We start from the raw sequence: 57,671 nt of genomic DNA on the forward strand, positions 1-57,671 counted from the left end.
GCTGCGGGCATGCTTTCGTTCGTGGGCCCTTCAGCTGCCGCGACCTCCGGCTCCGTCGCGGTTGTCGGTAGCGCCACGGTTGCCGGCTCCGCCGCGACCTCCGGCTCCGGCCCTGCCGTGGACTTCTTCTTGGCGCGCTGGTGCCGCGGCTTCGCTGGCTTGGGGTCCTTGTTGCTCTTCTTGTGCTTCCAAGACCTCGCGCCCGCCACCGGCGCGGCCTTCTCGCCCGCGACCTGCCCTGCCGCCCGTGCCAGGACGGCGTCCCAATCCTCCTGGGGCTGGACCGTCACGTAGACGCGACCCTTTTTGAATACGGTGAGGCGGACGAAGTCGTGGAGGAGCTCCATCACGCCTTGGATGTCGGGAGCGCCCACGTCCTCGGGCCGCAGGTCCTCCGCTTCGAAGAGCTCCTCGACTTGTGCGAGCGGGACCTGCCTGAGGGTGCCGATTCTGGTGGAGAGCAGCTGGTAGAAGTACAGGCGGTTGCCTGCGGTCATTTTTGGCATGTTTGGACTCCTATGTGGGCGCCGGCGGGGCGTTCGTGTTCCGTCCTAGCTTACTACCCGAGGGTTCCGCTCCCGGCGTCCACGCGCTCGCGGGTGCCATGCGGCGTTCGCACGATCGGCCTGGCGTGCGAGCGAAGCAAGGCGGCAACTGGGACGACGCGATTTCCTCTCGCACGAATACAGTTTTGTGTGAGAGGGGCGTGCCACCGCGCGCGGCATGAGGAGGCCCGACAGCGGAACGAGCCGCTGCCGGGCCAGAGCCTGCATGCCGCCGTGCCTCAAGGGGACGCTACTCCGCGTCTTCCTCCTCGGCGTCGCCCTCGGCCTCGGCGAGTTCGAGCTCCTCCTCGGCTGCCGCCTCGTCGTAGCGGTCCGAGACGCGTTGGAACAGCTCGTCGGACTCGATGTCCACCAGCTCGTAGGTCCCCTCCTCGGGATACTCCTTGTAGCCGTAGAGGTAGACCTCGTCGCTGTCGTCATCGGGAAGGAGGGCGATGTACTCGTCGCCGTCCAGCTCGAAGATGCCCTGGACCTCGCAGCGCACCGTGCTGCCGTCGTCGAAGTCGATCTCGATGAAGTCGACCTCTTCCTCGTCGTGCTCGTGCTCGCTCATGGGTACCTCCCTGGGTGGTGTGCGCGCCCGTGCGCGTACGTAAGTGGGACTGTAGCAGGCCGCGCGCGGAAGGTGGCGCGTCAACGGCAAGCGTCCCCAATTGCCCTGCCATTGGGGAGGGCATGGCCGCACGTCGTGCTGTGATCAAGGCGCCAAGTCGGCAAAATTTGAGATAATGCTGACTTCATTGGCAAAACTGCAGGTAGATAAAATCCGGTCAGCAGAATTTGAAATTCTGCTGACTTGCGCTCGTTCCGCGCGGCCAGCGCGACAGACGGCGCGGTTAGACCCACTTACGGGCCACTCGTGTCCGGCATGACCGGGGGAGAGGAGCAACGCAACATGACAGACGCCACCCCCTCCCGCAGGTCGTCCATCCCCTCCCGCCATGCCCCCATCCCACCCGCGCCGGGCCCATCCTTCCCGCCCACCATGGACGGCGCCCGCGAGGCCCTGCGCCACTACTTTGGCTACGAGGGCTTCCGGCCTGGCCAGGGCGAGGTCGTCGAGGCCATCCTCCAGGGTCGGGACGCACTCGCCGTCATGCCCACCGGCGCCGGCAAGTCCGTCTGCTACCAGGTTCCCTCCATGCTGCTGGGCGGCCTCACGCTCGTGGTGTCGCCGCTCATCTCGCTCATGGGCGACCAGGTCCGCTCGCTCAAGGCCGCCGGCATTCGCGGCTCCTACCTCAACTCCAGCCTCAACCCGCGCCAGCAGGAGGTCGTCATGGCGCGCGCCCTGGCCGGCTGGTACGACCTCATGTACGTCGCCCCCGAGCGTCTGCAGGACCCGCGCTTCCTCGACTTCGCGACCCGTGCCCGGGTCCCGCTCCTCGCCGTGGACGAGGCCCACTGCGTGAGCCAGTGGGGACAGGACTTCCGCCCCGCCTACCGGGGCATCGCCGACTTCGTGGGACGCCTGCCGCAGCGCCCCGTCGTGGCCGCGCTCACCGCGACGGCGACCAGCCGCGTGCGCTCCGACGTCGTGGGCCTCCTGGGACTTCGCGACCCGCTCGTGCAGGTCAACGGCTTCGACCGGCCCAACCTCTTCCTGCACAGCTTCGAGCTCACGCCCAAGGAGCGCGAGCGCTGGGTGCTGGGCTACATTCGCGACCACGCCGAGCAGAGCGGGATCGTTTATGCCACCAGCCGCAAGCGCGTCGACTCGCTGGCCCAGGCCCTGCGCGAGGCCGGGGTCCCCGCCGTCGCCTACCACGCCGGCTACGACAACGACCTGCGCCGCGAGGCCCAGGCGCGCTTCGTGCGCGACGACGCCCGCGTCATGGTGGCCACCAACGCCTTCGGCATGGGCATCGACAAGTCCGACGTCCGCTACGTGATCAACTGCGGGCTGCCGCTCTCGCTCGAGGAGTACTACCAGGAGGCGGGTCGCGCCGGCCGCGACGGGGAGCCCGCCGAGTGCTACCTGCTCTGGAGCCGGGGTGACATCCGCACCTGCCACTACCTCATCGACTCCGGAGACTTCCCGCCCGAGCTGGACGAGGCCGAGCGCGCTGCGCTCACCCAGAGCCGCGAGCGCCTCCTGGGCCAGATGATCGGCTACGCGATGAGCGACTCCTGTCTGCGCGCCCGCATCCTGGGCTACTTCGGCCAGGGCTCGGGGACGCGCGTCGATGCGGCACGCCCAGGCGAGAGCGGCGTCGGCGCCTCTGCCGCCTTCCAGGGGCGGGAGGGCTGCGGCTCCTGCTCCGTCTGCTGCGGCCGCACGCCCGAGCGCTACCTGCGCACCCGACGCGCGCCAGGCTCCTTCGGCCGAGGCGCGCGCACGCGCGAGCTTCCTAGCGAGCGCGAGGTGACCGACGAGGACGAGCGCCTCTTCCAGCGTCTCCGCGCCCTGCGCAAGCAACTCGCCGACGATGCCGGCGTGCCGCCCTACGTGGTCTTCTCGGATGCTACCCTCAGGGGCATGGTTCGCCTGCGGCCCCAGGGGGAGGACGAGCTCCTGCAGGTCTCGGGTGTGGGACAGACCAAGCTCAGGCGCTACGGGGAGCAGTTCCTCGACGTCATCGCGGGTCGGGTGGAGTAGGGCAATCGACGAGGCGCGTCCGCGTACGCCTGCCGCTCGCGACGCAGCGGTCCCGCCCCGCCCGTCTGCCGCTGACGCCCGCGCCACGCCACCCAGGCGCTCCCCGACCCCACGTAGAAGGAGGCCCCATGATTCGTACCGTCACGCTCAACCCCGCCCTGGACAAGACCGCCACGGCGCCCGGGCTCACACTGGACGCCGTCAACCGCATCAGCGGGCTGCGCGTCGACCCCGGCGGCAAGGGCGTCAACGTGTCCAAGGTCGTGCGGGCCCTGGGCGGAACGAGCGTGGCCTGCGTCCTGCTCGCCGGGTCGGCGGGCCGCGCGCTCGAGGGCTTGCTTCGCGACCAGGGCATCGAGGTCGACGCCTTCTGGTCCAAGGGGGGAGAGACCCGCAGCAACCTCAAGCTCATAGATCCCACGGCGGGCACGCACACCGACGTCAACGAGCCCGGCCCCCTGCCGGAGGAGGGGCTCCTCTCCCACATGCTCGAGCACTTCGTGGACGGCGTGCGGCCAGGTGACGTCGTGGTGCTTGCGGGGTCCCTCCCGCGCGGGGTCGCGACGGGCTGCTACGCGGGGTGGGTGCGCGCCTGCAAGTCGGCCGGCGCCACGGTCTTCCTGGATGCGGACGGGGAGCGCCTGGCCCGCGGCATCGAGGCCGGCCCCGACTTCGTGAAGCCCAACGACGCGGAGCTTGCCGAGCTCGTGGGCCGCGCGCTGCCTGACGAGGATGCCGTCCTGGACGCCGCTCGCGAGCTGCAAGGCCGCGGCGTGGCGCGGGTCATGGTGTCCTTGGGTGGTGACGGTGCCATCTACCTCGGCGGCGACGGGGCGTGGCGCGCGAGCTCGCCCAAGGTGCCCGTGGGGTCGACCGTCGGCGCGGGAGACTCCGTGGTCGCGGCGCTCGCCCTCGCCGAGGAGCGCGGGCTTGGCCTGGAGGACGCGCTTCGGCTGGCCATGGCCACCGGTGCCGCCAACGTCATGCAGTCAGGGACCCAGGCCGCCCCGCGGGAGCTCGTGGAGTCGCTCTTGGGAGAGGTCGAGGTCAGGAGGATCTAGCGCTCGCTGGCCAGGCGCCAACGCGAAGCGTCAGGACGCCGCGTCGCCTAGCCTCGCGGGACCTCCTTGGTCACCAGCTGCTCGATGAGGCGACGTGCCTTACGACCCTCGGGTGTGGGATACAGGGGCCAAATGTGGGCCTGCCCCGTGCCCACCACCAGCTCGTGGCTCACGCCGTTCTCGCCCAGCTTGGCGTCGAAGGCCACGCAGTCGGGATAGAAGATCTCGCGCGTGGCGACGAAGGTGGTCACGTTGCGCAGCGGCCGAACGTCCCCGTTGATGGGGCTGAGGCGGTAATCGGTCACGTCGTCGCCATCGGCCCAGAGGTCGCCGAGCTGCGCCAGGCCCCAGGGTGCCAACGCCGGGTCCACGTCGAAGTAGTCGTGGATCTGGGGGTTGCGCATGGTGATGTCAAGCTGGGGAGAGAGCAGCACCAGCTGCCCTGGCTGCTCCAGGTCGTAGTGGGAGAAGCTCTCGGCCAGGCCCGCCGCCAGGCCGCCGCCCGCGGAGTCCCCCATCAGGGTGACGTCCTTGGCCTCGTAGCGGCGCAGCATGCCCTCGTAGAGGTCGGTGAGCAGCGAGTAGGCCTCGTCGTGGTCGTGGGCGGGCGCCAGGGGATAGATGGGGACGAAGACCTCCGCTCCGGTGCGCTGGCAGAGGTCGTCCAGGAAGAGCCAGTGGACCCAGCTGATCTGCTTCACGTACGCGCCACCGTGCAGGTAGAGCACGGCACGGGCGTTCTTGCCCGTGGTGCCCAGGTGGAAGGTCTTCATACCGTCGCAGGTCTCCTCGAAGACCAGGGACCTGAGGCGCAGCCAGCTGGGGATGTGGTACTCGACCTCGTTCTCCTGGCGACAGGCCTCGACGAAGTCCTCGAAGCGGCCGAGGTCCTTGCCCAGGAGGACGCCCCTTCCGGCGAAGGCCCTGAGGGCGCCGGCGAGCACGGACGCCTGGGCGCTGCGGCCGTACCTGATTTTGGAGAAGGCGGAGAAGCCGGCTGCCGCAGCCGCCGTTCCCGCTGCGATGCCGGCGGCCATGAGCGCGTTCCTATGCGAGTCCTTCATGGGGAACCTCCTACCTGGGACAACGATTCATCTGCGTGAGGCATGCTCTCCAGTTTACCCAGAAGCGTGCATGAGACATGTCGGCCCGTCTGCGGACGGCAGGTCTACACAAGGCGGCGCCGACGTGCCGACATGGCGACGCCGACACGCGCCTCGCCCGTGGGGCCGCATTCGCTCCGGTGCCGTCCCCGCCTCTCATCCCAGAGTTGTATGCGGATTCCACACACAACACGATTCTCGTCCGATGCTTTTACCTGCTGCTATGTGATTTCTAACTTTGTAATACGCCAATAGGGAGAGAAAAAACCGCACACAAATTATTGAACCGCAGGCAAACGCGCGACCACGTGCCCGCAGGCAAACGCGCGACCACGTGCCCGCAGGCAAACGAGCGACCGAGTGCCCGCAGCGACCCGGTCCGGGCCGAGGCGGCGCGCCACTCCCGCCCTAGGGGGTGGCGCCTAGTGGCGCGCGCCCTGCTTGGCGCGCAGGTTCCGCAGGTTGGTGACCGTGCCCTGCATCCCGTGGGGCACGTAGGAGAGCTGGGCCAGGTCCTCGGGCAGGTACTCCGCCAGGCTCAGCTCGGCGGTCTGCTCCACCTGGCCCGTCAGCGGGCCTGGCGTCGCCTCCAGGCCGAACACGGTGGCACCTTGCCTACCCAGGCGCTCCTCGTACCAGCTCACGGGGTCGTCGGGCCTGTCGGCACGGGTGTCCTCGCTCTTCCACGTCAGCTCGAATCCCGCGAGCTCGAACTGCGTGAGCGAGAACGCGAAGAGGGGTTGGCTGTCGGTCTTGAAGACGACGCTTCCGCCTGGGGCCAGGACCTGGCGGTACAGGAGCAGCTGGTCAAGGTGGGTGAGTCTCCGCGCCGCCTCCTTCTTCTTGGGGAAGGGCGTGGGGAAGTTGAGGATGATGCGGCCCACCTCGCCCGGGGCGAAGAGCTCGGCGACGTCGCGTCCCAGGGCGGGTACCAGGACCAGGTTGGCAAGGCCGTCCTCGACGGCCTTCTGCGCGGCGTAGGCGATGCAGACGGGCTCGGAGTCGATGCCCACGAAGAGCACGTCGGGCTCGCGCGCGGCGGACTCGGCCGCGAAGCCGCCCTTGCCGCAGCCCAGGTCAAGCCGCAGCTCGCGGAGTCGAGGGCCGCCCACGGGACTGCAGGCCTCGAGCCAGCGCCCGGCCAGGCGGCGCGGCTCGAGCTCGATGGCGTCGGCGTAGCGCTCGAGGCGCTCCTCGAGGACGAAGTTCTTGGGGAGACGTGCGTGCAGTCCGTGCATGAGACCTCTTCGTGCTGGTGGTCGGGGGCCGGTCTGGTCGTCGGGGGGGCGCCGCGTGCTGCTGTGTGTGGTGACGCGCCTAGACGGCCTCATAGGGCGCTTGGCATTATCGCACCGCCGCGGTATCGGGCTGGTTGTGCGGAAAAACTGCGCACGGTAGCTCCGAATTGTGGAGACGTTCGGCGTTTGCCCAGGATTGCCTCCCCGGCCCGGAATTCCGTGCGCACTTTTTTGCGCCAACAGTGGCATTCCGCCACTTGCGTGCCCGGCCCACATCCCCGGAGTCGGGCAATCCGTCCCGTCCCTTGGCTACGATGGTCCTCGTAGGTTTCGACGAGGGAGGCAGCATGTCTCAGTTCACGGCGATCATGGCGCGGCTCAAGTACATCGAGCGCTGGGCCCTCATGCGCAGCTCCCGGCCAGAGAACCTCAGCGAGCACTCGCTCGAGGTCGCCATGATTGCCCACTTGCTCTGCGTGATCGCCAACGTGCGCTACGGCCGCTCGCTCGACGAAGGCCGTGCCGCGCTCATGGGCATGTACCACGACGCGTCAGAGATCATCACGGGAGACCTCCCCACGCCGGTGAAATACTTCAACCCCCAGATTCGCGACGCCTACAAGGGCGTCGAGTCCGCAGCGGAGGAGACGCTCCTCTCCACCCTGCCCGCCGACCTGCAGGGTAGCTTTCGGTCGGCGTTCGGCCTGGCAGGGGAGGGCGAGCCGGATGCGGTCGAGCGTGAGGGCGAGGCGCATCTGCGACAGCTCGTGAAGGCGGCGGACAAGCTCTCGGCACTGATCAAGTGCCTGGAGGAGCGCTCTGCCGGCAACTCCGAGTTCGTGACGGCGGAGGCCTCGACGCGCGCCTCGCTCGAGCGGATGGCCGAGGGTCTCCCCGAGCTCCGGGACTTCATGGACGAGTTCCTGCCCTCCTACGGACACACCCTGGACCAGCTCCTCTAGGTACGGTCGTCAGAGGTACTGCAGCCAGGGTGTCCAGGTACACGGGGTGGGGGAGAGTCAGCTTCGCCGCGGGCCCTGCCGCTAGGCTCTTGCGTGGACTCCCGCACTTGTATGCGGATTCCGCACACAACGTGATTTCCATGCGCTTCATCTACCTGCTGTTATATGGATTCTAACTTTGTAATACGCCAACAAGGAGAGAAAAAACCGCATACAAAATCTTTGAACCGCATGCAGATAGGCTGCCCTCCTCGGACGTGAGCGTCCCCATGGTGCCGCCTCGCGTCGCGACTTCCAGTCTCCCATGGCGCGCCGCCTTGCGTCTGGCTGCCCCATGCCCGAAAAGCTCGTGCCGAGCAGTCGGGCTGTGGGCGGCCACTCAAACCGCAGCCACGAAAGGGACCCCGCGGCGTCGTCTGCCGCGGGGCCCTGCCGCTGCCGGGTATGCGCGCCACTCTCGCTTGGGAGCTAGTCCTCCTGGGTGTCCTGCAGGGTGGTCATGAGCGCGGGGATGACCTGCTTCTTGCGGCTCACGACGCCTGGCAGGGTGGCGATGCCGTCGACGGGCTCCACGCCGAAGGCACGCGCGACGATCTCTTCCGCGCCGGCGCCGTAGTACAGCATCTCGGTGGTCTGGCTCTTCACGTCGGTGAACATGTAGAAGACCAGCGGCAGCTCGTCAGCGGCGGCGCCCTCCTTGAGGTAGGGCCCCACCAGCGCCTCGGCCGCCTTGCGGCTGTTCTTGGTCATGAAGCTGCCCTGGCCCACGCCGAAGCGGGCGTTGCCGCGCGAGAAGACCTTGAAGTCCTGGTGGAAGACCTCCTCGGCCGTGCGTCCCGTGAGCTCCGCGCCGGCGTCGAACATCGCGTCGGCGTACTCGTCGATATCCTCGCCGCAGATCTTCGCGAGCTGCTCGCCGGCATACTTGTCGCGGGGGGTGCAGGTGGGGGAGCGGAACGCCAGGGTGTCAGAGAGGATGGCGCTCATCATGAGGCCGGCGATGTTCTTGGGAATCTCGACGCCCTGCTCCTGGTACATGCTGTAGAGGATGGTGCAGGTGCAGCCCACCGGCTCGTTGCGGAAGCGCACGGGAGCGGAGGTCTCGATGCTGCCGATGCGGTGGTGGTCGACGATCTCCATGATCACGGCCTGCTCGAGGCCGTCGACCGCCTGGGAGCGCTCGTTGTGGTCGACGAGGACCACGTGCTTGCGCGTCACGTTGAGCAGGTTGGGCGTGCTCACGAGGCCGCAGTAGTGGCCGTCCTCGTCCAGCACGGGGAAGAAGCGGTGGCGCGACTGGGTGATGGTCTTGCGCGCGTCGTCCACGGTGGTGTTAACGCTGAAGCGCAGCACGTCCTGGGCGTCGAGCATCTTGGCGCGCACGGGGATGGACATGCTGATCAGGCGGGCGGCGGCGTAGGTGTCGTAGGGCGTGGTGATCACGGTGCAGCCGTTGGCGCGGGCCGCGTCCACGACGACGTTGGAGAGCTGGGCGCCGTTGCACACGATGAGCAGCCCGGCGCCGGACTCGACGGCGAAGCGCTGAGTCTCGTAGCGGTTGGTGACGAGCACGGTGTCGTTGTGCTCGATCGCGCCCTCCATCATCTCGGGTGTGGTGCCCACGACGACCTTGCCCGTCTCGACGCGGGCCTCGGGGTCGCCCAGGACCATGCTGCCCTTCAGGGTCTGGATGATGTTGGAGTACTTGGTCTTCGCCTCTGCGATGACGCGCGTGTCGAAGATGTCCATGTTGGCGTTGGCGATGTCCTTCACGGCGATGAGGCCCTCGAGGTCGCCCTTTTCGTTGGTGATGCAGAGGGTGTCGGCCTTGCTGGAGCCCATGAGGTTCCAGGCGGCGAAGAGGCTCATCTCGCGGTCGATGCCGTCGGTGCGCTGGATCATGATGTCCTTGATTTGGGGGCGCACGCTGGTGATGAGCTGGGGCTCCTCGAAGCCGAAGTGCCTCAGGACGAAGGCGGTCTCGCGGTTGATGGTGCCGGCGCGGCGCGCCTCGTACTGCACGTCCTCGGTCTGGTTCTTGAGGTAGGCCATGCTGATGGCCGAGCAGATGCTGTCTGTGTCGGGATGCAGGTGGCCGATGACGTTGACCTTGCGGATGGTCTCGGGCATGGACTTCTCCTTGGAACTTGCGCTCGTGGGCGCGGGAGTCGGAACGTTCACCCTGAATTGTGCCACTACGCAGGCGTCTTGGGGCGCGTGGGCTTGGCGTGACGGGCGTGCGGGGCCCGTGTGCCGGTCGTGCGGGGCACGCACGTCACCGGACGCCGGTTTTTGCCCCCCCGGGAGCGCGTCAAAAGACTGCGCACGGTAGCGTCCAATTGTGGAGACGGTGAGGCAAAGGCCCAGCATTGAGCCATCGCCTCGCAAAATCCAATGCGCAGTTTTTGGCAACGGCATCTCGCGCGGCGCGTCCCGACGTCGTCAGTCCCCAATCGCGTCCAGGCGGATGACGAACTTCGTCGTGCCATGCTGTCCCTCGGCGATGCCGGCGAAGCTCTCGTACTCGTCGGCGAGCTCGCTGACGGCGTCGAGGCGTGCGACGAGCTTCCTCATCGAGGAGCCGTCGAGTGCCTCGACCATCTTGGAGACGGCCTTCTCGTCGAAGGCCCTCAGGCCATCCGTCAGTTGGTCGGAGCCCACCGCGGCAGCGGACGAGCCCGTCGCAAGCGCCGAGGCGCCGTCCTGCAGCTGTTCGATGCCACCCACGAGTTGTCCGGCGCCCTGGTCGATCCGGCGCGCTCCCGTCGCGAGCTCGCCCGCACCGCTGGCGGCTTGGCCCAGGGCCTGGGCTAGCTGTTGTGCCCCGGCGCTGCTTGCGGCGGCGCCACCCAGGAGGCTGCCCGCGTCCTCCGCGCTCCCCAGCGCTCCATGGATGCTCACGATGCCCTGGTCGAGCTGGTGTGCCAGGGCGGCGACGCCCGCCAGCCCCGTGGCCTGCTCCTCGCTCCCACGTGCCGCGGCCACGAGGTCGCCGCATGCGTCTGCTGCCGCGGAGGCGGCGCCGGACCTCTGTGCAATCGACTGTGCCGACGTCGCGGCGGAGGAGAGGGACGTGGCCTTCTCCTCGAGTTTCGTGACCTGTGCCGAGACGTCCTCGGGCTGGGGGACGGTGCTCGCGGTGCCCGCGGCATCGTTGAGCTTTTCGAGTGCGGAGGCAACGGCCTGCCTCTGCGCGTCGGTCATGCCGGTCTGGTCGATGCCCATGAGCGCCTCTCGCGCCTCGGCGACCTGGTTGCGCACGCCCTCCTGCGCACTCGCGTAGGCCTTGAGGGCGTCTGCCGAGCTGCCGAGCCTCTCGGCCGCGTCACCAGCGGCCGTGGCCGCCACCTGCGCGTCGTCGGCCGACTGACCTACCTGGGTCGCCATGTCGGCGGCCTCGGAGGCGGCGTCCTTCGCCGAGGCTGCCTGCCTCTGGGCGCGCGTGAGCACGTCTCGCACGTCGCCAAGGGAGGCGCCCAGTGCGGCGGAGGCGCCCTGCAGGCCGGTGACGCCCCCATTGAGCCTGCCCAGGCCTTCCGACAACGCCTGTCCGCCTGCCGCCAGGGACTCCGCACCGTCGCGCGCCTGGCCCACGCCCTGCGCAAGGCTGCTGGCGCCGTCGGCGAGCTGTCCCGTCGCCTGCGGCAGGAGCCCCGCCTCGGCGCGGAAGACGTCGACGCCTCTCGAGAGCGCGGTGTTGCCGTCCGAGATCTTCTGCAGGGCGCTGGCAAGCTCGTCCGAGCCGCTCATCAGCTGGCTCATGGAGCTCCGTAGCAGGTCGACGGTCTCGCCGTTGTCTTCCGCGTCAATCTTGCTGGTGTCGAGGTCCGAGAGCAGGCTGGGGGTGACGATGGTGGTCACGGAGCCCAGGCTGAAGTTCGTCACGTCAGCCTCGAGCTCGAAGTACTCGGGGAGCTCGATCTGGTCTCGGCTTAGGTCGAGGCTCCTCTGGAGTCCCGGCAGCGCGTAGCCTACCGCCATGGGCGTGTCGCCCGAAACCAGTCGCCCATTGGTGAGTTTCACGTCGTGGAACACGTCCTCGTCGAGGTCGACGGTGGTGATGGCAGCGAAGGGCGTGAAGAGCTCCCGCTGGCTGCCCTGCACGGAGCGAGTTGCCGAGGACTCGTTCTTGTAGTCGAAGCGCATGACGAGGTGGCCGCTCTTGCCGGCGAGCTCGCTGGCTTCGATGGGCCTGCCGTCCAGCGTGTAGCTCACGCTGATGGCCAGCGGCAGCGGCTTGTCGCTGCGACCGCTGTACGAGACCTTCTTTCCGTTTGCCGTCCAGCTCAGGCTCCCGTCCGCATTGGTGCTGAAGCCCTGTTTGTCGTCGGAGGGCTTGATGTCGCTCAGGTCGCTGCGGTCGGGGAGGGTTGCCGCCTTCCCGTCGTTGCTGAGGGTCTCCCTCACCGTGGTCTCGCGTACGTTTCCGTTGCTGTCCGCAGAGACGTAGACCGTCTCGCTCTTGTCGATGCCGGCACCCCCTGTCGCGAGGGCGGCTGCGGGCATCGCGAGCGCAGCCACGAGCGAGAGGCCGGCGACGGCCGAGAACGCGGCGGCCCTCAGGTGACGTGGGTGGGTGTGGTTGGTCTTCGAGAAGCGCCTGGCCATGGTTCCTCCAGCTGTCGCGTTGTGTCTCATCTAAGTTTACACAAGTAAACTTGATGAATTGCGCGCTGTGGTGCAAAACTGCGCATGGAAGCTCCGAATTGTGGAGAGAAACGACAAAAGCCCAGTTACGCGAAGGGCATCCCAGGAATCGTGCGCACTTTTCGTGCAGCAGCCCTCTGGACGGTTCCCGTCCTGCCTCCCAATCGCCCTCGCGTCGCCCGCCAGGGTGTCCGTCGTGTGTCCGCCCGCCTATCCCAGCGTACGGTCGTGGTTCACAGGCGCGTAGAAGAGGCGCGCCACCTCGTCCTGGTCGCGCGTCTGGCCGAGGGCCCACATGGTCTTCGCCACCAGGGCCTCGGTGGTCATGTCATCTGCTCGCAGGATGCCCGGGTGGTCTGCGTATGCTCGACCGACCTCGTATACCCCCAGGTCGAGCCCCTCCTCGGGCACCTGGGTGGTGATGACCAGCGTCCGGCCCGATGCGACCCAGCCATAGATGGCCCGCCGGTAGGCGTTCCCGTCGTACTCGGGTATCCCGCCGATGCCAAAGGTCTCCAGTACCACGGCGTCGTAGTCCCGTCGCAGCAGGTCGAAGATGCTGGGCCTGAGCTCGGGGGTCAGCTTGAGGACGATGACCCTCTCGTCCAGCTCGTGGTAGAAGTCCGGTCGGCGTGCGGGCACGCCCGCTGCCGTCGCGTTCCCGTCCGTGGCCGCCGCACGCTCGCCCCTGCCCACTGCCAGGCAGTCGCCTGCCGCACGCCTGTCCCCGCCCACTGCCGCGCAATCGCTCGCTCCACCGCCCTGCCGTATGATCCGCTCCGACCTGATGACGGCCAGGGGAGGGTAATTCACGCTGGTGAAGGCGTTGAAGCTCAGCGTCCGCTGCTTGTGCGCCCGCGTTCCGGCTATGACGCTGCCGTTGAACGCCACGCTCACGTCCCGCGACCCGTCGTCGCAGGCATACAGGACGGATTGGTACAGGTTGAGTTTGGCGTCGGTGAAGGGGTTCGACATGGGCTGCTGGGATCCCGTGAGCACGATGGGCTTCCTGCTTCCGCGCACGAGGTAGCTCAGCGCCGCAGAGGTGTAGGCCATGGTGTCCGTGCCGTGCAGGACGACGAAGCCGTCGAAGTCGTCGTAGGCGCCCTCGATCATGGAGGCGATGCGCAGCCAGTCCATGGGCCGCATGTTGGTGCTGTCGATGTTCATCGGCTGGACGATGCTGAGCTCGCAGAGGTCGTCGAGCTGCGGGACGAAGGCCGCGAGCTCCTCTCCGCTGAGCGCGGGCGAGAGCCCGCCGCCCTGGGGCAGCGAGGCGATGGTGCCTCCCGTGGCGACGATCAGGATCCTCTTCATGGCGCGCATGCTCCCGTCTTGGGCCAAGCCGACGGGGTCATGGTAGCGGAAGGCGAGAGGGACGCGCCGTCGCTGTCGTTGGCGCCTGCCAGCGACGGGCCTACCGCGCGAGCACCGCCCTCCTGCGGACGAGTGCGTGCCTGCCACGCGTCGCCGCCAGACGAGCTGCGTCGCGCATCGCATCGATGGCGCCGCCCAACGCCGCGCCGCCCACGAGCTCGCTCGCCGCGGCACCGCCCACCACGAGCGCGGCCCCGAGCATGCGGCCGGGGGTCAGGGACTCTCTCAGGAGCAGCGCTCCCAGCGCCACCGCGCTCAGGGGCTCGAGGTATCCGCATACGGCGACGCGCTGGACCGGCAGCCTGCCCAGCGAGGAGAAGTACAGGTAGCAGCCCAGCCCGGTGTTGACCAGTCCCAGCACGAGCACGGCCGGCAGGTTGGCACCTGCGACCTGGCCGGGTGTCACGAGTCCGCCCGTCGGGATCGACCAGGCGGCGACCGCGGCGAAGCTCGCCAGCATCTGCACGCAGGCCGCCTCCATGCCGCCCACCTCGGGCGCCCGCTTCGAGAACACGACCATCACCGCGTACATGAGGGCGGAGGCCCCGCCCAGAGCGAGGCCGCGCGGGTCGGGCGCGCTGCCGCCGCACTGCGCGACCACGAGAAAGGCCCCCAAGACCACGCAGCCAAAGCCCGCGAGCTTGGGACCAGTGAGCCTCTCGCCAAAGAGGAGGGGGGAGAACAGCATCACGATGACCGGCCCGCAGTAGTACGCGAGCGACGCCACCCCCACGCCCACCAGGCGATATGCCGCAAAGAGGAAGATCCAGCCCACTCCCAGCGCGGCCCCGGAGAGCGCGAGCGCCGCCGCCTGCCGGGGATGCTCCAGGCAGGCGAGAGGTGCCACGGCCTGGCTCGCGGCACCATCTGCACCGGAGCGCCGCCGCCACAGGCTCGCGCCGAGTGCCGCGCACAGGGCGAGCGAGCCGAGCAGCGTGCGCAGGAGGACGACCTGTCCGCTGGGCAGGTCTATCTGGCTGGCTATGATCCCGTTGAACCCAAAGAGCAGAAGCGATGCCAGGTACTTCCCAAAATCTCGCGACATGGTGGAAGGGTCCTCCGAGCTCGTGCGAACAAATCAGCCATCAAACTTTCGCACGCGTCGGACCATATTAAAAGCGAATGTTTATCATGTTTGGCATGCAGGTTTGTGATGCATGGACGAGTGCCGGAAGCGGGGTCGCCGTGGAGTCAAACATCCAGAAGTACCAGGCCTTTCTCCAGACCGTCCGCCTGGGCAGCATCACCCGGGCAGCCAGGTCGCTCGACTACTCGCAGTCGGGCGTCAGTCGCATGGTCGCCGACCTCGAGCGGGCCTGGGGCGTGAGCCTGCTCGAGCGAGGCCATGGTGGCGTGCGCCTCACCGCCGAGGGCGAGCGACTCCTGCCCTTCGTGGAGGAGGTCTGCGAGGGCGCGCGCCGCCTGAGCATGCAGGTGGACGACATCAACGGCCTCGAGACGGGCACCGTTCGCATCGGCACCTTCTCGAGCGTGGCCACGCACTGGCTGCCGCGCATCATCAAGCGCTTCCAGCGGGACTTCCCCAACATCGAGTACGAGATGCTCCTGGGCGACTTCCCCGAAATCGAGCGCTGGTGCGAGGACGGCCGCGTCGACCTGGGCTTCCTGCCCTACGCGCCCGCCCCCGCGTCGCTGGGCGCGCGCTGGCTCGAGGATGACGAGCTCTTAGCCGTCCTTCCCGAGGGCCACGAGCTCGCGACGACCTCCGCCCCCGTGCCGCTCGCCCGCCTCTGCGAGGAGCCCTTCATCATGTTGGAGCAGTCGGGCGACGAGGAGGTGCGCTCCGTCTTCGCGCGCGCAGGCCTCACGCCGCGCGTCCGCTTCACCACCTTCGACGACTACGCGATCATGTCCATGGTCGAGAGCGGCCTGGGCCTGGCCATCCTTCCCGCGCTCATCCTGCGTCGCAACCCCTACCACGTCGCGGTGCGGCAGCTCGACCCGGTCGCGCACCGCTCGATCAACGTGGTCTATCGCGACCTCGACCGCCTGCCCCTGGCGGCGAAGCGCTTCCTCGGCTACCTCGACTACCGCAGCGGTTGAGGCGAGCGGCTTCCGCAGGCCCGAGTGGCCGCAGACGAGAGCGGCGCGCGACCTCGTCCGTAGCCCGTTTCCAGCGCCCGTCCAGTGCCGGCCTCGCGCCCCCGTGCGCCGCGCCTATTGCGCCCCCGTGCGCTGCGCCTATTGCGCCCCCGTGCGCTGCGCCTATTGCGCCCCCGTGCGCTGCGCCCCTCTCGCCCAGATGGCCGACCTCACATAGAATGGTGAACGAGCAACCGACCGGTCGACCGCAGGCGGTCGCGCAAGAAAGATATGCGCCGTCCCGCGCGCACGCGCCGGCAGGCCGCGTCCCCACCCCCAACCCAAGGAGTCCCCATGGCAGAATTCGTCTACCAGATGTACAAGGTCCGCAAGGCGTTTGGCGAGAAGGTCATCCTCGATGACGTCACGATGGGCTTCTATCCCGGCGCGAAGATCGGCGTCGTGGGCCCCAATGGCATGGGCAAGTCCACGCTGCTCAAGATCATGGCCGGCATGGAAGAGATCTCCAACGGAGAGGCACGCCTGGCGCCTGGCTTCAGCGTGGGCATCCTGCAGCAGGAGCCGCCGCTGGACGAGTCCAAGACCGTGGGGGAGAACATTCGCGAGGCCTTCGGCGATATCATCGCCAAGGTAGACCGCTTCAACCAGATCGGTAACGAGATGGCCGACCCCGATGCGGACTTCGACGCCCTCATGGCCGAGATGGGAGAGCTCCAGAACCAGATCGACGCCGCCAACGGCTGGGACCTCGACAGCCAGCTCAGCCAGGCCATGGACGCCCTGCAGTGCCCCGACCCCGACGAGGACGTGAGCCACCTCTCGGGCGGCGAGCGCAGGCGCGTCGCGCTCTGCAGGCTCCTCCTCGAGGCGCCCGACCTGCTGCTCCTCGACGAGCCCACCAACCACCTCGACGCCGAGTCGGTCCTCTGGCTCGAGCAGTTCCTCAAGGGCTACCCTGGCGCCGTCCTGGCCATCACCCACGACCGCTACTTCCTTGACAACGTGGCCGAGTGGATCTGCGAGGTGGACCGCGGCACGCTGTATCCCTACAAGGGCAACTACTCCACCTACCTCGAGACCAAGGCCGCCCGCCTCGAGATGGAGTCCAAGCAGAACGCCCGCCGCGCCAAGAAGATGAAGTCGGAGCTCGAGTGGGTGCGCAGCTCCCAGAAGGCCCGCCAGGCGAAGAGCAAGGCCCGTCTCGCCGCCTACGAGCAGATGGAGGCCGAGGCGCGCCGCGCCACCAAGGTCGACTTCACCGACATCCACATCCCCGTGGGCCCGCGCCTGGGCTCCAAGGTCCTGGAGGTCGAGCATCTGCACAAGGCCTTCGGCGACCGAGTGCTCATCGACGACCTCAGCTTCAGCCTGCCCCGCAACGGCATCGTGGGCGTCATTGGCCCCAACGGCGTGGGCAAGTCCACGCTCTTCAAGATGATCGTGGGTCAGGAGCGGCCCAGCTCCGGCACCCTCGAGCTGGGCGAGACCGTCCAGCTCTCGTACGTCGACCAGGGGCGCGAGGGGCTCGACCCCGACAAGAACGTCTGGGAGGTCGTCTCGGGCGGGAACGACTTCATCCAGGTGGGCACGACTGAGGTGCCCAGCCGCGCGTACGTGAGCGCCTTCGGCTTCAAGGGCACCGACCAGCAGAAGCCCTCGGGAGTGCTATCTGGCGGTGAGAGGAACCGCCTCAACCTGGCCCTCACGCTGCGCCAGGGCGGCAACCTGCTCCTGCTTGACGAGCCCACCAACGACCTCGACACCGAGACCCTGGAGTCGCTGGAGGAGGCGCTGCTCGAGTTCCCGGGCTGCGCGGTGATCACCAGCCACGACCGCTGGTTCATGGACCGCATCGCCACGCACATCCTGGCCTGGGAGGGCACGGACGAGAACCCCGGCGCCTGGACCTGGTTCGAGGGCAACTTCGAGGACTACCAGCGCGACCGCATCGCACGCCTGGGGCCGGACGCGGCGCGTCCGCACCGCATCCATCGCAAGCTGACGAGGGACTAGGGGAGAGGGGCTGTCGCTGCCATGATCGAGGTCTGCTGCGGGAGCGCGTCGGACGCCCTTGCCGCCTGGCGCGGGGGCGCGCGGCGCATCGAGCTCAACTCGGCCCTCGAGCTGGGCGGGCTCACCCCCAGCGTGGCCAGCCTGAGGCTGGTGAGGGAGTCCACGGGCCTCGAGGTCGTGGTGATGGCACGGCCACGAGGCGGGGGCTTCTGCTATGGGGGGCTTGAGTGGCGGCAGCTCCTGGACGAGGCCACGATGCTGCTCGAGGAGGGGGCGGACGGCATCGCTTTCGGGGTGCTGGACGCGCCGCGTCACCTTGACGAGGCGAGAACGGCGCAGATGGTGTCCCTGGTGCACTCGTATGGGGCGACGGTAGTCTTTCACAGGGCCTTCGACCTGGTGGACGAGCCACTTGCCGCGGCCCGGCTGCTGGTTGGGCTGGGCGTGGACCGCCTGCTCACCAGCGGGCAGAGGCACACGGCCTGGGAGGGGCGCGAGCTGATTCGCGAGCTTCAGGTGCAGCTGGGAGACGAGCTGCAGATACTGCCCGGGTCCGGCGTCAATGCGGGGAACGCGCGGGAGTTGAGGGAGTTCACGGGCGTGGGGCAGCTACACTCCTCCTGCCGAGCGCTGGTCGATGATGCCGCCGCCTCGGGTCGCGACGTGAGCTTCGCCGTGCAGGGGGGCGCCGACGTCGCACGTCGCTACCAGGTGAGCGAGGAGCTGGTTCGGGCGCTGGTCGCGACCGAGACGGCATAGCCGAAGATTGCTCCGACGTCGGCTTCCTCGCCTCTCCGCTGCTTCGCTCCTCTGCCTCTTTGCCTCACCCCTCTCACCCTGCGTTCTCTATGCATTTCTCTGACTTTTTCTGACAAAAGCCCAGGTAGATTTCTGCCGAGTTCAGGAGAAGGCATAGAGAACGCAGGCAGGTTCAGGAGAAGGCATAGAGAACGGCCGCCAACGACGCTGGGTCAGGGATCGGCATAGAGAACGCTTGCTGGGACGGGGGCGCGGGGCCGTGTTCGGGTCCGGCATGCGGCGCGCAAACGATCCGTGGCATGCGCGCCACTCTCGCTTGACCTGGCCTCTTGTGACGTGGCGTGCAGTTCATGCGTCGTTTGCGCATGACGCAGGTGCGCAGACGACTTTCTGGGCCAGTCATACGGCCAAGTCCTGACTCGCGTTGCGAAGTCAATGAATATTATTCTTATAATATTTTGTCAAAGGTAAGCAGTGTAAATGCTACTATTTAAGTGACTCTTACTATGAGTTTGAGAAAAAATGCAGTAAAACCGCGGTTCGTATGGCTAATATGGGAGTATCTATAAAGTCCCTTAAAGGGTTCGCGTAGAGCATATTGTAATGATCGTATACCGTCTGCCACAGCATATACGCAGACGCTTGGACGGTGGATATGGTTTCGAACAAGAGGGCTCCCGGGCTTCTTGCCGCGGTCATCATCGCCTGCCTCGTGGCGGCGCTGGGCTTCGGCCGCCATGTCTCGACGCTCGCAAGTGCGGAGGAGACCGGCACACACACGCTTGGCACCACCATGGACGACGGGACCGTCGTCACCATCGAGGCCCAGGCAGACGTGCTGCCGCAGGGAACCACCGTCGAGGCGCGGCTTGTTGACGACCAGAAGGTCATCGACGCCGTGAACGGCAAGCTCCAGGACGGCGGCAACAGCGCCACGTCCATCAAGGCGATCGACGTCACCCTGCGCGATTCCAATGGCAACGAGGTCCAGCCCAACGGAAGCGTGAAGGTGACCTTCTCGAAGACTGGCATGCAGAACGATGGCGTCCTGGTGTACCACGTGACCGACGCGGCCGGTTCGGCCAATGCGATTGACGCGACAGATGTGAACGACACGACAGCCTCGGCCGGTGCGATTGACGCGACCAGTGCAGCCGATACGGCTGCCACGGACCAAGGAAATGACCGAGGCGAGAGTACCGCGCCCGCGAGTCCGCAGAGCGAGGGCCAGCAGCGCGAGAGCACCGAGGATCCCGCTCCCACGGGTTCGACTGTTGGACTCACGGCCGAGGCACCCCTAAAGGTCGAGGAGGTCAAGACCATCAAGGCCGACGCTGACGAGCAGGTCTTCGAGGCGAACCACTTCTCGATCTATGCGATTGTGGACACGGGCGACGTCGCGCGTCTCGAGGTGAGGTTCCATAAGGCGGATTCCGATGACGTCACGTCCATTCTGGTCAAGAAGACCGATGACGTGGACTCCGTCGTGTACGATCCGGGCGCGGGCACGGTGCCGCAGGGCAAGAGCTTCCGCGGCTGGACGACGGATGCCAACTACACGAAGGACACGGCGCCCCAGACCATCGCTGACGTGCGTTCGCTTGCGACCAGTGCACTCGCGAGCGAGACCTTCAAAGACGGTGACACCTTAGATTTGTATCCCATCGTCCTCAAGTCCATCAGCGTCTCGTACCTCGACGAGCACAACGTGTCGCTTGGCTCCACGACGACCTACCTCGACCGCAATGAGGACTCCCTCTCTTATACCGTCAACATGGCGTACACGCCGGCAAGCTCCTCTCAGAACTTCGAAGGCTGGGACGTGAGCTCCGGAAGTACGTACATCGCGGACTATACGCCGGGTGCCTGCTATCCAAACGGTTCGCCGCTCACGTTGACCGGCGATGTGGTGTTCTCTGTCAATGCCCCCGAAGGTCACTGGCTCGTCTTTGACGAGAACGGCAAGGATGCCACCTACAACGCACCCCAGTTCGTGAAGAGCGGCGAGCCAACCCAGGAACCGGGCATCGCACCCAAGCGTGCCGGCTACACCTTTTCCGGTTGGTACACGGACAAGGACTGCACTCCCGGAAACGAGTTCCACTTCGGTAGCTCCATCGAGGACAACACGACCATCTATGCCAAGTGGGACCACAGCGACACGGCCGACTACACCGTGGTCGTGTGGAAGCAGAACGTGGCGGGAAATGGCTATGACTTCAGTAAGTACGTCATGCTCAACGGAAGCGTGGGCAGTGTCATCGACACGGTCGTGCAGAGGGGTAGCGGCAACGCGGCATACGCGACAATCGATGGCAACCCCGAAACCTATGCCGGCTTTCATTTGGACCACTTCGACCAGGGCGTCAGGATAACGCCCGAGGGCACCGCGGTTCTCAACGTGTACTACGACCGCACGGAGTACACCCTGTCGTTCCAAGCTCCCGTCGACACCTACAGTCCGACCTTCGGCGCCTACGGCGAGCAGTACGGCTATGTGAACGGCAGCTATGTCCCTCTGACCTACGATTATTACCCCTACTACGGCTATATCTGGACATACACGGAAGGTGGCAACACCTACCGCTACACCGGCCAGCGCTATGTCCGCCAGAAGAGCATCCAGACGGTCAAGACCATCACGGCCCTGTACGGGCAGGACATCTCGCAGAACTTCCCCATTGTTGGGAATGACGGGACGAGCTATGACGGATACGTTTGGACGCCACGGAACAGTCAGGTGTTCACGACGGGCGACGTTCACTCGCTCGAAATCATGCCGGCCGAGAACACGACCTTAAGGCTCCGTGGCTACGGTGCGGGCCACATGAATCACCTGTACTACTACACCGAGGTGGCTCCCGGCGAGACGGGCGACGTTACCTATCGGGGCAAGCAGTACAACCAGCACCTGCACCTGCAGATTGCGAGCCGAGTGACCTTGAGCTCCACAAAGTCGGAGGATTTCCACGACATTGCTGGATTCACCCAACTCACGTCCGACCCGTCCTTCGGCAGCAGCAATAAAGTGTCCCTCAACGTGTCGAACGGCTACTCGATACGCTTCTACTACTCCCGTGACACCTACAACGTCCAGTACATGGATGGCGTGTACGTGGATAGTAACAACATCGTGCTCGAGAACATCAGTCACACGTTGCTGAGAGTCACGGACTCCATGTCTTACGGTGACGACCTCAGCTCCTACAACGCGGGTGGAAGCAACTATTACCAGCCCACTCCTGCCCATGCGGGCTACTCGTTTGCTGGGTGGTACCTGGACGAGCGGTGCACGCGCCCCTACACCTTCAGCACGATGCCTGAGAACGGCGTTACCGTCTATGCCAAGTGGGTCAGGAACCGCTATCGTGTCTTCCTTCATCCCAACGCGGGAACGGACAACACGCTCGACTGGGGTTCTGACGTCCCCATGACCTCGCTCATCACATACGGTGAAAAGGTGTCGCTGCCTACGGGCATCCGCGAGGGCTACGACTTCGTGGGCTGGTATACGGACCCCGGCTGCACCCAGGTGTTCAGTGCGGATACGTTGCTCAGCGATGCCGTGACCATCCCCTACGACAAGAACGTCGACATGACCGACCCCATGGACAAGTGGGGCAATGGCGCGACGACCAACGAGGACGTCGACAGTCCCTGGGTCATGCGCAAGCTCGACCTGTATGCCAAGTGGCGCAAGACTTTGACGGGCGCCAACGGCATCGGGGTCACATACGACAGCAACGGCGGCGAGAATGCTCCCAGCGACACCATGCTCTACCTCGATAATTCCATGGCCGTCGCCGGTGCAGCGTCGACGGCACCCGCCGGCAAGCTGTTCATGTACTGGGTCATCCAGACGTGGGACGAGGGCCAGGGTAGGTATGTCGACGTGACGGACGTGTCTGGCACAAAGCAGACGGTGTTCCCCGGCGACACGTTCACGGTGCTCAAGGACAACGCGAGAGTCACTGAAAACGATGACAACACCCCAGAGCATCCCAGCTACACCTATACCGTGCAGCTGCGTGCTGAGTACGGCGACAAGGGCAGTCCTTCGACGGTAAAGACCATCTTTGACGCCAACGGCGGAAGCTTCAGCGAGGGAACCAAAATCAAGGGTGTGACCAACCTCAACGACAGAATTACCGTCCCCGCCGCCCCGACGCGTACGGGCTACGACTTCGTAGGCTGGGGCGCCTCTGCCGATTCGACTGCTTTCGCGGTTGCGTCCGATTCCAAGCTCGCATCCGAAAAGGGCTATGCCGCTGATAATCTCTCTGGTCTGGCGTGGGACGCGGGGCAGGATGCCAACGTTCTCTATGCAGTGTGGGAGCCAAGGCCGGTCGAGTTAATTGTTCAAAAGGAGATTGAGGGCAAGCAGGCTGACCTCACCAAGAAGTTCGACTTTGTGGTCAGCGTTACCCACGACGGCAAGACATATTCTGCCAATGCACAACTGAGCAATGGCGAAGCCGGCAAGTTCGCAAAGCTTGCTGATTCGAATGGGCTTACCTATGACCTCCATTACGGAGACGAGGTGACTGTTAAGGAAGCGGAGGCGCCTGGCTATACGGCTAGGTGGACTATCCAGGATGTCACTGCTGGAGACGGAATAATCTGCAGTTACAAGTTGACGGAATCTAATGTAACGGTGAACAACACTTCGGATAACACAATTACCTCGAAGGTCACTTTCACCAACACCAAGAATCCGATTCCCGTCACCGGCATCGCTGCGGCGACGCTGGGCCGGGCCTCTCTCCCCCTGGCACTTGGCGTTGGCGGGGCGATCGCCATTGCCGGAGTGATCGTCACCCGTCGCAGGAATGCCGGGTGGGGTGCGTGATGCCGAGGCACTACGCACAGAGTCCCCTCCCAGGCGAGGAGGCGCACCTGCGACGCGAGCCCACGACGCAGGGCGCGGCTGCCACTGTTGCCGCGCAGCTTGCGGAAGATGCCGATGCCTCCACGTCCGACGCCGGGTCCGAGCCTCAGGCGCCCCTGATCGCAGAGCTCGTCCTCCTGGTGCTCAAGCTGGCCTTCGTCCTGGGCTTCGTGGCCATGGTGTTCCTCTTCCTCTTTGGCCTGTTCCAGGCCCCGGACCAGAGCATGAGCCCAGCCCTCAAGGAGGGCGACCTGATCGTGTACTACCGCCTGCAGAAGGACTACTCCGCAGGCGACCTCATAGTGGTCAACGACGAGGGCAAGAAGGAGGTCCGCCGTGTCATAGCCGTGGCTGGTGACAAGGTCGAGTTCTCTGAGGACGGGCTGGTCCTCAACGGGTACCGCCAGGCGGAGGACGGCATCTACACCCAGACGCTGCCGTTCTCGGTCGGAATCACGTACCCGGTGACGGTGGGCGAGGGACAGGTCTTCGTCATGGGAGACAACCGCCCCGAGTCGAAGGACAGCAGGATCTACGGCCTGGTGGACATCGACACGGGCACCGAGGGCGAGGTAATGACGGTCGTCAGGAGGAGGAACTTCTAGCGGCCGCGTACATAGCAAGGGTAGGATGCGTCTAGCAGGCGCGAACAGAAGGGATTTGAACATGAGGATGCAGAGCAAGCTTGCGGCAGTGGCCCTGACGGCCGCTCTCGCGCTCGGAGGGATCACGCCCGCGCTGGCGGCGGAGCCTGGCTATGGCGTCGGCGGGGATGCGGCGGGCAAGGTCATCAGCGGCGGGAACGTCTCTATCACCAAGGTGCTGAAGACCAACGAGGGGTCGCACGTCAAGGCCAAGTTCACCTTCAAGGTCGAGGGCGTTACGGTGGACACGGGCAACGGCGGCAGCTCGGAGTCGACCGACGGGCTCATCCCCACGATCGGCGACATCACGCTCGAGGCCACTGGTGATGGCGCAGACAAGTCCCAGGCGCAGGCCGTCACCCTTCCGACTTACACCCACGCTGGCGTCTATGCCTACCTGATCAGCGAGAACGCCACCAAGGCGGAAGACATCACCAACACCGACGGCGCCAGTGGCACGATGGTGGACAGCACCGACAAGTACCTCATGCGCGTCTACGTGGAGAACGGGGGCTCTGGTGTCGCCGTCAAGAGCGTGACCTTCGAGAAGAATCCCACCACCAGCGCGGTTGGCACGAAGGTTGTCCAGGGCGATGTCAAGTTCGAAAACACCTTCACTGAGAAGACCACCCCAGACACTCCGGGCCAACCTTCCAAGAATGCCGTAAAGGTCACCAAGAACGTCACGGGCGGCTCTGGCGACCACAACAAGGATTGGAACTTCACGGTCAAGTTCACCGCGCCCACGAACGTTCCTGCCGGCTGGAGCGTGGGTCAGATCACCGCCAGTGGCGTCGAGGGCATCCAGAACGCCGACGGCACCGTCACCTTCAAGCTGAAGCATGGCCAGACCGTCACCTTTGACAACGTGGTCATCGGCACCAAGTACAGCGTGGAGGAGTCCGAGGCCAACAAGGACGGCTACACTACCACGGGCGTCTTCGCAGAGGCGAAGGCTGTTGCCGATGACGCTGCCAACGGCGCCACCGTCACCAACAACAAGGAGTCCGTCACCCCCACGGGCATCGTCCTCAACAACCTGCCCTTCGTCCTGATGGGCGGCGTGGCCGTGGCCGGCGTCGTGCTCTATGGCGCAGCCAAGAGGAAGCTCGAGCGCTAGATGAATCGCCAACTGCCCCGTCGGCTGGCCCTTGGTGCCATCCGACTCACAAACTGGCTGGTCGACGGGGTGGTTCTCTCCGTACTGATGCTCATCGTCTGCTTCACGGCCTACGCGGTGCTCGACAACAACCGCGTGGTCGAGCAGGCGGACCGCGAGCAGTTCGAGTCCTACCGCCCCAGCTCCAACGACGATTCCAGCTTCGAGGAGCTCGAAGCCAGGAACCCCGACGTGCTGGGCTGGCTCACGCTCTATGGCACGGGGATCGACTACCCCCTGGTGCAGGGCAAGGACAACGACCAGTACCTCAACGTCAACCCCATGGGGGAGTTTGCCCTCTCAGGCTCGCTCTTCCTGGACTATCGCAGCCCAAAGGACTTCTCCGCGCCCAGCACCATCGTCTTTGGCCACCACATGGAGAACTCCCTCATGTTTGGCGACCTGGACCGCTTCGGGGACGGCGAGTACTTCAACCGGCACCGCCGTGGCAACATCTACTACGGGGGTGCCAACCACGGCGTCGAGGTATGCGCCTACCTGCTCGTAGACGCGTACGACGAGGTCGTGTACAGCACATCGGTGGGGAGCTCTCCCTCGACGGAGGAGTTCCTTGCCTACCTCAAGTCCCATGCGGGTCAGTGGGTGGATGGGGCGCTGACTCCGGACGACCACATGCTCGTCCTCTCCACCTGCGGGTCTGGTACCAACGACCGGCACATCGTGGTGGCGAAGGTCGTCGACCAGACCTTCCAGAACGACTTCACGGAGGAGTCCGTCGACCGCACGCTCGCGGGCACGGTGGGCAAGGGGCTCGCGCTCTGGGCGAAGATCGGCCTGGGACTTTTGGTGTTCCTGCTGCTGGCCTGGGTGGTTGGCGCTCCCTCGCGGGGACGCAAGGGGAGCCGAGGTGCAAGGAAGGGTGATCGCTCGTGAGGAAGAACGCTACGGACCCGACGCGGGGCCTCTCTCGCTCCATGCCTGCGCTTGCCTCCTGCCTGCTGGCGCTCGTGGTCTCCCTGCTGCCCGTGCGTGTGGCCTTGGCCAAGGGGCCGCTTTCGATTGACGTGGCGCAGAGCTTCGTGGTGACGGGACGGGTACCCGAAGGCGTCGACGGGACGTTCGAGTACGAGCTGGCTGCCGTCGACGGCGCGCCCCTGCCCGCGGATGCGGACGGCGGAAGGTACGGCTTCGCGCTCACGGGCGACGCGACCCAGTCGATCGCGCTTTCTGCCACGGGCTCCGCCGCTCCGGGAAGGATTGCCTTCGACCACGTGGGCGAGTACTCCTACAGGCTGAGCTGTCTGGGCGTCGCCGGTTCCAGTCCCGCCGAGGGCCTGAGCGTGGACAATGGCACGTACGACATCCGCGTGAGCGTCCAGAGCGACCCCGGTTCCGCCTCGGGTCTGCGCATCGGCTGGGTCGAGGTCAAGGACTCCAAGGGAGAGAAGACCGACGCCATCGCCTATCGTCACAGCTTTGCGGGGGCGGTGGAGCCAGGCCAGCCGGGCCGGTCGGGGGAGAAGGAGCCCGAGGGTCCGACCGTCCTGGGGCTCAGGCTGCCCAAGACCGGCGACGCCAGCTGGGGCATGATCAAGCTGAGCGCTGCCATCTGCGTCGTGGGCGTGGTCGCGCTGGTCGTGGGCTTGCGCGGACGGCGCGACAGGCGCCGGTAGGGAGGCTTCTCTCCGCTGGCATCTCTCGCCTTTCCGGAGTCATCCCCCCGCGCCCCCGTCCCCCCCCGCGCCCCCCGTCCCCCGTCCCCCCGCGCCCCCCGTCCCCTTGCGTTCTCCCGTCCCTTTCTCCCCCCGTTCGTTTGTTCTCTATGCATCTCTCTGATTCCATCCTCTTCTCTATGCCGATTCCTGAACCCGACGGAAATCTACCTGGGCTTTTGTCGGACGGCTTCAGGGAAATGCATAGAGAATGCGACTAGGGTCAGGAGATGGCATAGAGAATGGTCGTCACCGATGCCGGAATCAGGAATCGGCATAGAGAACGATAGCGGGGACAGACAAGGGTAGACAAGCGAGGGCGGCTGCCGCGGCATAAGTGAGAAAACCGCAGGCAACCCATCCGGTTCACCTGCGGTTCCTGTCAGTTGGCCCCTTCTGTTGGACTCACGCGCGAGTGCGTCATCGCCCCTCAGATCCGAAGCGTCCGACTTGCGTTGAGTACCGCCAGCACCATGACGCCCACATCACCAAACACCGCGAGCCACATGGGGGCCAGCCCCAGCGCTGCCAGCACCAGGATCGCTAGCTTCACGCCGATGGCGAAGGCGATGTTCTGCCGCGCGATCGCCAGGTTCTTCCGGGCGATGCGAATGGCCTCGGCTATCTTGTCCAGGCCGTCGTCCATGAGCACCACGTCCGCAGCCTCGATGGCAGCGTCGGAACCCATGGCTCCCATGGCGATGCCCACGTCCGCGCGCGCCAGGACCGGTGCGTCGTTGATGCCGTCGCCCACGAAGGCCACGGTCGTGCCCTCGGGCTTGCTTGCGATGAGCCCTTCGACGGCGGCCACCTTGTCGCCTGGCAGGAGGTTTGCCCTCACGTCGTCGATGCCCAGCGAGCCGCCGATCTGCTCGGCCACCTCGCCACCATCCCCCGTGAGCATCACCAGGCGCTGGACCCCCTCGGCCCTCATGCGGGTCAACGACTCCCTCGCACCTGCCTTGACCTGGTCGGCCACCACGATGTGACCCACATAGACGCCGTCCACGGCCACGTGGATGATGGCGCCCTTATGGTCGCAGGGCCTCCACTGGGCGCCGACGCTCTCCATGAGGCGAGAGCTGCCCGCCACGACCTGCCTGCCGTTCACCATGGCACGCACGCCCTGGCCGGGAACCTCCTCCACGTCGCTCACGTCGCAGTCATCATGCTCGTTGGGGTAGGCGTTGCGCAGCGTCACGGCGACGGGATGCATGGAGTAGCGCTCCACGTGGGCCGCGAGGTGCAGCAGGCTGTTGGCGTCGATGGCGTCGGGGTGCACGGCCTCCACCTCGAAGCTGCCCTGGGTCAGGGTGCCTGTCTTGTCAAACGCCACGGCCTGGGCCTTGGCCAGCGCCTCCATGTAGTTGGAGCCCTTGATCAGGATGCCGCGCCGGCCCGCCCCGCCGATGCCGCCGAAGAAGGTCAGCGGGATGCTGATCACCAGCGCGCAGGGGCACGAGACCACCAGGAAGGTGAGCGCGCGCAGCAGCCAGACCGAGAGGCTCGCCGCGAAGTCGCCCGACAGTAGGGGTGGGACGATGGCCAGCGCGATGGCGGCAAAGACCACGATGGGGGTGTACACGCGGGCGAAACGGCTGATGAAGCTCTCGCTCCGTGACTTGCCCTCGCTTGCGTTCTGCACCAGGTCCAGGATCCGCGAGGCGGTGGACTCGTCGAACTCCTTGCTCACGCGCACGCGCAGGGCGCCGCTCACGTTGACCACGCCGCTGGCCACGCCGTCGCCGGGCGCCACGTCGCGGGGCAGGCTCTCGCCGGTCAGGGCCACGGTGTTGAGGCTCGAGCGGCCGTCCAGGACGATGCCGTCCAGGGGGACCTTCTCGCCCGGGCGAACCAGCACCACGTCGCCCACGTGCACCTCCGTGGGGTCGAGCGAGACGAGCTCGCCGTCGCGCTCGAGGTTTGCCACGTCGGGTCGGATGTCCATGAGCTCGCTGATGGAGTCTCGTGCACGGTCCTCGGCCAGGTCTTCGAAGAGCTCGCCTACCTGGAAGAAGAGCATCACGAAGACTGCCTCGGCGAACTCGGGCTCTCCGTTGGGGAGGAAGCCGATGAGGAGGGCGCCCACGGTGGCGATGGTCATGAGCAGGTCCTCGTCGAAGGGCTCGCCGTGCGCGACGCACTCCAGCGCCTCGAGCACCACGTCGTAGCCCGCCACGAGGTAGGCAGGCAGGTATAGGAGCAGCTGCTGCCAGAGGCCGAGGCTCGCGAGGCGGCTGGCTATCGCCGCTGCCACGAGGAGCCCCGCAGACGTCAGGATGCGTGCGAGCTTGACCCTGTTTTCCTTCTCTTCCATGGTGCGCCCCCTAGATGATGCGTATATGAGCAATCACTCATAACTTGAGTTGGATTGTAGGGAGCTTGGAAAGGGGAGTCAAGGGTGAATTGCGTCGGATGCATGGAGGGGCCGGAACGCATGGTGAGTGCGGCTGCGGGATGGGTGGTGCATGGCGGCGGCTGCGGGCGGCTGGGGCGCATGGGGGTGCGGGGCGACTGGGGCACGGCCGGCGTGCTGCCGTCCGGAGCGGCACGTCCTCCACGCATGAACGCACGCCCCTCTCGCCTTGCACGCCATAACGCACATGGCGTTCGACGTTTGCCCAGTTGGCAAGCATCGTCGTTGTGCGCAACAGCGTGCTCGATGAATGTCTTGTGCGTAATGGCGCGCGCGATGAATGTCACGTGCACAACGGCGTGCGCGGCGACCGGGAGCGTGCGCGGCGAGTGCGAGCACGCGCGTGAGCGGACGTATGCGTGACGGTGCGTGTGCCAGGCGAGAGAGAGGCGCTCGTCCTCGACCCGCCGCGGCCGCCCGTTGCGCGCCGGCCCGGTCCTATCCCTCCGCCCCGTCGTGCAGCAGTGACGTGAGGTCCAGGTCGACGTCCACCGGCCCGTCGATGCCGTCGATGGTGCCCGCGTTGCTGTACTGCCACAGCGCGAAGCGCAGCCTCATGCTGGGCGTGGAGCCATACTCCGCATACCAGTAGCCATAGGACGCAAGCTCCTCCAGGTCGTAATAGCCCAGGTCTACCTGGTTGCCATAGACGATCGCCGTGTACCCGCCCTGCTCGATGCGCTTGCAGAACGCCAGTGCCACCTGAGCAAGCTCCTGGGCGTCCATCTGCGAGGAGCGCCCGGCCATGACGTCGGACGGCTCCAGGTCAAACGCCACGGGATAGTCCAGCTCGCTGCCGTCCAGCCGCTTGAGGACGAAGTCGGCCTCCTCCTCGGCCTCTGCGGCGGTCGTTGCCTGGGAGTAGAAGTAGGCTCCCACCTTGAGCCCGGCGGCCTTTGCGTCGCGCAGGTTCTTGCGGAAGAGAGAGTCCACCACGATGTTGCCCGCCACGGTCCCGCGATAGCCCAGGCGCAGGTAGGCAAACGAGACCCCGTCTGCCCTGACCTTCTCCCAATCGATCTCCTCTTGGTGTTCGGATACGTCTACGCCCAGCTTGGACACCGTGGTCCCGTCCAACTTGTAGGCGTAGTGGTTGGGGTCGGAGCTGTCGAGCCTTGACCAGTCGAAGACGCTGTTGTCGCGCGCGAGCGAGGCGTCTCCCACGGAAGTGTCCACGGCGTTTGGCGCGTGGTTCACGATCTCGACCTTGGGCTCGGCGTAGCTCTCGGTGGGGCTTGCCGAATTTGTGGGGTGCGTCACGTAGTAGGCGATCGACGCCACGAGCGCGGCGGCCACCACGACGATGGCCGAGGCGGTCATGATCTTCTCTTTGGGAGGCTTGCGCCGTTCCTTCTTCCCCGACGCCTCGCGCCGCTTCGCCTGGGCGTCCCGGCGTGCCTTGTTGATCCTTCGACGGGAGTCCGACGGGTCGGAGGGCGTGGGCGGCGCCACGGGCGGCATGCCGCGACGCGGGGAGCCGGCGCGCGTGATGGAAGGGCCGTCGGTCCGGCTGGTGCCCCCGCGGCCGACGTTGGTGCCCCCGCGGCCAACCTGTCCGTGGTTGCCTGCGGCGCGGGCGGTGATGCCCCGCGAGCTTGCGGTCCGGGTCGTGGCGCCGCGGCGGGAGGGGAGTCCCGTGCGGGCGGCCTCCGTGCGGGCGGAGCCATGGCGCGTCGAGGTGGTGCCGCGGACCTGGTGCGGAGATCCGCTGGCGGAGCTAGGACTGCCGGTGCCCCGGCGGTGAGACCCACCGTCCCGCCCGCTCGCGCCGCGCCTGGCGGGTTGCTTGGAGTTGGACGGGCGGGAGCCGGACCTGCCACCATCGCGCCTGGTGGGCTTGCGGGGGCTCATCGGGCCACCTGCCCGCCCGTGGAGCCTGGACGCGGGACGAACCCACGCGTGCATCCGTGCCGCGTCATGCGCCCTCCTCCCCTGGCTGGCGTGGTTTCTTGGGTCGGCCGGCATATGCCACCGTCACCGCTTCGTATGTGGAGAGTATCCCATGTAATCGAAGACGGGGAGTGGAGAAGAGCTGTTATCTCTCGTCCGACCACGCCATGTGATGCGCGGGCGAAGCTGCGCCGCGGGATTGGCGTGCTGGGCTGCTTGCGCCGCAGGGCTGGTACGCCCACTTCTCGCCTCGCGCGCGGCAGGCGAGAAGTGGGCGGTTATGACGTCACGAGGCGTCCGAAGTGGGTGGCCCCTGGGCGAGAGGGGCGCTTGCAACGACCCACATCGCCCCTTTCGCGCGCCAGGCGAGAAGTGGGTGGTTACGACGCTGGCAAATGTGTCCCATCCTCGGGCTATACTCGAACCAGCAAGTGACCAGCAAGTGATTTTGCCCCCTTTACCTGCGAATCGGAGCGTCCCATGGCAGAGCGTGCCCTACACGGTGTGAACCTCACCGGCTGGCTCGTCCTCGAGCCCTGGGTCACGCCGTCCCTCTTCGCCGACTCTGGTGTCTTCGAGGAGGAGCGGCTCGTCTCGTCCCTCGGCCGCGAGCGCTACCGGGAGCTGGTGCTCCGTCACCGCGAGGGCTTCATGTCGCAGGCCGACTTCGTCCAGATCGCCGCACGCGGCTTCAACGCCGTGCGCCTGCCCGTGCCCTGGTACGCCTTCGGGCACGCCGGCCCCGAGCCGGGGCCCTTCGTCTCGTGCGTCGACTACGTGGACAAGGCCTTCGAGTGGGCGGAGGAGATTGACCTCAAGATCGTCCTCGCGCTGGCCATCTCTCCCGGCGTGCCCAGCGCCGAGGCGGACATGCTGCGCAACCGGGGCGACTTCTCGCGCTACAAGGACGACATGCTGCGCGTCGTGGCCGCGCTCTCCCGTCGCTATGCCCTGCGCGTCGCCTTCGCCGGCATCGAGGTGGCGGACGACCCGGTGGCGCAGCAGCGCCATGGCCTCAGCCTCACGGACGGCGTCCCCCTGCACACCCTGCGCAACTACTACCGCGAGGCATACGAGGCCGTGCGTCAGAACGCGGGCGACGACGTCGCCGTGATCGTGCCGGACGCAGGTCGTCACGGCGCCTGGAGTCGCTTCATGGCCCCGCGCCGCTACCACAACGTCTGGCTCGACTGCCACCTCTACCACTACTTCGACAAGGTGGAGAGTGCCGGGCCCTCCGGCATCCGCAAGCTCGCCCTGAGCTCGCAGAAGGCGCTGGAGCTCGCGGGCAGGAGCGGGCTTCCCGTCATGGTGGGCAAGTGGTCGGGGTCGCTGCCCTTCTCGGACTCCGCTACCACGCCCGAAGGCCGAATCGCCCTAGAGCGCGTCTTCGTGTCCGAGCAGATCGCGGCGTTCAAGGGCTGCCCAGCCTGGTTCTTCCAGACCTGGAAGACGGAGGGTCGCCTCTCGGGCTGGGATGCCCGCGTGTCCCTGGCAACCTTCGAGCGAAGGATGCTCGTGTGATGGATTTCGATTTGCGGCCGTCCCGCCGGTCGGGTGGCCAACCAAACGACCGGGCAACTGACCGATCGCCCAGGGGCGCGCGTCCCGGCGTGGGGGCAGGTGCGGGCACGAGTGCGGGCACGACAGGCTGCGAGGGCGGGGGAGAGGGGCTTCTCTCCGTCGTGGGAATGCCCATCGGCAACCTCGAGGACGCCTCGCCGCGCGTCGTGCGCACCCTGGCCGAGGCTGACCTCCTGCTCTGCGAGGACACCCGCGTGACCAGCAAGCTCCTGGCCCACTTTGGCATACGCGTCCCCCTGCAGAGGGCCGACCAGAACGTCCTCGCCCAGCGCGTCGAGGGCATCCTCACGCGCGTCGAGGGAGGCGAACGCGTGGCCTTCGTGTCCGACGCGGGCATGCCCGGCGTGTCGGACCCCGGCCAGCAGCTGGTGGACGCGGCGCTCGACCGTGGGTTGCGCGTCGAGGTCATCCCCGGTCCCTCTGCCGTGACCTGTGCCCTGGTGGCCTCGGGACTTCCCATGGAGCACTTCTTCTTCGAGGGCTTCCTGCCTCGGCGGGAGGGGGCCATGGCGGCGCGTCTCGAGGCCTTGGCACAGGTGCCGGGCGCGCTCGTGGTGTATGAGTCGCCGCATCGCGTTGCATCCACGCTCGCCGTGGTGGCCCGGGTCCTTCCGACGCGGCAGGTGGCGCTGGTGCGCGAGCTCACCAAGCTGCACGAGGAGGTCGTGCGCGGGCCAGCTGCCCAGGTCGCGGAGGAGGTCGCCGACCGCGAGGGCCTGAGGGGGGAGTGCGTGGTGGTCATAGGCGCCCCCAGCGAGGACGAGCTCCTCGAGCGCGCTCACGCGGCGGGCTCCGGGTCGGCGACGCTGGAGGACGCCATCGCGGCGGCGCTTGCGGCCGACGAGCCCAAGAGCGGCCTTGCCAAGCGGCTCGCCAAGGAGTTCGGTCGCCCCCGCTCCGAGGTCTACGACCTGGTGCTGAGGACGGCCGAACAATAGCGGAGCCCGCCTCTCTCGCCCGCGTCGACGAGGTGCCGCGCGACCCTGTCGTTGGTCTCGCCTAGCCCCAGACCTCCTCGGCGATGCTCCTCACCAGGGCGACCTTGGCCCACTGCTGCTCCTCGCTCAGCTTGTTGCCAATCTCGCACGAGGCGAATCCGCACTGCGGGGACAGGCAGAGCCTTTCGAGCGAGAGGTAGCGCTCCGCCTCGTGGATGCGCGCCACGACCTGCCCGCGGTCCTCGAGCTGCGCCGACTTCGTGGTGACGAGGCCCAGGACGACCTTCTTGCCATCTGCGACCTGCGCCAGGGGCTCGAAGCCTCCGGAGCGGTCGTCGTCGAACTCCAGGAAGAAGTTGTCCACGTGCTCGCGGGCGAAGAGCGTGCCCGCCACGTCGTCGTAACCACCCTCGCAGGCCCAGGTGGAGTGGAAGTTGCCGCGGCAGACATGGGTGTTGATGGTGAGGCCCTCGGGGCGGGCGTCCAGCACGCGGTTGTTGACCTGCAGGAAGCGCTCCTTGGTGCGCTCGATTCCCGTCGCGTCGGTGCCGAAGAACTGCTCCGCGTGGGGGTCGACCAACAGGCCCCACGAGCAGTCGTCGAACTGGAGGTTGCGGCAGCCGGCGTCGTATACGTCCTGGATGAAGGCCTGGTAGCAGGCCACGAGGTCGTCCTCGAGGCGCTGGTCGTCGGCGTAGTAGCGGCGGGTGTTCTGGAGCGCGAAGGGCATGGCCAGCTGCTCCAGGAACTGGGCGGGCGCGGGGATGGTGAGCTTGGACACCGTGTTGGCGTCCTCCAGGTCCTGCACGAAGCGGAAGTGGTCCACGAAGGGGTGGTGCCCCTTGTAGGCGAGGCTGCCGGTGAGGTAGGTGTCGTCGATCTTGGCTGCCTCGCCATGGAAGGGCAGGCCGTCCTTGGTCTTGCTGTGGCCGATGCCCGCAAAGCCCCACATGAAGTCGAGGTGCCAGGTCAGGCGCCTGAACTCCCCGTCGGTGATGGTGCCGAGGCCCGCCGCCTGCTCCTTGGCCACCAGCTCGCGGATCGCCGCGTCCTCGATGTGGGTGAGCTCATCTTGCCCCAGGTGGCCCTCCTCGAAGGCAGCACGTGCCTGGCGGAGCTCCGCCGGCCTCAGGAAGCTGCCCACCACGTCGAAGCGGTGTGGGGTCCTCTTGTCATACGGAATTGCCATCGCTCGTGCCTCCTCGTCTTTGCGCCCGGGCCTGCCGCGCAGGCGCACGGTTCTTCTCGACTGCACATTGTGGTAGCTCAAGAGACATGGTGGCACGTCGCTTTTGGGGCACCTGGTTATCGATTGGAGCAATAACGACTCGGTGCGACGGGTGGGCGGCCAGGCGAGAGGTGCGGCCGTTTCGTGCCCCCCCAGCCGTGCCCCCAGCCGCGCCGTTCGCACATCCCCGCAAAGATGTGAGCATTGCCGACGTTTGTCCAGTTGGGGATGGGCTCTTCTCGCACGAACAAAGTTTTTTGCGAGAGTCGCGGCTGCCCAGACGCCTCATCCATCCCACCCGCCGCAGCTACGCCAGCGACCCCGGCCGGACCCGCGTCCCACCCCCGTCGTACAATTGGCCCATGACCAGCCCGCACCGATCGGAGGATGCCCATGCTCGTGAACGACAAGATCTGGGTCGCCCAGGGGGACGTGCCCTGCTGCCTGCTCCTCAACCAGGCCAACCGCCACGGGCTCATCGCCGGCGCGTCGGGCACGGGCAAGACGGTGACCCTCAAGGTCCTGGCCGAGGGCTTCTCCAACGCGGGCGTCCCCGTGTTCATGGCAGACGTGAAGGGTGACGTCACGGGCATGGCCCAGGGCGGTGCCATCTCTGACAACCTGCGCCAGCGCATGGACTTCTTCGGCATCAAGGAGGACGAGTTCTCCTTCCAAGGCTGCCCCATGCGCGTCTGGGACATGCTCGGCGGCGACGGCGTCCCCGTGCGCATCACCGTCTCTGACATGGGCCCCACCCTGCTCAGCCGCCTCCTGGGCCTCTCGGACGTGCAGGAGGGCGTGCTCAACATCGTCTTCCGCGTGGCCGACGACCAGGGCCTCCTCCTCATCGACCTCAAGGACCTGCGCGCGATGCTCGCCTACGTCCTGGAGCACGCCAAGGAGTACCAGTCGACGTACGGCAACGTGTCCGCCCAGTCGGTGGGCGCCATACAGCGCTCGCTCATCGCCGTCGAGGACCAGGGAGGCGACGTCTTCTTCGGCGAGCCCAGCCTGGAGCTCGATGACTGGTTTGCCTGCGCGCCCGACGGCCGCGGCTACGTCAACCTGCTCAATGCCTCCCGCCTCATCCAAAGTCCGCAGGTCTATGCCATGTTCCTGCTGTGGATGCTCTCGTCCCTCTTCGAGGGGCTGCCCGAGGTGGGCGATCCCGACAAGCCCCGCTTCGTCTTCTTCTTCGACGAGGCGCACCTGCTCTTCGATGGCATGCCCAAGGGGCTGCGCGACAAGATCGTGCAGGTCGTGAAGCTCATCCGCTCCAAGGGCGTGGGCGTGTACTTCATCACCCAGTCCCCGTCGGACATTCCCGACGAGGTCCTGGCCCAGCTTTCCAACCGCATCCAGCACGGCCTGCGCGCCTACACCCCCGCGGAGCAGAAGGCCGTGCGCGCCGCCGCGGACTCCTTCCGCGCCAACCCCGCCTTCGACTCCGCCCAGGCCCTGCAGGACCTGGGGACCGGCGAGGCGCTGGTCTCGCTCCTTGACGAGGAGGGAAAGCCCAGCGTGGTGCAGCGCGCCAAGGTGCTCTTCCCCCAGTGCCGCATGGCCGCGGCGGACGCCGACGTGATGCAGTCCGTCCTTGCCGGTCAGGGCGACCTGATGGACAAGTACGGCACCGCGGTGGACCGCCTGAGCGCCTACGAGACCATCGAGGGCCAGAACGCGGAGGCAGAGGCCAATGCCAAGCTCGCCGCGGAGCGCGCCGCCTTCGAGAAGGAGAAGGCCGAGTTCGAGGCCCAGCGACAGAAGGAGGCGCAGAAGGCGGAGAGGGAGCGCCAGAAGGCGGAGGAGAAGGCCGCCCAGGCCGCACAGAGGGAGCAGGAACGTCAGCAGAGGCAGCTCGAGCGCGAGGCGGAGGCCGCCGCAAAGCGCGAGGTGGCGGAGCAGGCGCGCGCCGAGCGGGAGGCCCAGAGGAAGCAGGAGCAGATGGCCAAGCAGGTGGGTCGCTTCGCCAACTCCATCCTGGGCACCTTCGGCCGCGAGGCGACGCGTCAGCTCACCCGCGGTCTCTTCAACTCGCTGAAGCGCCGCTAGGGAGGTGGGCCGCGAGGCCGTCGCGCCCGTATGCCGCGCGCCTGTCCGTCGGGGGGCAGCTGTCGCGGTTGTCCCGCTGCTGCCGCCTAGTCCCGGCCGCCACCGGGCCTCGACCCGGTCGTCGCGCCCGGCCGCGAAGGGCGCCCCTCTCGCCTGATGTACAATGCCTAGTTGCTCATTTTGGCATTCGCCACCGAGATGGGCGTCCGCCATCAGGACCGTCGTCAGGAGAGATCGCATGGACAAGCCGTCCTTCTTCATCACCACGCCCATCTACTACGTCAACGCCGCTCCCCACCTGGGCACCGCATACTCCACTGTCCTCTGCGACGTCCAGGCGCGCTATCGCCGCTCAAAGGGCTATGACGTGAAGTTCCTCACGGGCATGGACGAGCACGGTCAGAAGGTCGAGGAGGCGGCGTCCGAGCACGGCGTGAGCCCCCAGGAGTGGTGCGACTCCCAGGCCCCCCTCTTCGAGGGACTGTGGAAGACCCTCGAGATCTCCAACGACGACTTCATCCGCACCACCGAGCCGCGCCAGGTCAAGGCCGTGCAGTACCTGTGGGAGCGCATGCGCGAGTCTGGCTACATCTACAAGGGCTCCTACGACGGCTGGTACTGCGTGCCGGAGGAGACCTACTTCACCGAGACCCAGGTGAGCAAGTCCGACGAGGCCAACCACACCGAGGGCCAGCACCTCTGCCCCGACTGCGGCCGTCCCCTGCAGCGCGTCCAGGAGGAGTCCTGGTTCTTCAAGCTCAGTGCCTTCCAGGACCGCCTGCTCAGGCTGTACGACGAGCATCCCGACTTCGTCGAGCCCGACTTCCGCATGCGCGAGGTGAGGACCTTCGTCGAGGGCGGGCTCCAGGACCTCTCCGTGAGCCGCACGAGCTTCGACTGGGGCATCCGCCTGCCCTTCGACGAGAGGCACGTCACCTACGTGTGGTTCGACGCCCTCCTCAACTACATGACCGCCGTGGGCTACGGCCAGGGTGGTGACGAGGCGGCCGCCGAGCTGGCGCGTCGCTGGCCCGCCCAGTTCCACGTGGTGGGCAAGGACATCATCCGCTTCCACTGCGTCATCTGGCCCGCCATGCTCATGGCCATCGGCGAGGCCCTGCCCGAGCACGTCTTCGCCCACGGCTTCCTCATGGTGCGCAACGAGGAGACCGGCAAGGGAGAGAAGATGTCCAAGAGCCGCGGTAACGCCATCGCGCCCCAGGACGTCATCGACATGCTGGGCGTGGAGGGCTACCGCTACTACTTCATGACCGACGTGAACCCCGGCGAGGACGGCGCCATCAGCTTCAGCCGCATGGAGCAGGTCTACAACGCCGACCTGGCCAACAGCTGGGGCAACCTGGTGAGCCGCGCGCTCAACATGAGTGCCAAGTACTTCGACGGCAGGACGCCGGAGCTCGCTGACGGCTGGGCCGAGCGCCAGAACCCCCTGCGCGACATCGCCCTGGGCATCGAGGGGCGCTACTCCGAGCGCATGGACCGCCTGGACTACGTGGGGGCCAAGGACGTCGTGATGGAGCTCGTCCACGCCGCCAACCACTACGTCGAGGATTCCGCCCCCTGGACGGTTGCGAAGGACCCCGCCCGCGCCCAGGAGCTCGCCGACATCATCACCAACCTTCTCGAGTCCATCCGAATCTGCGCCCACCTGCTGGCGCCCTTCATGCCCCAGACCTCGGCCGAGGTCCTGCGTCGCATGGCGCTGGGAGACGAGGCCTCCTGCGACGACCTCGCGGCCGCCTGCGCCTGGGGAGGGCTCGTCGGTGGCGTCGAGGTAACCAAGGGCGACGCCCTCTTCCCGCGCCTCGCCGCGAAGAAGTAGGGGGGCGACGTGGGCATCGAGCCAGGCGAGAGGGGCGTCGGCCTTTCCGGTGGCGCCTTGCCGGACGGAGGCGCGCCCGACGCGGGCCGGGCGGTCGTGCCGTGCGACAGCGGTTCCTGTTCGAGCCAGGCGGCCGGGTCGTGCCGCGCGACGCCTGGTGCCGTGCCTGATCCCACGCCCAGCTCCTGGCTGGCCAATCCCCGCTCGACCCGCGAGGTCCTGGACGCCTTCGGCCTCTTCGCCAAGCATCGCCTGGGACAGAACTTCCTGGTGAGCGACGGGGTCATCGCGAGGATCCTCGAGCTTGCCGAGCTGGGTCCCGATGACGTCGTCTTCGAGGTCGGACCCGGCATCGGGACGCTCACCGTGGCGCTCCTGCGGCAGGCGGGGGCCGTGGTCTCGGTCGAGGCCGACCGCGCGCTCGAGCCCGTGCTCGCCCAGACCTGCGAGAGGGACTCCGAGCGCTTCGCCCTGGTGATGGGGGACGCCCTGCGCGTGGACGCGGAGGGCCTCTCGTCCGCCGTCGCCGCGCTTGGCCTTGCGGGCATCGACCCCGAGCCGCGCCTCCTGGTGAGCAACCTGCCTTACCAGGTCGCGGCCACCGTGATCCTGCGCACGCTCGAGCACATGCCCCGCGTCCGCCGCGAGGTCGTGATGGTCCAGGCCGAGGTCGCCGACCGCATCGCGGCCACGCCGGGCGGCAGGGACTACGGGGCGTACACGGCCAAGCTGGGACTCTATGCCCAGGTCACGGGGCGCTTCGAGGTGGGTCCCGGCAACTTCATGCCGCCGCCCCACGTCCAGAGCGCCGTCGTGCGCATCGACCGCCGTCCCTGCCTGGGGCCGGACGGCACGCCTCTCTCGCCCGAGCACGTCGCGGCGTGCGCGGGCGTGATTGACGCCGCCTTCGCGCAGCGTCGGAAGACCATACGCAACTCCATGGGCGCCTCGGGCTTCGACCGGGAGCGCCTGGACGCCGCCTTCTCCGCCACGGGCACCGCCCCCACCACACGCGCGGAGCGGCTTGCGACCGCCGACTTCGTGCGCCTGGCGGAGGCGCTGGGCTGGTAGCGTTGGGGGTCGCAGCGGCAGGCTCCACGGCTCTGGCGATGCTGCGGTGGCAACGCCGAGACGGCATTCTGTGAGATTTGCTGACTTTTTCTCACCTCAACTGGGAAAACGTCAAATTCGACAGCATTTCGCACAGAATGCTGTCTTTCGCATAGGTGGCCGAGCACCTTGCGGACGGCCGCAACGACCGTGAACGACCACAAGAGAGAGACACGCGCATGGCGGTAGACGAGTTGCTCCAGAGGCTGGGCGTCGACGAGGACGGGGCCCTCTTCCACGACAAGAAGGGCCGTCCCGTGGCGCTTCCCTCCGCGCCCGCGCCCCTCGCGGACAGCCACGGACACCTGACCGGCTTCCTCGGCCATGACGCGCCTGCCGTCCTCGTGCGGGCCGCGCTTGCGGGCCTGCGCCTGCTCGTGGTTCCCGTCGACCCGGTGGACGAGATCCCCCGCAGGTGGGGGAGTGCCGGCGAGCTGCTGGGCTGGATCGACGCCCAGGTGGACGAGGCGCGCGAGCTGCTCGACGCCTGCGCGGCGCGCGGCATCCTGCCGCCCGGCGCCTTGGGCTACGAGGGGCTCCCGTCCCTCCTCGACAACCTGCGCATCGTCGCCGGGGCACATCCCTATGGCGCGGCGGAGCTGGACGGCGCGGCCCTCGCGCGCCTGGACGAGCTCCTTGCGAGCCCGCGTGCCGTGGGCGTGGGAGAGATCGGCCTCGACCTTGGTCCCTACAACGAGCTGCCCGTCGACGTCCAGGAGCGCGCCTTCCGCCTCCAGCTCGAACTTGCCCGCGAGCGCGAGCTGCCCGTGGAGCTCCACATCCGGGACGGTGCCCAGGACACGCTCGCCCACGAGCTCGCCGCACGCGTCCTGGCCGAGCGCGGCCTTCCCGCCGCTGGCTGCGACCTCCACTGCTTCACGCAGGGTCCCGAGGTCATGGCTCCCTTCGTGGAGCTGGGCTGCCACGTCGCCTTCGGCGGGGCGGTGACCTTCGGCCGCTCGGACGACATCCGCACCGCCGCGACGTCCTGTCCCGAGGGGCTCCTGCTCAGCGAGACGGACGCCCCCTACATGGCACCGGTCCCCCTGCGCGGCCTTCGCTGCGAACCTGCGATGGTCGCCTTCAGCGCCGACTGCGTGGCCCGCGTGCGCGAGGAGGCCGGCGTCGCCCCGCGCGCCCGCAGCTACGAAGCGATGCTCCGCAACGCCTTCGGGCTCCTCGTGCCATCCGCGCGGTACCGCGCCTGACGGAGGGCGGCACCCTCCGCACCCGCGTCCCATCCCAGGCGTGCTACCATCGCCCCACAAGCCAACGACCCCTCGTGCGCCCCGGCGTAAGGCTTGCCATGCGCATCGACCGCCTCCCGCACGTCATCCCGACCGTCAGGGCCGATGGCCCGCTCCTCTCCTATGCCGCGCACGTCCTTGCGGAGGGCGCCCAGGAGCTCCTCTGGCCCACCCGCTGCCTGGGCTGCGACCTGGGCGGAGAGCTCCTCTGTCCCGACTGCCGGGCGTCCCTTCCCTGGGTCGATCAGGCCTGGGCCTGCCCCAACTGCGGGGCGCCCCATGGCTTCATGACCTGCACCGAGTGCGACGAGGCGTGGGAGACCCGCGCCTGCGTGAGCTCGCTGCCCTTTGGCGGCGTCGCCTCTCGTCTCATCACGGGCCTCAAGGACGCCCACGAGCTGCGGCTTGCCCCCGTGCTCGCGGCGCTCATGCTCTGCTCGCTCGACGAGGCCGCGTCCTGGCCCGCGGCGGACGGACGTCCCCGCTTCGACCGCGCCGACCTGGACGCCGTCTGCTTCGTCCCCGCCACGCCGCAGGCCTACCTCCGGCGCGGCTTCGACCACATGGAGCTGGTGTCGCGCTCGCTTGCGGCGCAGCTGGGGCTTCCGCTGGCTGACGTCCTCAGCCGCAGCTCGTCAAGCGACCAGAGAGGCCTCGGGCGAGAGGCGCGCGCCTCCAACCTGGCGGGGAGCATTGACGTGCTGGAGAGGGTGGACGGCCTCTCGTTCCTGCTCGCCGACGACGTGATCACCACGGGGGCGAGCGTGCGCGAGTGCGCCCGGGCCCTCCTCGGGCGGGGCGCGAGGAGCGTCACCGCCTGCTCCGTCGCCCGCGTCTGGTGAGGGGCGTCAGCGCCGTCGCGTCGGACGTCGCGACGCCCGACGCGCCGCCCGATGGGGCGGAAGGCCGTCAGGCCCCGCCCGCCCGTCACGCTGGCGGCGCATCCCCGTCCGCCCGTCACGCTGGCGGCGCATCCCCGTCCGCCAGCTGAACCGTCGCCCAGCTGGCCTTAAGCGGGCAAACATGCTGGTATACTGTGCGAAGCCTTACCCAGGTCTGTGGTTGCGGGCGCCAGCGCCCTAGTCCATGGCAGACGAGGCCAAAGGGATCCACGTAAGTCCGGGCGTGCGCGTCCGGGCGAGCATGGCTCGTCCTAGAGGTAAGTCGCACCGCCCGTCATACTCAGAGGCATACGGCCTCGCGGGCGAGAGGGCCTCCAGTCAGGGCCGCCGCGGCGGTCACGGCAAAAGCCCCAGTGCGCGAGTGTGGGGTCAAATACCAGGTCAGCTGGGTAAGGCGGAGCTGCGTCACCAGGACCGGGACAAGGGACGAGGTCTCGGCAGCGTGCGTCGGCAAGTTCAGGCAGGGGCTCGAAGAAGGCGAGAGGTGCAAGATGAGGTCCCAGACGTCAAAGGTGGTCGCTCCAATTATGGCCGGGCTGCTTCTCTCGCTTGCCCTGGGGGGCTGCGACGCGCCTGACGTGTCTCAGCTCGCCTCCGTGCCCGACCGCCTGGCGGGGCTCGCCCAGGGCATTCCCGACCCCTTGGCGAAGACCGGCGTGGAGGAGGCGCTCGCCGCCCGGGCCACCAAGTCGCCCCAGGTCTCGGACGCGGCGCTCGTGACGCCCGGCACCCTCACCGTGGGCCTCAAGTCCTCGTCGGTGGGCATCCCCTTCTGTGCGCAACTCGAGGGCGGGGAGTTCGTCGGGCTTGACGTCGACCTCGCCTCCGCCGTAGCCGACGAGCTCGGTCTCAAGGTGAGCTTCGTGAGCGTCCCCAGCGCGAGCGGTGCCTTGGGCAAGAGCTGCGACGTGGTCATGGACACCCGTGCCGGCGACTCGAGCTCCGCAGCCGCGGTGGGCGGTTACGCGCAATCCGCCACGGCCTTCTTCCACAAGGGCCAGACGGGCGTGGCAAAGGTCGAGGACCTCTCGTCCAAGACGGTGGGCCTGCAGAACGGCTCCGTGTCGCAGAAGGCGCTCCGCTCGACGGGCCTGGTGATGGAGGAGAAGACCTTCGCCAACCTCAACGAGGCCTTTGCCGCGCTCGACGCGGGAGGCGTCGACTACGTGCTCTGCGACGCCTATTCGGGAGCCTTCCTCTCCATGGGCTGCAAGGACATCGCCTTCGCGGGCACGCTGGACGCGCCCGTCACACAGGGGATCGGCGTGCTCCCCACCAACACGGAGCTGCAGGGCGGCATCAAGTCCGCCCTCGACACGCTGCAGTCCAACGGCATCGAGGACGGCATCCGCTCGCGCTGGCTGGGCGGCATGCCCCAGCTGGGTGACACCAGCCAGGTGAGGGACGTCCCCGCCCCCGTCCAGGAGGAGCCGGCCGAGGAGGCCGCTCCCGCCGAGGCCGGCTCCAACGCGGCCAGCGTGTAGGGACGGATGCCGCAGGCGTCGCGGCCTGCGCCCGCCGCTTGGCGAAAGCGACTGCCAAAGAGCCCCCTCCTGGGGTATCTATGAGTCACGGTGGGCTCTCGGAGAGGGCCCACGCAAGTCACGCGAAGCGAGGAGGTACTGATGGTCGACATCAAGATCTCGGGACGCAAGGTCTCCGTTTCTGATGGCATGCGCGACCACGTTCTTGACAAGGTGGGCGAGTCCCTCAAGGTGTTTGACATCCAGCCGATGAGCTGCGACGTGGTCCTGCGCGTCGACAAGAACCCCTCCAACCCCGACCGCCGCACCTGCGAGATCACGGTGTTCGTCCGTGACAACGTGGTGCGCGTGGAGGCCAGCAACCAGGACATGTACGCCGCCATCGACGACGCGGCGGACAAGGTCACCCGCCAGCTGCGCAAGTACAAGACGCGCGTCATCGACCGCAAGCAGCGCTCGCAGCAGACCATCCGCGAGGGTGCGCCCCTGGGCGACCTGGACGACCTCATCGAGGGGGAGGAGCTCGACGACCAGCTGGTGCGCGAGAAGTACGTCGACCTCACGCCCATGACCGAGGAGGAGGCGCTCGTCCAGACTGACCTCCTGGGCCACGACTTCTATGTTTTCGAGAATGCCACGACCGGCCTCGTGAACGTCATCTACCACCGCCATAATGGTGGGTACGGCATCATCAAGCCGAAGATCGAGACCGAAGACGGCGAGGCATAGCGAGGTTCGCATGAGCCAGGGCGATCAGAGCTCACCCAAGGACGGGAAGACGGCGGAGGCGCCGGCCGACGTGAGGAACGTGGGCAGGGCCTACCATCAGAAGCGCAACGTCAAGATCATCATGGACTCCACCGCGGACTTCGCCACCGGCGTCGCCGAGCGGCTGGGCGTCGAGGTGATCCCCTTCAGCTACGTGGACGCCGACGGCGTCGAGCACCAGGACGACCGCTGGCAGGAGCAGGACCCGCACGAGTTCTACGAGCACATGCGCAAGAACCCGGACGCGCGCTTCCACACTGCGGCGGTCACGCCGGGACGCTACTTCGAGGTCTTCGAGCGCGCCGCACAGGAGGGGCTGCCCACCATCTACATGGGGCTTCCGGCCGGGCTCTCGAGCTCCATCGACTCCGCCCGCCAGGCGGCTCAGATGATCCGCGAGAGGTATCCCGACTTCGAGCTCTACGTGCTGGACAGGCGCTGCGACTCCGCGGCAGGCCAGCTTCTGGCCATCGAGGTGGTGCGCCAGGCGTCCCTGGGCCTCACGGCGGAGGAGCTCTACGAGTGGGCCCGGGACGCGCGCTACTTCATCCATGGCTACTTCACGCTGGACAGCTTCGACACGCTTGCCGCAGGTGGGCGCATCCCGCCCGCGGCGGCCAACGTGGGTGGCAAGCTGGACATCAAGCCGGAGCTCTCGTACGACCTCAACGGCGCCCTCTCCCTGCGCGGCATGTGCCGCGGCCGCAAGAAGGCCCTGCGCGCCATAGTCCAGGACTTCAGGGAGAACTACGCCCACGACACGTCGCTCCCGGTGGGCATCGTGTCGACCGACGCCCAGAAGGACGCCGACTGGCTCGAGGCCCAGATTCGCAAGGAGAAGGGCTGCGAGGACCTGACCATCATCCACAGCACGGTGTCGCCCATCTTGGGCGCGCACGTGGGGCCCGGCATGGTGGCGCTGGTCTTCTGGGGCAAGGACCGGAGGGAAAAGATCTCCCTCACCGACCGCATCGCCCGCAAGGTGAAGAAGGGTGCGCGCGGCCCCGAGGAGGGCTAGCGCACGATCGCAGGGTTCGCATGCCACCGGGTGCCCGAGGTGCCTGGTGGCATGCCCATGCCAGAAAGGCACGAACGCATGACGAACAAGATCAAGAGGGTCGCCCTCATCGGCACCGGCATCATGGGGGCTCCCATCGCGGGGCACGTCCTGGACGCGGGCTTTGACCTCACCGTCCACAACCGCACGCCCGAGAAGGCGAGGGCGCTGGTTGAGAGGGGCGCCCACTGGGCTTCGAGCCCCGCCGAGGCCGCAAGGGACGCCGACGTGGTCCTGACCATGGTGGGCTATCCCTCCGACGTGGAGGACGTCTACCTGGCAAGCGACGGCATCATCCGCGCCAGCAGGAAGGGCGCCTACCTGATCGACCTCAGCACCAGCGCGGCCGAGCTCGCCCGCGACATCCACGACGCCTCCGAGGTCGAGGACAAGCACGCCTTCGACTGCCCCGTCACGGGAGGCCAGGCGGGGGCCGAGGCCGGCACGCTCACGCTCTTCGTGGGCGCGGACGAGGGGACCGCGGCTCCCGTGCTGCCGCTCCTCCAGTGCTTCTCTGACAAGGTCTTCTACTTCGGCCGGGCCGGCATGGGCCAGACGGCGAAGCACTGCAACCAGGTCTCGCTCGCGTCCTGCATGATGGGCTATGCCGAGGCCATGGCCCTCGCCGAGGCGGCAGGCCTGGACGAGCGGACCATGCTGGAGGCCGTGGGCTCGGGCATGGGCGGCTCGGTTGCCATGGACATGCTGGCGCCCAAGGCCCTCGCGGGCGACTGGAAGCCCGGCTTCATGGCCGAGCACCTGCTCAAGGACCTCAGGCTGTCCCTCTACGAGGCCGAGCAGATGGGCATCTCGCTTCCCTCGACCGACACCGCCTTCAACCTCTTCGACCTCCTCTGCCAGGTGGACGGCTCGCGTCTGGGCACCCAGGCGCTCTCGCTCCTCTATGCCGAGGAGGAGGCGGGCGCGGCGGCGGGCCTCGACTGGTCCCGGGCGCAGCCCGCCCACGACGAGGACGGCTGCGACTGCGAGGACGTCGGGTGCTCCTGCGGCCACGACCATGGCGACGGGGAGTGCGGCTGCGGTCACGGCGACGGCCACGGGCACCATCACCACGAGTAGGGGAGTCCGGGAGAAGGCCCTGCCCGCGACTGGGACGGGGCGCCAGCCACGCTCCGGGTTACTCTCGCCTGACTTTTGGGTATAAAAGGGCAGTTGGGGCCGGGTCGCGCCGTTCGACGGCGTAGCATTCCCACCCCTAGTGCCAACACGCACGCGTGCCGGGCCCAAGACCTGCCCGCATCGCGCAGAAAGGAACAGGTCCCCCACATGAACGAACTGACCCAGAGGTCGATGGCGGTCCTCATCGACTACGAGAACCTTGCCCTTGGCACGGGCAAGAGGCGTCGCAACGGCCACCAGGATCCCGGCCCCCGTCCCGACGTCAAGCGCATCCTCGAGCGCCTGGTGGACAAGGGCCGCATCACGGCCAAGCGCGCCTACTGCGACTGGCAGCGCTTCGACGACGCCATCACGCCCCTGCACGAGCTGGGCATCGAGCTCATAGAGATCCCCGACCGCGCCTACACCGGCAAGAACTCGGCGGACATCCGTCTGGCCGTGGACGCGGTCGAGATGTGCCTCACCAAGGACCACATCGACACCTTTGCCATCCTCTCGGGCGACTCCGACTTCTCGCCCCTGGTCTCGAAGCTCAAGGAGTTCGGCAAGACGGTGATCGGCGTGGGCATGAAGGAGTCCACGAGCAGCCTCCTGGCCGAGGTCTGCGACGAGTTCATCTTCTACGAGGACATCGTGAGCCAGGGAGGCGTCCCCGACTACTCGCAGAAGGTCCCCAAGGAGAAGCACGAGGCCTACCAGCTCCTCTTCGAGACCATCGACGCCCTCCAGGGCGAGAGCGACAGCGCTGTCCTCGCCTCGCGCCTCAAGGACACCATGAAGCGCAAGCGCCCCCAGTTCAGCGAGCGCAGTTACGGCTACCGTTCGTTCAGCAACCTCCTGCGCGAGGCCTCCAAGCTGGGGTTCATCGAGATTCACCAGGATACGAAGAGCGGCACCGTCATGGTGGACGGCTTTGCCGAGTAGCAGAAGGGAAGTGCGCATGTCCGAATCCACTGAGGAAGAGAAGGCCGCGGCGGCCCTGGCGGTTCTCGTCGACCAGCTGTCGGCGGCGAGCCGTCGCAGCCGACAGGACGCGGCCCACGACATCGAGTCCATTGCCAGGGTGAGCCCCGAGCGCCTGACACCCCATGTGGGCAAGCTCATCGAGGCTCTTGGGCGTCCCGAGGCGCAGACGCGCTGGGAGGTGCTCTCGGCACTCTCAGAGATGGTGCAGGTAGATGCCAATGCGGTGACGGACGCCTTCGAGGGGGCGGAGTCGTCCCTCTTCGACGAGGGTTCGGCTACCGTACGTCTTGCGGCCTTCCGCTTCCTCGCGCGCCTCGGGGCCACCGGCGCGCGCATGTCCGACGAGGCGTGGCCGCTCCTGGACGAGGCGGTGCAGTGCTACCACGGCGACCCCGAGTACCGTGACATGCTGGCCTGCCTCCTGGACTTCGCGCACGGCGAGCTCTCGGAGGCCACCAGCCACGCGCTCGCCGCCCGCGTGGGCTTCGACGCGGAGAACGGCAGGGGCTACATCAGGAGCTTCTCGGAGCAGATCGCGGCGGCGCTGGCCAGGTAGGCGGCGTCGGGCGACGTGCAAACGGACGGCAGCCCCGAGGGCGGCCGCAGGATTCAAGGAGGTTCGCGTATGGCGAACAAGAACGAGGAGAAGGACGTCGAGACGCAGGGCAAGAACGCCAAGGACGCCAAGGACGCCAAGGACGCCAAGGACGCCAAGGACGCCAAGGACGCCAAGGTCGCGTCGGGTGCCGCGGAGGGGCATGCAGGTCCCGCCGCGGCGCTGGCGAGGCTCGGCGCGCCCGCCTGGATCGCCGTCGCCGTTGCCTGCGTCGTGCTGGGCATCCTGGTGGGCAAGTTCCTCCTGGGCGGGGGCTCCGGCAGCGCCCTGGGCAAGAAGACCCTCCAGGAGTCCGAGCTCGACACCACCGTCGCCACCTACGTCTACGACGGCAAGAGCCACGACCTGAGCGCCCGCGACGTCCTCACGTCGCAGACCTCGCTCGACTCCGCTAAGAAGGACGACGGCAGCTACGCGATGCCCACCGCCGACAACGTCCTGGCCGCAGCCCGCTCGCAGATCCTTGCCGATGAGGTCAAGAGGCGCGGCATAGAGGTGAGCGACGAGGACCGTGACGCCTTCGCCACGCAGTACATCGGCTCCACGGACTACGACAGCATTGCCTCGAGCTACGGCATGGACGCCGACTCCGTGAAGCAGATGGTCACGCAGTCCGCAGGCCTCGCCAAGCTCCGCAGCCAGGTCGTGACCTCCGACGCCGGCACTCAGCCCACGGCCCCCGACAAGCCCGAGGCGGGCAAGGAGGAGGACGCCACCGCGGCCTACGCCCAGTACGTCATCGGCCTCGCCGGCGACGAGTGGGACAGCGACGCCAACGCCTGGAAGTCCTCTGACGGCGCCTACGCCACCGCGCTCGCCGACTACACGGTGACCAACGACTCCGCAACCTACGAGGCCGCGCGGGCGGCCTACTACGTGGCCTACCAGAAGTACTCCGCAGCCGCCTCCGAGGGCGCCTCGCAGTGGACCGACTTCGTGAACGGTCTGCTCAGCAACGCGAGCATCAGCATCTCCGGGCTGAACGCGTAGCGCGAGGGGCGCGTCGGGCGCGGACTTTGCAAGGATTTGACGCTGCGGGCGGGGCCTTCGGGCCTCGCCCGCCCCTTACGGACGAGGAGCCCTCATGCGCGTGGTCGTGAGCGAGTGCCTGCGGGGCGTGCCCTGCCGATTCGACGGTGGGTCGAAGCTCGATGCCGCGGTGTGCGAGCTCTGCTCCAGGCCGGGCGTCGAGCCCGTCGGCGTGTGCCCCGAGCGAGCGGCGGGGCTTCCTGTCCCGCGGCTTTCGGCCGAGCTGCTGGGGGAGCGCGTGCTCCTCTCGGACGGGACCGACGTGACGGAGGAGTTCGAGCATGGTGCCGCGTCCTGCCTCTCGTCGGCTCGCTGCGACGCCAGCGCGCCCTGGGACGCCCGCGGGGGATTGCCGCCGCTCGCCATACTGAAGGCAAAGAGCCCCTCCTGCGGCTCCGGCGTAATCTACGATGGAACACACACCCATACGTTGGCCGAGGGCGACGGCGTGTTTGCCCGTCTCCTCCGGAGGGAGGGAGTCTGCGTGGTTAGCGAGGACATGGTGGAGAGCTGCAAGCCCTCCGTGGAGCATCCCGTCGCGATCGTCCTGGGCACCGGCCTGGGCCACCTTGCCGCATTGGTCAAGCCCGTGCGCAGGATTGACTATCACGACATCGAGGGCTTCCCCAGGGACGCCCGGCCCGTGAGGGGGCACAGCTTCGAGGCCACCATCGGCACCATCGACGGGGTCCCCGTGGTCGTGTATCCCGGACGCATCCACCTCTACCAAGGCTACAGCGCCGAGGAGGTCACCGTCCTGGTGCGCCATGCGCACCGCCTGGGCTGCCGTGACATCTTCTTCGCCTGCGCCACGGGTGCCGTGCCCGGCAACGCCCATGTGGGTCTGGGCATCCTGACCGACCAGGTCAACCTCACGGGGCAGAACCCCCTGGCTGGCTCCAACCTGCGCGACGTGGAGACCCCCTTCGTGGGCATGACCGACGCCTACACGCCCTACCTGCGCACGTTGGCACGGGGCGTGGCGGACGACCTGGGCATCACTGTCGAGGAGGGCGTCTTTGCCGGCGTCATGGGGCCCTGCTTCGAGACCCCTGCCGAGGTCGCCATGCTGAGAGGGATGGATGTCTCGTACACCGGCTTTTCCACGGCGCTCGAGGTGATCCTGGCGCACGCCCTGGGGATGAACGTCCTGGGCATGACGCTGGCGTCCAACGAGAGCGGCGACCCCAAGATGTCCCACCAGAGCGTGCTCGAGGCGGCGGAGAGGCACGCTGACGACTTCGAGCGCCTGGTGCGCGGGGTGCTGCGCCTGCTCTAGCGCAGGTCGCGCCTGCCTTGGGTGGGATTCGCGTGCCGGAGCGAGAGAATGCGGGATTCGCGCTTGAAAAGGGCGAGGGATTCCATGTAGTATCCTATCTGCTGCAAGGCAGCCATAGGGTTGCCAGCATAGCTCAGTTGGTAGAGCACCGCTCTCGTAAAGCGGGGGTCATCAGTTCGAGTCTGATTGCTGGCTCCATGTAAAGTCGCAGGTCGGAGGGGTCGTTTCCTCTCCGGCCTGCTTTCCTTTTCCAAGCCGTTTTCCGGCTTAGTCCACGGATGGTCTACGGGGATGTCCATCGCGTTGGGCACGCGTCGCAGCCGGATACCGCAGCCGGAAGCTGCGTGCGGTTTTGGAGTTGTATGCGGTTCTCACAAAGTATGCGGTTCTCACAAACAATGAAATATGCAAGTGACTCATCTACCTGCGCAAATAGAAAGCCCCATCCGATTGCGGTAGTTTTTCAGGCGAGAAAACCGCATACAACTCCGCCGCAAGAAGCGCTCCGATGCAGGTAGCGCTCCGATGTGGGCAGCACTCCGATGCGGGCGGAGCTTCGCCGCAAGCGGCAGCTGGGATGCCAGCGTGCCGGCTTGACGCTCCCTGCGGCCGCCCCAGGCGCGCCGCACGGTCATCTAGAGATTTCGTCCTGGGCATAAGCACCCGCCCGAATGGGCATCCTGCCAGAAGGCTCGTGCGCGAGCCTTCCCGACCGACGCAAGCAGGAGCGGCACATGGGCCTTCGCAGCACCACCAACTCCAATGACCGCGGCACCATCAGGCGCACGCTCCACTACTTCTGGTGGGTCACCCGCCAGCGTCCCGGTGCCTTCGCGCTCTCGGTGGTCAGCTCGGTGGGGTACACCGCCCTTCTCACCTTTGCCAACACCTACGTGATGGGCCTCATAGTGGACCGCGTTCAGGCCTCGCCCGTCGCGCCCGACCAGGTCCTTTCGGTGTTCGACCCGTACATCCTGGCCCTCCTCCTGGTCAACGCCCTGGGCCAGACCCTCTCCAAGCTGCAGGACCTCTCGGTCTACCAGCTCGAGATAAACGGCAACTACCAGCTCTCGCGCCTCTGCTTTGACACCCTCTCCAACCAGTCGATGACCTTCCACAACAGTCGCTTCGGGGGTAGCCTGGTGAGCCAGACCTCACGCTTCGTCTCGGGCTACTCGGGCCTCGTCGACGTGGTGACCTACAGCCTGTACCCCACGCTGGCCTCGATCGTGCTCACCGTGGGCATGCTCGCGCCGGTGGCCCCCAGCTTCGTGGCCATCCTCATGGTCATGCTCGTGGTCTACGTGGTCCTGGCGTATCGCATGTACAAGCGCATCCTTCCCCTCGCCGCGCAGGCGTCGACCGCCCAGAACCGCCTCTCGGGCGTGCTTTCGGACGCCGTGACCAACATCCTGGCCGTCAAGACCTACGGTCGCGAGGACTTCGAGCGCCAGACCTTCACCACGGCCGACCGCGAGGCCATGGCGGCCGAGAACGCCAACATGCGCGCCACCATGCGTCGCGGCTTCACGACCTCGGCGCTCATCACGGTGATCATGTTCGTGGTCTCGATCTTCGTGTCGGGCGGCAATGCCTGGTTTGGCATCAGCGCGGGCACCCTGGTCATGATGTTCACCTATACCTACAACCTGACCATGCGCTTCAACTACTTCAACTCCATGATGCAGCGCATCAACCGCGCCCTGGGTGACGCGGCCGAGATGACGCGCGTCCTGGACGAGCCCACCCTCGTGGCGGACGACGAGGGCGCGGGCGCGCTCGTGGTGGGCGAGGGTGACATCGACTTCGAGCACATCGGCTTCCGCTACGCCGACGCACAGGAGGACGACAAGGTCTTCCGCGACCTCAACCTGCACATCCCCGCTGGCCAGCGCGTCGGGCTCGTGGGTCGCTCGGGTTCCGGCAAGACGACCCTCACCAAGCTGCTCCTGCGCCTGGACGACGTTCAGGAGGGCCGCGTGCTCGTGGACGGCCAGGACGTGAGCCGCTGCACCCAGCAGTCCCTGCGCCAGCAGGTCGCCTACGTTCCCCAGGAGGCCCTGCTCTTCCACCGCAGCATCAGGGAGAACATCGCCTACGGCCGGCCTGACGCCACCGAGGGGCAGATTCGCGCCGCGGCCGCCGAGGCGAACGCCCTCGAGTTCATAGACCGCCTGCCACAGGGCATGGACACCATGGTGGGCGAGAGGGGCGTCAAGCTCAGCGGCGGACAGCGCCAGCGCGTGGCCATAGCCCGCGCCATCTTGGTGGACGCGCCCATCCTGGTCCTGGACGAGGCGACGAGTGCGCTCGACTCCGAGTCGGAGGCGCTGGTCCAGGGCGCGCTCGAGAACCTGATGCGCGGACGCACCGCCATCGTCGTCGCGCATCGCCTCTCGACCGTGGCGTCGCTGGACCGCATCGTCGTGCTCTCGGACGGCAGGATCGTGGAGGACGGCACCCACCACGAACTGGTCGAGGCGGGCGGCGAGTACGCTGGCCTCTGGAACCGCCAGACCGGCGGCTTCCTGGAGGGTGCGGAGTAGGGGGGGACGCCCCTCTCGCCCGGCAGCCTCGACCGGAGGGGCTAGCGCAGCCTCCTCGCGCGGACGCAGAGCCAGTTGCGCCTGGTCTCGTCGGTGCGGCTCACGTCCTCGAAGCCCGCGTCCCTGAGCATCCGGACGATGTCTTCCGGTTCGTAGACGCTCATGCCGTCGATCAGGCCCTCCCACCTGTGGGCGGAGGAGGTGTCCACCGCCTCCTCGTTCACTACGTAGAGGCTTCCGCCCGGCGCGAGGACGTCATGGACCCTGCGGAAGCACCCCTGGACGTCGGGCCAGAAGTAGATGGTCTCGAAGGCCGTGACCACGTCAAAGGATGCGGGAGGGAAGAGGCTCGCCAGGTCCTGGACCCCACCCTGGACGACGTCGCAGGATCCGGACTCGACTGCGTTTGCGTTGAGCGCCCGGGACTCCGCGACGCTCACGGAGGAGTGGTCGAGCCCCGTGACGTGACAGCTCGCATCGCGCTCGAGGAGTCGCGCGATGTTGCCGCCCCCGCCGCAGCCCACGTCGAGGATGCGAGCCCCTGCGGGGATGTCCATGAGACCAATGCCCCAGATGGCCTGCCTGGCGTGGCCGCTGTTCATCCCCCGCGCCATCAGCCGTCCCCAGAAGCCCCGGGGTTCAGCCGTGTTGTTGAAGATTGTCTTCAAGATGCCCATGCCTCGGCTCCCCTCATTGCCCTCCCAGGGGCGGCGCTCAATGGATAAGTCTTGGATAACTTTAGCGGAAGCGAGAGGTGCTGGTGGTTGCTCGTAGTGGTTGGCTTCCTTCGACGGCATTTCTCACAGTCTCACAGGATGCTGTCGCTCGCCCCTCTCGCCCGGACGATCGCCCCGCGCCTTAGCACCTGCGGGGCATGATGGGGAGCACCTAGAAGAGCCGCTCGATGACCTCGACGATTCCATCGTGGTCGCAGTCTGCCACGACCAGGTCGCAGGCGGCGCGCACGCGCTCGTTGGCATTGCCCATGGCGACCGCCGTCCCGGCGGCGTGAAGCACGGCCAGGTCGTTGTCGTCGTCCCCCACGGCGACGGCGAGCTCGATGGGAACGTCCAGGAGCTCGCAGAGGCGCTGGAGGCCCGACGCCTTGCTCACGCCCTGCGGCGTGCACTCGAGGGACCCGACCTCGGCATCGGCAAGGACGAGCTCCGTCTTCGCCTCGAGTGCCTTCCGGCTGCGGTCGCGCCCAGCTGCATCGTGGTGGTGGATGTCCACCTTCACGACCTCGTCCGCGTGCTCGAGCGCATAGGAGCGCAGGTCGTCGACCTCCGTGTAGTTTCGCTCGAACATGGAGCGGTACACGCCCACGTTGAACTCCGCGCAGCGTCTGATGAGCCCGCGCTGAACGACGGAGAGGCTGCAGGTGGCCAGATGCGTCATGGCGCCCTCCGCCTCCGCGGCGTCGAGGCAGGCCACGAGCTCCTCCCGGGGGATGGACGAGCGGTGGATCGCGCGTCGGGCGCGCAGGTCGTACACGAGGCCGCCGCTGTCGAGCGAGGCGTGGGTGAGGAAGGCGAGCTCGCGGGAGTAGTCGGCGATCTCGGCAAGGCCGCGCCCGGTCGAGAGCGCCACCACGACGCCGCGGCCTGTCAGTTCTCGCACGGCAGAGAGCGTGCGGGGCGAGACCTGCTTCCGCGAGTCGAGCAGGGTGCCGTCCATGTCGAGCGCGAGGAGCCGGGGCTTGGCGCGCATCTTCCCTCCCGAGGTCGCTTCCCTTCTCGCCTGAGTCTACTGGATGGGTCGGATGGTTCGAGCGATGGCGTTTGCATGCGAGCGAAGTTGGGTAAAGCCAGCAGAAAATATAATCTTGTTGACCTGCTTTGCATAACCCCTGGTAGGAGAAATCCAGTCAACAGAATTTCAAATTCTGAGGACCTGGCCATCGGGGGAGGTCGCGGGGAGAAGGCCCGCGCCGCGCACCCGTCCCAGGGCCCAGGGTCCCGCCGCGTGTTCGACGCCCGTCCTGCCACGCGCCCGCCGCCCGTCCGCCGTGTGCCCACCCCGACTGTTACGAATGCGTTGCGCGGGATGCCGGAACGCCGTTCTCGCTTGACGCAAGACCGGCTGCGGCCTTTAATACCTACTGTAACGCTAGGAATTAGGGCGTCGCTCTGACGAGCCCACACGGGCGGGAAGGAAGAAGACGTGAGCCAGCAGCTTCGCAACATTACCTGCGCCTGTTGTCGCTCCTTCCCCCGCCTCCCTCGACGTCGATGTCGGGTCGCCCGCGCATAGGCCGGGAAGACCCCGCGCCGGACAAGCTCCGGCAGCAGAAGACAGAACGACATGAGGCGGAGGCGCAGTGCGTCTCCGCCTTTTTGTATGCGGGGGCGGAAGCGTCACCCCCTGTCTCGCCATTCCCGCCACAACCCCGGAACCACCCCAAGAAGCACCCCCTTCAATCCGAGAGGAACAACCATGAACTACGCAGAGAAGATCGACGCCCTCATCGGCGGCACCCCGCTCGTCGACCTGTCGGTGCTTGCCGGCGGCAAGGCCACCATCCTGGGCAAGTACGAGGCCACCAACCCCGGCGGCTCCGTGAAGGACCGCGTCGCCCGAGTCATGCTCGACGCGGCCGAGGCCGACGGCAGCCTGCGCCCCGGCGGCACCGTGATCGAGCCCACCAGCGGCAACACCGGCGTCGGCCTGGCCATGCTCAGCGCCGCGCGCGGCTACCACATGATCCTGGTCATGCCCGAGACAATGTCCGTCGAGCGCCGCAAGCTCGCCGCGAGCTACGGTGCGCGCATCGAGCTCACCCCCGGCAAACTGGGCATGAGGGGCGCCATCGCCCGTGCCGAGGAGCTGCGCGCCAGCATCCCCGGCTCCATCATCGCCGGTCAGTTCGAGAATCCGGCAAACCCCCGTGCCCACTACCAGACCACCGGCCCCGAGGTCTGGGCCGACACCGACGGAAAGGTGGACGCCATCGTCGCGGGCGTGGGCACCGGCGGGACCATCTCGGGCACCGCGCGCTACCTGAAGGAGCGGAGGGCCGACGTCCGCGCCATCGCCGTCGAGCCCGAGGAGTCGCAGGTGCTGGCGGGCAAGCCGGCCGGCGGTCATCGCATCCAGGGGATCGGGGCGGGCTTCGTCCCCAAGAACTACGACGCCTCCGTGGTGGACGAGGTCCTTCCCGTGAGCTCTGACGACGCCATCCAGACAAAGAAGCGCCTTGCGGACGAGCTGGGGCTCCTGGTGGGCATCTCGTCCGGCGCGGCGGTCGCGGCGGCAGTCGAGCTCGCCGGTCGCGCCGAGTACGCGGGCAAGGTCATCGTCGCCATCCTGCCCGACACGGGCGAGCGCTACCTCTCGATGGAGCTCTAGGGGGTGGTTGCCGGAGCCGCGCCTGCGACTCCGGCGCCTGGCGTCCTACCAGGCACGTGAACGGGCCTCGGGGGAGGCCCAGCGCGACGGGGACCGAGGCACGTGGGAGCGCGCAAGGCAAGGTCGGGGGAGAGGGACATCATGGAACTTATAGAGGCAGGCCACCAGCTCGCCGGTACCCGCGGGTCCGTGGCGTCTGGCGCCGCCGCGCAGGACCGGCCGCGCCTGACCCTGCGCGAGCGTCTGCGCGAGGACGTCCAGGCGGTGCTCGACCGCGACCCCAGTGCGACCTCCGCCCGCGACGTCGTCCTCTTTGCCACGGGCCTGCATGCTGTGTGGTCGTACCGGCGCAACCACTGGCTCTGGGAGCACGGTGCGCGCAGGCTTGCCACCTACCTCTCGCAGCGCACGCGCCGTCGCCTCGGGGTCGAGATCCACCCCGCTGCGACAATAGGCCGCCGCTTCGTCATAGACCACGGCATGGGCGTGGTTATCGGCGCCACGGCGGTGATAGGCGACGACGTGATGCTCTACCAGGGCGTCACCCTGGGCATGACGGGCAAGCATGCGGGCAAGCGGCATCCCACCCTGGGCAACAACGTCATGGTCGGAGCGCGCGCCACCATCCTGGGCGACATTCGCATAGGCAACGGCTCCAAGGTCGGGGCCGGCGCCGTGGTGCTCCACGACGTGCCCGACGACGTGACCGTGGCCGGCGTCCCCGCCTCCGTCGTGCGCGAGCACCGCTGCTGGGAGGCCGGGCGCCTCTCGCTCGTCCCCGATGTGGTGGCCCAGGCGGACGACGAGAACCTGCGTTGGTCCTGCTCACTCTAGCCGTCCTCGGGGACGTCCCTGCATTTGCGGTCCTTGGCGCGACGGTCCGTCCCGAGGCTATATAATCTGACCTGGTGCCGCTGGGGCATGGTTACACCTCCAGGTCACCAGGGCGGTTGAGCTGGCCGCCTTGCGCCGCCTGCGTCTGCCTGACCCGACAGAAGGGTGACCCATGATCAGCTTCCCCCAATTCCTGCAGATACTCGCCTCGAACCCCTTCCTGGCGGTCGTGATGGTGCTCATCCTGGGCACCATCTTCGTCAACGGGTCGACGGACGCCGCAAACGCCATCGCCGAGCCCGTGGGCACGCGGTCGATCGGCGTCAACGAGGCCATCGCCATGAGCGTCGTCTGCAACTTCGTGGGCCTGGTGGCGATGTCGTTCATCTCCACCGCCGTGGCAGACACCATGAGCGGCATGGTCGACTTCGGCGGAGACACCCACGCCGCCCTCATAGCGCTCGCCGCCGCGACGGTGGGCATCGTGGCCTGGGGCGTCGGCGCGTGGATCTTCGGCATCCCCACCTCAGAGAGCCACGCCCTCATCGCCGGCCTCACCGGTGCGGCGCTCGCCGTGCACGGGGGCCTGGGAGGCGTCAACATGGGCGAGTGGGCCAAGGTCATCTATGGCCTGGTCCTCT

General features: G+C 67.3%; 43 protein-coding genes and 1 tRNA gene (1 of these 44 running past the window's edge). 31 read left to right on the forward strand and 13 right to left on the reverse strand.

All coding sequences use genetic code 11. The features are described from left to right. Both Q5923_RS04685 and Q5923_RS04690 read right to left on the reverse strand, forming a co-directional pair. A partial coding sequence (locus Q5923_RS04685; protein WP_303132455.1) for a hypothetical protein occupies window positions 1-506 on the reverse strand: 506 nt, incomplete at its 3' end. A 289-nt stretch (window positions 507-795) separates the two neighbouring features. Then, the gene (locus Q5923_RS04690; RefSeq protein ID WP_062531703.1) at window positions 796-1,119 is read right to left on the reverse strand and encodes a DUF1292 domain-containing protein; all 324 of its coding nucleotides are present in this window, start codon (window positions 1,117-1,119) and stop codon (window positions 796-798) included. A gap of 342 nt (window positions 1,120-1,461) precedes the next feature. On the opposite strand from Q5923_RS04690, the gene Q5923_RS04695 reads away from it, so the two are divergent. Both Q5923_RS04695 and pfkB read left to right on the forward strand, forming a co-directional pair. Continuing rightward, window positions 1,462-3,165, forward strand: coding sequence for an ATP-dependent DNA helicase RecQ (locus Q5923_RS04695; RefSeq protein ID WP_303132458.1), 1,704 nt, complete (start codon window positions 1,462-1,464; stop codon window positions 3,163-3,165). A 128-nt stretch (window positions 3,166-3,293) separates the two neighbouring features. Further along, the gene (gene pfkB, locus Q5923_RS04700; protein WP_303132460.1) at window positions 3,294-4,226 is read left to right on the forward strand and encodes a 1-phosphofructokinase; all 933 of its coding nucleotides are present in this window, start codon (window positions 3,294-3,296) and stop codon (window positions 4,224-4,226) included. Window positions 4,227-4,273: 47 nt separating this feature from the next. Here pfkB and Q5923_RS04705 read toward each other — a convergent pair whose 3' ends face one another. Continuing rightward, window positions 4,274-5,290 carry an alpha/beta hydrolase gene (locus Q5923_RS04705; RefSeq protein ID WP_072499772.1) on the reverse strand — a complete coding sequence of 339 codons (1,017 nt, stop codon included), beginning with the start codon at window positions 5,288-5,290 and terminating at the stop codon, window positions 4,274-4,276. Window positions 5,291-5,751: 461 nt separating this feature from the next. Continuing rightward, a complete protein-coding gene (locus tag Q5923_RS04710; protein WP_303132463.1) occupies window positions 5,752-6,567 on the reverse strand; it encodes a tRNA (guanosine(46)-N(7))-methyltransferase TrmB in 816 nt (271 codons plus the stop codon). 347 nt (window positions 6,568-6,914) lie between these two features. Here Q5923_RS04710 and yfbR point away from each other — a divergent pair, with 347 nt between their 5' ends. Next, window positions 6,915-7,529: a 5'-deoxynucleotidase gene (gene yfbR, locus Q5923_RS04715; protein ID WP_009278535.1), complete on the forward strand. Its 615-nt coding sequence runs from the start codon at window positions 6,915-6,917 to the stop codon at window positions 7,527-7,529. 468 nt (window positions 7,530-7,997) lie between these two features. Here yfbR and Q5923_RS04720 read toward each other — a convergent pair whose 3' ends face one another. The 4 genes from Q5923_RS04720 to Q5923_RS04735 form a co-directional block, all read right to left on the reverse strand. Next, window positions 7,998-9,659: a putative manganese-dependent inorganic diphosphatase gene (locus Q5923_RS04720; protein ID WP_303132465.1), complete on the reverse strand. Its 1,662-nt coding sequence runs from the start codon at window positions 9,657-9,659 to the stop codon at window positions 7,998-8,000. A 312-nt stretch (window positions 9,660-9,971) separates the two neighbouring features. After that, a complete protein-coding gene (locus Q5923_RS04725; RefSeq protein ID WP_303132467.1) occupies window positions 9,972-12,137 on the reverse strand; it encodes a hypothetical protein in 2,166 nt (721 codons plus the stop codon). Between the two features lie 249 nt (window positions 12,138-12,386). Beyond that, window positions 12,387-13,493, reverse strand: a complete 1,107-nt coding sequence (locus Q5923_RS04730) for an asparaginase (RefSeq protein WP_303132469.1) — start codon at window positions 13,491-13,493, stop codon at window positions 12,387-12,389. A 100-nt stretch (window positions 13,494-13,593) separates the two neighbouring features. Beyond that, window positions 13,594-14,598 carry a DMT family transporter gene (locus Q5923_RS04735; RefSeq protein ID WP_062531711.1) on the reverse strand — a complete coding sequence of 335 codons (1,005 nt, stop codon included), beginning with the start codon at window positions 14,596-14,598 and terminating at the stop codon, window positions 13,594-13,596. A 140-nt stretch (window positions 14,599-14,738) separates the two neighbouring features. Here Q5923_RS04735 and Q5923_RS04740 point away from each other — a divergent pair, with 140 nt between their 5' ends. From Q5923_RS04740 to Q5923_RS04775, 8 genes are all read left to right on the forward strand, one after another. Next, window positions 14,739-15,617 (forward strand): LysR family transcriptional regulator, encoded by an 879-nt coding sequence (locus Q5923_RS04740; protein WP_062531712.1) that lies wholly within the window; start codon window positions 14,739-14,741, stop codon window positions 15,615-15,617. A 333-nt stretch (window positions 15,618-15,950) separates the two neighbouring features. Then, entirely contained in the window at window positions 15,951-17,630 is a 1,680-nt protein-coding gene (ettA, locus tag Q5923_RS04745) for an energy-dependent translational throttle protein EttA (RefSeq protein ID WP_062531713.1), read from the forward strand. Window positions 17,631-17,651: 21 nt separating this feature from the next. Next, window positions 17,652-18,389 carry a copper homeostasis protein CutC gene (locus Q5923_RS04750; protein ID WP_062531714.1) on the forward strand — a complete coding sequence of 246 codons (738 nt, stop codon included), beginning with the start codon at window positions 17,652-17,654 and terminating at the stop codon, window positions 18,387-18,389. Window positions 18,390-19,044: 655 nt separating this feature from the next. Further along, window positions 19,045-23,238 carry an InlB B-repeat-containing protein gene (locus Q5923_RS04755; RefSeq protein WP_303132473.1) on the forward strand — a complete coding sequence of 1,398 codons (4,194 nt, stop codon included), beginning with the start codon at window positions 19,045-19,047 and terminating at the stop codon, window positions 23,236-23,238. Next, entirely contained in the window at window positions 23,238-23,882 is a 645-nt protein-coding gene (lepB, locus tag Q5923_RS04760; protein ID WP_303132475.1) for a signal peptidase I, read from the forward strand. The genes Q5923_RS04755 and lepB overlap by 1 nt, the downstream gene beginning before the upstream one ends. 61 nt (window positions 23,883-23,943) lie before the next feature. Beyond that, the gene (locus Q5923_RS04765; RefSeq protein ID WP_303132477.1) at window positions 23,944-25,041 is read left to right on the forward strand and encodes a Spy0128 family protein; all 1,098 of its coding nucleotides are present in this window, start codon (window positions 23,944-23,946) and stop codon (window positions 25,039-25,041) included. Further along, window positions 25,042-25,974, forward strand: a complete 933-nt coding sequence (srtB, locus tag Q5923_RS04770) for a class B sortase (protein WP_303132479.1) — start codon at window positions 25,042-25,044, stop codon at window positions 25,972-25,974. It begins immediately after the preceding gene. Continuing rightward, window positions 25,971-26,714 carry a hypothetical protein gene (locus Q5923_RS04775; protein WP_303132481.1) on the forward strand — a complete coding sequence of 248 codons (744 nt, stop codon included), beginning with the start codon at window positions 25,971-25,973 and terminating at the stop codon, window positions 26,712-26,714. The genes srtB and Q5923_RS04775 overlap by 4 nt, the downstream gene beginning before the upstream one ends. Window positions 26,715-27,183: 469 nt before the next feature. Here Q5923_RS04775 and Q5923_RS04780 read toward each other — a convergent pair whose 3' ends face one another. Both Q5923_RS04780 and Q5923_RS04785 read right to left on the reverse strand, forming a co-directional pair. Further along, entirely contained in the window at window positions 27,184-29,070 is a 1,887-nt protein-coding gene (locus Q5923_RS04780; RefSeq protein WP_303132483.1) for a heavy metal translocating P-type ATPase, read from the reverse strand. A gap of 537 nt (window positions 29,071-29,607) precedes the next feature. Beyond that, window positions 29,608-31,020 carry a glycoside hydrolase family 25 protein gene (locus tag Q5923_RS04785; protein ID WP_303132484.1) on the reverse strand — a complete coding sequence of 471 codons (1,413 nt, stop codon included), beginning with the start codon at window positions 31,018-31,020 and terminating at the stop codon, window positions 29,608-29,610. A gap of 519 nt (window positions 31,021-31,539) precedes the next feature. Between Q5923_RS04785 and Q5923_RS04790 the strand changes: the two genes are divergently transcribed. Beyond that, window positions 31,540-32,583: a glycoside hydrolase family 5 protein gene (locus Q5923_RS04790; RefSeq protein WP_009278551.1), complete on the forward strand. Its 1,044-nt coding sequence runs from the start codon at window positions 31,540-31,542 to the stop codon at window positions 32,581-32,583. Continuing rightward, window positions 32,583-33,581, forward strand: coding sequence for a 16S rRNA (cytidine(1402)-2'-O)-methyltransferase (rsmI, locus tag Q5923_RS04795; protein WP_303132486.1), 999 nt, complete (start codon window positions 32,583-32,585; stop codon window positions 33,579-33,581). Before Q5923_RS04790 ends, rsmI begins: the two co-directional genes overlap by 1 nt. Window positions 33,582-33,642: 61 nt before the next feature. On the opposite strand, the gene Q5923_RS04800 is transcribed toward rsmI, so the two are convergent. Continuing rightward, on the reverse strand, window positions 33,643-34,770 hold the full coding sequence (locus tag Q5923_RS04800) for a 5-methyltetrahydropteroyltriglutamate--homocysteine S-methyltransferase (protein ID WP_303132487.1): 1,128 nt from the start codon (window positions 34,768-34,770) through the stop codon (window positions 33,643-33,645). Between the two features lie 432 nt (window positions 34,771-35,202). On the opposite strand from Q5923_RS04800, the gene Q5923_RS04805 reads away from it, so the two are divergent. From Q5923_RS04805 to Q5923_RS04875, 15 genes are all read left to right on the forward strand, one after another. Further along, window positions 35,203-36,861, forward strand: a complete 1,659-nt coding sequence (locus Q5923_RS04805) for a helicase HerA-like domain-containing protein (RefSeq protein ID WP_303132489.1) — start codon at window positions 35,203-35,205, stop codon at window positions 36,859-36,861. 238 nt (window positions 36,862-37,099) lie between these two features. Further along, window positions 37,100-38,704, forward strand: coding sequence for a methionine--tRNA ligase (gene metG, locus Q5923_RS04810; RefSeq protein WP_072500255.1), 1,605 nt, complete (start codon window positions 37,100-37,102; stop codon window positions 38,702-38,704). Between the two features lie 9 nt (window positions 38,705-38,713). Next, entirely contained in the window at window positions 38,714-39,775 is a 1,062-nt protein-coding gene (gene rsmA / locus Q5923_RS04815; protein WP_303132490.1) for a 16S rRNA (adenine(1518)-N(6)/adenine(1519)-N(6))-dimethyltransferase RsmA, read from the forward strand. A gap of 218 nt (window positions 39,776-39,993) precedes the next feature. After that, window positions 39,994-41,022, forward strand: coding sequence for a TatD family hydrolase (locus tag Q5923_RS04820; protein ID WP_303132491.1), 1,029 nt, complete (start codon window positions 39,994-39,996; stop codon window positions 41,020-41,022). Window positions 41,023-41,120: 98 nt separating this feature from the next. Continuing rightward, complete coding sequence (locus Q5923_RS04825; protein WP_303132493.1) at window positions 41,121-41,903, forward strand: ComF family protein; 783 nt, start codon at window positions 41,121-41,123, stop codon at window positions 41,901-41,903. 551 nt (window positions 41,904-42,454) lie between these two features. Further along, a complete protein-coding gene (locus Q5923_RS04830; protein ID WP_303132494.1) occupies window positions 42,455-43,447 on the forward strand; it encodes an ABC transporter substrate-binding protein in 993 nt (330 codons plus the stop codon). A 141-nt stretch (window positions 43,448-43,588) separates the two neighbouring features. Then, window positions 43,589-44,176, forward strand: coding sequence for a ribosome hibernation-promoting factor, HPF/YfiA family (gene raiA, locus Q5923_RS04835; protein ID WP_072500250.1), 588 nt, complete (start codon window positions 43,589-43,591; stop codon window positions 44,174-44,176). 10 nt (window positions 44,177-44,186) lie between these two features. Further along, window positions 44,187-45,233 (forward strand): DegV family protein, encoded by a 1,047-nt coding sequence (locus Q5923_RS04840; protein WP_009278561.1) that lies wholly within the window; start codon window positions 44,187-44,189, stop codon window positions 45,231-45,233. 78 nt (window positions 45,234-45,311) lie between these two features. Then, window positions 45,312-46,352, forward strand: a complete 1,041-nt coding sequence (locus Q5923_RS04845) for an NAD(P)-dependent oxidoreductase (RefSeq protein ID WP_303132495.1) — start codon at window positions 45,312-45,314, stop codon at window positions 46,350-46,352. A gap of 207 nt (window positions 46,353-46,559) precedes the next feature. Beyond that, window positions 46,560-47,336 carry an NYN domain-containing protein gene (locus Q5923_RS04850; RefSeq protein ID WP_303132497.1) on the forward strand — a complete coding sequence of 259 codons (777 nt, stop codon included), beginning with the start codon at window positions 46,560-46,562 and terminating at the stop codon, window positions 47,334-47,336. Window positions 47,337-47,352: 16 nt separating this feature from the next. Beyond that, complete coding sequence (locus Q5923_RS04855; RefSeq protein ID WP_009278564.1) at window positions 47,353-47,934, forward strand: hypothetical protein; 582 nt, start codon at window positions 47,353-47,355, stop codon at window positions 47,932-47,934. Window positions 47,935-48,003: 69 nt separating this feature from the next. Beyond that, the gene (locus Q5923_RS04860; protein WP_303132499.1) at window positions 48,004-48,984 is read left to right on the forward strand and encodes a hypothetical protein; all 981 of its coding nucleotides are present in this window, start codon (window positions 48,004-48,006) and stop codon (window positions 48,982-48,984) included. Between the two features lie 94 nt (window positions 48,985-49,078). Next, entirely contained in the window at window positions 49,079-50,302 is a 1,224-nt protein-coding gene (locus Q5923_RS04865) for a purine-nucleoside phosphorylase (RefSeq protein ID WP_303132501.1), read from the forward strand. 122 nt (window positions 50,303-50,424) lie between these two features. After that, window positions 50,425-50,500, forward strand: a tRNA-Thr gene (locus Q5923_RS04870). A 536-nt stretch (window positions 50,501-51,036) separates the two neighbouring features. Continuing rightward, complete coding sequence (locus Q5923_RS04875; protein ID WP_303132503.1) at window positions 51,037-52,848, forward strand: ABC transporter ATP-binding protein; 1,812 nt, start codon at window positions 51,037-51,039, stop codon at window positions 52,846-52,848. Window positions 52,849-52,889: 41 nt separating this feature from the next. On the opposite strand, the gene Q5923_RS04880 is transcribed toward Q5923_RS04875, so the two are convergent. Further along, window positions 52,890-53,525 carry a class I SAM-dependent methyltransferase gene (locus Q5923_RS04880; protein ID WP_303132505.1) on the reverse strand — a complete coding sequence of 212 codons (636 nt, stop codon included), beginning with the start codon at window positions 53,523-53,525 and terminating at the stop codon, window positions 52,890-52,892. 211 nt (window positions 53,526-53,736) lie between these two features. After that, complete coding sequence (locus tag Q5923_RS04885) at window positions 53,737-54,558, reverse strand: HAD-IIB family hydrolase (protein ID WP_303132506.1); 822 nt, start codon at window positions 54,556-54,558, stop codon at window positions 53,737-53,739. Between the two features lie 726 nt (window positions 54,559-55,284). Between Q5923_RS04885 and cysK the strand changes: the two genes are divergently transcribed. The 3 genes from cysK to Q5923_RS04900 form a co-directional block, all read left to right on the forward strand. After that, on the forward strand, window positions 55,285-56,196 hold the full coding sequence (gene cysK / locus Q5923_RS04890; protein WP_062531736.1) for a cysteine synthase A: 912 nt from the start codon (window positions 55,285-55,287) through the stop codon (window positions 56,194-56,196). Between the two features lie 141 nt (window positions 56,197-56,337). Next, window positions 56,338-57,030, forward strand: coding sequence for a serine O-acetyltransferase (gene cysE, locus Q5923_RS04895; RefSeq protein ID WP_009278571.1), 693 nt, complete (start codon window positions 56,338-56,340; stop codon window positions 57,028-57,030). A 172-nt stretch (window positions 57,031-57,202) separates the two neighbouring features. Then, window positions 57,203-57,671 carry the 5' end (the start) of an inorganic phosphate transporter gene (locus Q5923_RS04900; RefSeq protein WP_303132510.1) on the forward strand. Its footprint extends 581 nt past the window's final position, so only the first 469 of its 1,050 coding nucleotides appear in the window; the start codon lies at window positions 57,203-57,205; its stop codon lies beyond the right edge, outside the window.

It is taken from the genome of uncultured Olsenella sp. (assembly GCF_959602185.1).
Classification (GTDB): domain Bacteria; phylum Actinomycetota; class Coriobacteriia; order Coriobacteriales; family Atopobiaceae; genus Olsenella_I; species Olsenella_I phocaeensis.

Coding starts and splice junctions, on each gene's coding strand:
- Q5923_RS04690 (WP_062531703.1), bottom strand. CDS start 1,119: ATGAGCGAGCACGAGCACGACGAGGAAGAGGTCGACTTCATCGAGATC.
- Q5923_RS04695 (WP_303132458.1), top strand. CDS start 1,462: ATGACAGACGCCACCCCCTCCCGCAGGTCGTCCATCCCCTCCCGCCAT.
- pfkB (WP_303132460.1), top strand. CDS start 3,294: ATGATTCGTACCGTCACGCTCAACCCCGCCCTGGACAAGACCGCCACG.
- Q5923_RS04705 (WP_072499772.1), bottom strand. CDS start 5,290: ATGAAGGACTCGCATAGGAACGCGCTCATGGCCGCCGGCATCGCAGCG.
- Q5923_RS04710 (WP_303132463.1), bottom strand. CDS start 6,567: ATGCACGGACTGCACGCACGTCTCCCCAAGAACTTCGTCCTCGAGGAG.
- yfbR (WP_009278535.1), top strand. CDS start 6,915: ATGTCTCAGTTCACGGCGATCATGGCGCGGCTCAAGTACATCGAGCGC.
- Q5923_RS04720 (WP_303132465.1), bottom strand. CDS start 9,659: ATGCCCGAGACCATCCGCAAGGTCAACGTCATCGGCCACCTGCATCCC.
- Q5923_RS04725 (WP_303132467.1), bottom strand. CDS start 12,137: ATGGCCAGGCGCTTCTCGAAGACCAACCACACCCACCCACGTCACCTG.
- Q5923_RS04730 (WP_303132469.1), bottom strand. CDS start 13,493: ATGAAGAGGATCCTGATCGTCGCCACGGGAGGCACCATCGCCTCGCTG.
- Q5923_RS04735 (WP_062531711.1), bottom strand. CDS start 14,598: ATGTCGCGAGATTTTGGGAAGTACCTGGCATCGCTTCTGCTCTTTGGG.
- ettA (WP_062531713.1), top strand. CDS start 15,951: ATGGCAGAATTCGTCTACCAGATGTACAAGGTCCGCAAGGCGTTTGGC.
- Q5923_RS04750 (WP_062531714.1), top strand. CDS start 17,652: ATGATCGAGGTCTGCTGCGGGAGCGCGTCGGACGCCCTTGCCGCCTGG.
- Q5923_RS04755 (WP_303132473.1), top strand. CDS start 19,045: ATGGTTTCGAACAAGAGGGCTCCCGGGCTTCTTGCCGCGGTCATCATC.
- lepB (WP_303132475.1), top strand. CDS start 23,238: ATGCCGAGGCACTACGCACAGAGTCCCCTCCCAGGCGAGGAGGCGCAC.
- Q5923_RS04765 (WP_303132477.1), top strand. CDS start 23,944: ATGAGGATGCAGAGCAAGCTTGCGGCAGTGGCCCTGACGGCCGCTCTC.
- srtB (WP_303132479.1), top strand. CDS start 25,042: ATGAATCGCCAACTGCCCCGTCGGCTGGCCCTTGGTGCCATCCGACTC.
- Q5923_RS04780 (WP_303132483.1), bottom strand. CDS start 29,070: ATGGAAGAGAAGGAAAACAGGGTCAAGCTCGCACGCATCCTGACGTCT.
- Q5923_RS04785 (WP_303132484.1), bottom strand. CDS start 31,020: ATGAGCCCCCGCAAGCCCACCAGGCGCGATGGTGGCAGGTCCGGCTCC.
- Q5923_RS04790 (WP_009278551.1), top strand. CDS start 31,540: ATGGCAGAGCGTGCCCTACACGGTGTGAACCTCACCGGCTGGCTCGTC.
- rsmI (WP_303132486.1), top strand. CDS start 32,583: ATGGATTTCGATTTGCGGCCGTCCCGCCGGTCGGGTGGCCAACCAAAC.
- Q5923_RS04800 (WP_303132487.1), bottom strand. CDS start 34,770: ATGGCAATTCCGTATGACAAGAGGACCCCACACCGCTTCGACGTGGTG.
- Q5923_RS04805 (WP_303132489.1), top strand. CDS start 35,203: ATGCTCGTGAACGACAAGATCTGGGTCGCCCAGGGGGACGTGCCCTGC.
- metG (WP_072500255.1), top strand. CDS start 37,100: ATGGACAAGCCGTCCTTCTTCATCACCACGCCCATCTACTACGTCAAC.
- Q5923_RS04820 (WP_303132491.1), top strand. CDS start 39,994: ATGGCGGTAGACGAGTTGCTCCAGAGGCTGGGCGTCGACGAGGACGGG.
- Q5923_RS04825 (WP_303132493.1), top strand. CDS start 41,121: ATGCGCATCGACCGCCTCCCGCACGTCATCCCGACCGTCAGGGCCGAT.
- Q5923_RS04830 (WP_303132494.1), top strand. CDS start 42,455: ATGAGGTCCCAGACGTCAAAGGTGGTCGCTCCAATTATGGCCGGGCTG.
- raiA (WP_072500250.1), top strand. CDS start 43,589: ATGGTCGACATCAAGATCTCGGGACGCAAGGTCTCCGTTTCTGATGGC.
- Q5923_RS04840 (WP_009278561.1), top strand. CDS start 44,187: ATGAGCCAGGGCGATCAGAGCTCACCCAAGGACGGGAAGACGGCGGAG.
- Q5923_RS04845 (WP_303132495.1), top strand. CDS start 45,312: ATGACGAACAAGATCAAGAGGGTCGCCCTCATCGGCACCGGCATCATG.
- Q5923_RS04850 (WP_303132497.1), top strand. CDS start 46,560: ATGAACGAACTGACCCAGAGGTCGATGGCGGTCCTCATCGACTACGAG.
- Q5923_RS04855 (WP_009278564.1), top strand. CDS start 47,353: ATGTCCGAATCCACTGAGGAAGAGAAGGCCGCGGCGGCCCTGGCGGTT.
- Q5923_RS04860 (WP_303132499.1), top strand. CDS start 48,004: ATGGCGAACAAGAACGAGGAGAAGGACGTCGAGACGCAGGGCAAGAAC.
- Q5923_RS04865 (WP_303132501.1), top strand. CDS start 49,079: ATGCGCGTGGTCGTGAGCGAGTGCCTGCGGGGCGTGCCCTGCCGATTC.
- Q5923_RS04875 (WP_303132503.1), top strand. CDS start 51,037: ATGGGCCTTCGCAGCACCACCAACTCCAATGACCGCGGCACCATCAGG.
- Q5923_RS04880 (WP_303132505.1), bottom strand. CDS start 53,525: ATGGGCATCTTGAAGACAATCTTCAACAACACGGCTGAACCCCGGGGC.
- Q5923_RS04885 (WP_303132506.1), bottom strand. CDS start 54,558: ATGCGCGCCAAGCCCCGGCTCCTCGCGCTCGACATGGACGGCACCCTG.
- cysK (WP_062531736.1), top strand. CDS start 55,285: ATGAACTACGCAGAGAAGATCGACGCCCTCATCGGCGGCACCCCGCTC.
- cysE (WP_009278571.1), top strand. CDS start 56,338: ATGGAACTTATAGAGGCAGGCCACCAGCTCGCCGGTACCCGCGGGTCC.